This is a genomic window from Halorhabdus sp. BNX81 (genome assembly GCF_029229925.1).
GTDB lineage: Archaea > Halobacteriota > Halobacteria > Halobacteriales > Haloarculaceae > Halorhabdus.
On the sequence record NZ_CP107254.1, the window covers coordinates 1,737,660 to 1,793,520 of the forward strand.

Annotated in this window: 55 protein-coding genes and 3 tRNA genes (1 of these 58 running past the window's edge); 28 read left to right on the plus strand and 30 right to left on the minus strand. The window is 63.0% G+C overall.

Annotated features, from left to right (window positions below):
- Window positions 1-1,467 carry the 3' portion of an FAD-binding protein gene (locus tag HBNXHr_RS08665; RefSeq protein ID WP_275881835.1) on the plus strand. It extends 363 nt beyond the left edge of the window, so only the last 1,467 of its 1,830 coding nucleotides appear in the window; its start codon lies beyond the left edge, outside the window; it ends in the stop codon at window positions 1,465-1,467.
- 592 nt (window positions 1,468-2,059) lie between these two features.
- On the opposite strand, the gene HBNXHr_RS08670 is transcribed toward HBNXHr_RS08665, so the two are convergent.
- A tRNA-Leu gene (locus HBNXHr_RS08670) sits at window positions 2,060-2,144 on the minus strand.
- Window positions 2,145-2,574: 430 nt separating this feature from the next.
- On the opposite strand from HBNXHr_RS08670, the gene HBNXHr_RS08675 reads away from it, so the two are divergent.
- Window positions 2,575-2,826, plus strand: coding sequence for a hypothetical protein (locus HBNXHr_RS08675; RefSeq protein WP_275736837.1), 252 nt, complete (start codon window positions 2,575-2,577; stop codon window positions 2,824-2,826).
- A 117-nt stretch (window positions 2,827-2,943) separates the two neighbouring features.
- Window positions 2,944-4,083, plus strand: coding sequence for an aldo/keto reductase (locus tag HBNXHr_RS08680; protein ID WP_275881836.1), 1,140 nt, complete (start codon window positions 2,944-2,946; stop codon window positions 4,081-4,083).
- 36 nt (window positions 4,084-4,119) lie between these two features.
- Here HBNXHr_RS08680 and uppS read toward each other — a convergent pair whose 3' ends face one another.
- Window positions 4,120-5,049, minus strand: a complete 930-nt coding sequence (gene uppS, locus HBNXHr_RS08685; RefSeq protein ID WP_275736839.1) for a polyprenyl diphosphate synthase — start codon at window positions 5,047-5,049, stop codon at window positions 4,120-4,122.
- 101 nt (window positions 5,050-5,150) lie between these two features.
- Between uppS and HBNXHr_RS08690 the strand changes: the two genes are divergently transcribed.
- From HBNXHr_RS08690 to HBNXHr_RS08735, 10 genes are all read left to right on the plus strand, one after another.
- Entirely contained in the window at window positions 5,151-5,345 is a 195-nt protein-coding gene (locus HBNXHr_RS08690) for a cold-shock protein (RefSeq protein ID WP_275736840.1), read from the plus strand.
- Between the two features lie 2 nt (window positions 5,346-5,347).
- Window positions 5,348-5,542 (plus strand): cold-shock protein, encoded by a 195-nt coding sequence (locus tag HBNXHr_RS08695; protein ID WP_275736841.1) that lies wholly within the window; start codon window positions 5,348-5,350, stop codon window positions 5,540-5,542.
- Window positions 5,543-5,687: 145 nt separating this feature from the next.
- Entirely contained in the window at window positions 5,688-6,086 is a 399-nt protein-coding gene (locus HBNXHr_RS08700; RefSeq protein ID WP_275881837.1) for a DUF5778 family protein, read from the plus strand.
- Between the two features lie 124 nt (window positions 6,087-6,210).
- Window positions 6,211-7,530, plus strand: coding sequence for a glutamyl-tRNA reductase (hemA, locus tag HBNXHr_RS08705; RefSeq protein WP_275883706.1), 1,320 nt, complete (start codon window positions 6,211-6,213; stop codon window positions 7,528-7,530).
- A gap of 84 nt (window positions 7,531-7,614) precedes the next feature.
- Window positions 7,615-7,893, plus strand: coding sequence for a 4a-hydroxytetrahydrobiopterin dehydratase (locus tag HBNXHr_RS08710; RefSeq protein ID WP_275881838.1), 279 nt, complete (start codon window positions 7,615-7,617; stop codon window positions 7,891-7,893).
- 68 nt (window positions 7,894-7,961) lie between these two features.
- Window positions 7,962-9,296, plus strand: coding sequence for an FG-GAP repeat protein (locus HBNXHr_RS08715; protein WP_275881839.1), 1,335 nt, complete (start codon window positions 7,962-7,964; stop codon window positions 9,294-9,296).
- A gap of 67 nt (window positions 9,297-9,363) precedes the next feature.
- A complete protein-coding gene (locus HBNXHr_RS08720; protein WP_275881840.1) occupies window positions 9,364-9,981 on the plus strand; it encodes a hypothetical protein in 618 nt (205 codons plus the stop codon).
- Entirely contained in the window at window positions 9,978-10,652 is a 675-nt protein-coding gene (locus HBNXHr_RS08725; RefSeq protein WP_275881841.1) for a hypothetical protein, read from the plus strand. Before HBNXHr_RS08720 ends, HBNXHr_RS08725 begins: the two co-directional genes overlap by 4 nt.
- 31 nt (window positions 10,653-10,683) lie before the next feature.
- Window positions 10,684-11,619, plus strand: a complete 936-nt coding sequence (locus tag HBNXHr_RS08730; RefSeq protein WP_275881842.1) for a metal-dependent hydrolase — start codon at window positions 10,684-10,686, stop codon at window positions 11,617-11,619.
- A gap of 54 nt (window positions 11,620-11,673) precedes the next feature.
- Window positions 11,674-14,430: an ATP-dependent helicase gene (locus HBNXHr_RS08735; protein WP_275881843.1), complete on the plus strand. Its 2,757-nt coding sequence runs from the start codon at window positions 11,674-11,676 to the stop codon at window positions 14,428-14,430.
- Window positions 14,431-14,462: 32 nt separating this feature from the next.
- Here the strand turns inward: HBNXHr_RS08735 and HBNXHr_RS08740 are convergent, their stop codons facing one another.
- Entirely contained in the window at window positions 14,463-14,816 is a 354-nt protein-coding gene (locus HBNXHr_RS08740) for a helix-turn-helix domain-containing protein (RefSeq protein WP_275736847.1), read from the minus strand.
- A 139-nt stretch (window positions 14,817-14,955) separates the two neighbouring features.
- On the opposite strand from HBNXHr_RS08740, the gene HBNXHr_RS08745 reads away from it, so the two are divergent.
- Complete coding sequence (locus tag HBNXHr_RS08745) at window positions 14,956-15,372, plus strand: DoxX family protein (protein WP_275881844.1); 417 nt, start codon at window positions 14,956-14,958, stop codon at window positions 15,370-15,372.
- Window positions 15,373-15,394: 22 nt separating this feature from the next.
- Here the strand turns inward: HBNXHr_RS08745 and HBNXHr_RS08750 are convergent, their stop codons facing one another.
- From HBNXHr_RS08750 to HBNXHr_RS08760, 3 genes are all read right to left on the minus strand, one after another.
- Window positions 15,395-16,330 carry a ring-cleaving dioxygenase gene (locus HBNXHr_RS08750; RefSeq protein WP_275881845.1) on the minus strand — a complete coding sequence of 312 codons (936 nt, stop codon included), beginning with the start codon at window positions 16,328-16,330 and terminating at the stop codon, window positions 15,395-15,397.
- Between the two features lie 90 nt (window positions 16,331-16,420).
- Window positions 16,421-18,919 carry a type II secretion system F family protein gene (locus tag HBNXHr_RS08755; RefSeq protein WP_275881846.1) on the minus strand — a complete coding sequence of 833 codons (2,499 nt, stop codon included), beginning with the start codon at window positions 18,917-18,919 and terminating at the stop codon, window positions 16,421-16,423.
- Window positions 18,916-20,589 (minus strand): type II/IV secretion system ATPase subunit, encoded by a 1,674-nt coding sequence (locus HBNXHr_RS08760; protein WP_275736851.1) that lies wholly within the window; start codon window positions 20,587-20,589, stop codon window positions 18,916-18,918. The genes HBNXHr_RS08755 and HBNXHr_RS08760 overlap by 4 nt, the downstream gene beginning before the upstream one ends.
- A gap of 211 nt (window positions 20,590-20,800) precedes the next feature.
- On the opposite strand from HBNXHr_RS08760, the gene HBNXHr_RS08765 reads away from it, so the two are divergent.
- Window positions 20,801-21,229, plus strand: coding sequence for a DUF5793 family protein (locus HBNXHr_RS08765; RefSeq protein ID WP_275736852.1), 429 nt, complete (start codon window positions 20,801-20,803; stop codon window positions 21,227-21,229).
- A 54-nt stretch (window positions 21,230-21,283) separates the two neighbouring features.
- Window positions 21,284-21,457 (plus strand): HEWD family protein, encoded by a 174-nt coding sequence (locus HBNXHr_RS08770; RefSeq protein ID WP_275881847.1) that lies wholly within the window; start codon window positions 21,284-21,286, stop codon window positions 21,455-21,457.
- A gap of 57 nt (window positions 21,458-21,514) precedes the next feature.
- Here the strand turns inward: HBNXHr_RS08770 and HBNXHr_RS08775 are convergent, their stop codons facing one another.
- From HBNXHr_RS08775 to HBNXHr_RS08810, 8 genes are all read right to left on the minus strand, one after another.
- Window positions 21,515-22,531 carry a hypothetical protein gene (locus HBNXHr_RS08775; RefSeq protein ID WP_275881848.1) on the minus strand — a complete coding sequence of 339 codons (1,017 nt, stop codon included), beginning with the start codon at window positions 22,529-22,531 and terminating at the stop codon, window positions 21,515-21,517.
- 116 nt (window positions 22,532-22,647) lie between these two features.
- Window positions 22,648-23,724 (minus strand): glycosyltransferase family 4 protein, encoded by a 1,077-nt coding sequence (locus HBNXHr_RS08780; protein ID WP_275736855.1) that lies wholly within the window; start codon window positions 23,722-23,724, stop codon window positions 22,648-22,650.
- Window positions 23,725-23,781: 57 nt separating this feature from the next.
- The gene (locus HBNXHr_RS08785; protein ID WP_275883707.1) at window positions 23,782-24,675 is read right to left on the minus strand and encodes a DUF368 domain-containing protein; all 894 of its coding nucleotides are present in this window, start codon (window positions 24,673-24,675) and stop codon (window positions 23,782-23,784) included.
- 84 nt (window positions 24,676-24,759) lie between these two features.
- Window positions 24,760-27,894 (minus strand): oligosaccharyl transferase, archaeosortase A system-associated, encoded by a 3,135-nt coding sequence (locus tag HBNXHr_RS08790; RefSeq protein ID WP_275881849.1) that lies wholly within the window; start codon window positions 27,892-27,894, stop codon window positions 24,760-24,762.
- 149 nt (window positions 27,895-28,043) lie between these two features.
- Window positions 28,044-28,865 (minus strand): hypothetical protein, encoded by an 822-nt coding sequence (locus HBNXHr_RS08795; RefSeq protein WP_275881850.1) that lies wholly within the window; start codon window positions 28,863-28,865, stop codon window positions 28,044-28,046.
- Between the two features lie 73 nt (window positions 28,866-28,938).
- Window positions 28,939-29,664, minus strand: coding sequence for a ribosome assembly factor SBDS (locus tag HBNXHr_RS08800; protein WP_275881851.1), 726 nt, complete (start codon window positions 29,662-29,664; stop codon window positions 28,939-28,941).
- A gap of 72 nt (window positions 29,665-29,736) precedes the next feature.
- On the minus strand, window positions 29,737-30,021 hold the full coding sequence (locus HBNXHr_RS08805; protein WP_275881852.1) for a hypothetical protein: 285 nt from the start codon (window positions 30,019-30,021) through the stop codon (window positions 29,737-29,739).
- Window positions 30,022-30,073: 52 nt separating this feature from the next.
- A complete protein-coding gene (locus HBNXHr_RS08810; RefSeq protein ID WP_275736860.1) occupies window positions 30,074-30,352 on the minus strand; it encodes a winged helix-turn-helix domain-containing protein in 279 nt (92 codons plus the stop codon).
- Window positions 30,353-30,669: 317 nt separating this feature from the next.
- Here HBNXHr_RS08810 and HBNXHr_RS08815 point away from each other — a divergent pair, with 317 nt between their 5' ends.
- The gene (locus HBNXHr_RS08815) at window positions 30,670-32,766 is read left to right on the plus strand and encodes a DUF4397 domain-containing protein (RefSeq protein ID WP_275881853.1); all 2,097 of its coding nucleotides are present in this window, start codon (window positions 30,670-30,672) and stop codon (window positions 32,764-32,766) included.
- Window positions 32,767-32,846: 80 nt separating this feature from the next.
- Here HBNXHr_RS08815 and psmA read toward each other — a convergent pair whose 3' ends face one another.
- The 6 genes from psmA to HBNXHr_RS08845 form a co-directional block, all read right to left on the minus strand.
- Window positions 32,847-33,662, minus strand: coding sequence for an archaeal proteasome endopeptidase complex subunit alpha (gene psmA, locus HBNXHr_RS08820; protein ID WP_275881854.1), 816 nt, complete (start codon window positions 33,660-33,662; stop codon window positions 32,847-32,849).
- A 2-nt stretch (window positions 33,663-33,664) separates the two neighbouring features.
- On the minus strand, window positions 33,665-34,144 hold the full coding sequence (locus HBNXHr_RS08825; protein ID WP_275881855.1) for an Rpp14/Pop5 family protein: 480 nt from the start codon (window positions 34,142-34,144) through the stop codon (window positions 33,665-33,667).
- Window positions 34,141-34,776: a class I SAM-dependent methyltransferase gene (locus tag HBNXHr_RS08830; protein ID WP_275881856.1), complete on the minus strand. Its 636-nt coding sequence runs from the start codon at window positions 34,774-34,776 to the stop codon at window positions 34,141-34,143. Before HBNXHr_RS08830 ends, HBNXHr_RS08825 begins: the two co-directional genes overlap by 4 nt.
- An 87-nt stretch (window positions 34,777-34,863) precedes the next feature.
- Window positions 34,864-35,913 carry a diphthamide biosynthesis enzyme Dph2 gene (dph2, locus tag HBNXHr_RS08835; protein WP_275881857.1) on the minus strand — a complete coding sequence of 350 codons (1,050 nt, stop codon included), beginning with the start codon at window positions 35,911-35,913 and terminating at the stop codon, window positions 34,864-34,866.
- A gap of 145 nt (window positions 35,914-36,058) precedes the next feature.
- Entirely contained in the window at window positions 36,059-36,205 is a 147-nt protein-coding gene (locus HBNXHr_RS08840; RefSeq protein ID WP_275881858.1) for a hypothetical protein, read from the minus strand.
- A 43-nt stretch (window positions 36,206-36,248) separates the two neighbouring features.
- The gene (locus HBNXHr_RS08845) at window positions 36,249-37,013 is read right to left on the minus strand and encodes a MarR family transcriptional regulator (RefSeq protein ID WP_275881859.1); all 765 of its coding nucleotides are present in this window, start codon (window positions 37,011-37,013) and stop codon (window positions 36,249-36,251) included.
- Between the two features lie 120 nt (window positions 37,014-37,133).
- Here HBNXHr_RS08845 and HBNXHr_RS08850 point away from each other — a divergent pair, with 120 nt between their 5' ends.
- Both HBNXHr_RS08850 and HBNXHr_RS08855 read left to right on the plus strand, forming a co-directional pair.
- Entirely contained in the window at window positions 37,134-37,820 is a 687-nt protein-coding gene (locus tag HBNXHr_RS08850; RefSeq protein ID WP_275881860.1) for a metallophosphoesterase, read from the plus strand.
- A gap of 73 nt (window positions 37,821-37,893) precedes the next feature.
- Window positions 37,894-38,019: a hypothetical protein gene (locus HBNXHr_RS08855; protein ID WP_275736869.1), complete on the plus strand. Its 126-nt coding sequence runs from the start codon at window positions 37,894-37,896 to the stop codon at window positions 38,017-38,019.
- 13 nt (window positions 38,020-38,032) lie between these two features.
- Here HBNXHr_RS08855 and HBNXHr_RS08860 read toward each other — a convergent pair whose 3' ends face one another.
- Window positions 38,033-39,328, minus strand: a complete 1,296-nt coding sequence (locus HBNXHr_RS08860) for an NAD(P)/FAD-dependent oxidoreductase (protein WP_275881861.1) — start codon at window positions 39,326-39,328, stop codon at window positions 38,033-38,035.
- A 119-nt stretch (window positions 39,329-39,447) separates the two neighbouring features.
- Between HBNXHr_RS08860 and HBNXHr_RS08865 the strand changes: the two genes are divergently transcribed.
- A complete protein-coding gene (locus tag HBNXHr_RS08865; protein ID WP_275881862.1) occupies window positions 39,448-40,623 on the plus strand; it encodes a pyridoxal-phosphate dependent enzyme in 1,176 nt (391 codons plus the stop codon).
- A 20-nt stretch (window positions 40,624-40,643) separates the two neighbouring features.
- Here HBNXHr_RS08865 and HBNXHr_RS08870 read toward each other — a convergent pair whose 3' ends face one another.
- The 5 genes from HBNXHr_RS08870 to HBNXHr_RS08890 are packed head-to-tail and all read right to left on the minus strand — an operon-like array spanning window position 40,644 to window position 42,835.
- On the minus strand, window positions 40,644-41,396 hold the full coding sequence (locus HBNXHr_RS08870) for a proteasome assembly chaperone family protein (protein WP_275881863.1): 753 nt from the start codon (window positions 41,394-41,396) through the stop codon (window positions 40,644-40,646).
- A gap of 5 nt (window positions 41,397-41,401) precedes the next feature.
- Entirely contained in the window at window positions 41,402-41,584 is a 183-nt protein-coding gene (locus HBNXHr_RS08875; protein WP_275881864.1) for an RNA-protein complex protein Nop10, read from the minus strand.
- A complete protein-coding gene (locus HBNXHr_RS08880) occupies window positions 41,581-42,381 on the minus strand; it encodes a translation initiation factor IF-2 subunit alpha (protein ID WP_275881865.1) in 801 nt (266 codons plus the stop codon). The genes HBNXHr_RS08875 and HBNXHr_RS08880 overlap by 4 nt, the downstream gene beginning before the upstream one ends.
- Window positions 42,378-42,551, minus strand: coding sequence for a 30S ribosomal protein S27e (locus HBNXHr_RS08885; protein ID WP_275736875.1), 174 nt, complete (start codon window positions 42,549-42,551; stop codon window positions 42,378-42,380). The genes HBNXHr_RS08880 and HBNXHr_RS08885 overlap by 4 nt, the downstream gene beginning before the upstream one ends.
- Before the next feature lie 2 nt (window positions 42,552-42,553).
- Window positions 42,554-42,835 carry a 50S ribosomal protein L44e gene (locus tag HBNXHr_RS08890; protein ID WP_015790511.1) on the minus strand — a complete coding sequence of 94 codons (282 nt, stop codon included), beginning with the start codon at window positions 42,833-42,835 and terminating at the stop codon, window positions 42,554-42,556.
- Between the two features lie 171 nt (window positions 42,836-43,006).
- Here HBNXHr_RS08890 and HBNXHr_RS08895 point away from each other — a divergent pair, with 171 nt between their 5' ends.
- Window positions 43,007-43,258: an HAH_0734 family protein gene (locus HBNXHr_RS08895; protein WP_015790510.1), complete on the plus strand. Its 252-nt coding sequence runs from the start codon at window positions 43,007-43,009 to the stop codon at window positions 43,256-43,258.
- Here the strand turns inward: HBNXHr_RS08895 and HBNXHr_RS08900 are convergent.
- Window positions 43,236-45,584, minus strand: a complete 2,349-nt coding sequence (locus tag HBNXHr_RS08900) for a DUF2298 domain-containing protein (RefSeq protein ID WP_275881866.1) — start codon at window positions 45,582-45,584, stop codon at window positions 43,236-43,238. The two genes, HBNXHr_RS08895 and HBNXHr_RS08900, sit on opposite strands and share 23 nt — an antisense overlap.
- A gap of 239 nt (window positions 45,585-45,823) precedes the next feature.
- Here HBNXHr_RS08900 and HBNXHr_RS08905 point away from each other — a divergent pair.
- Both HBNXHr_RS08905 and HBNXHr_RS08910 read left to right on the plus strand, forming a co-directional pair.
- Window positions 45,824-45,898 (plus strand) — tRNA-Met (locus HBNXHr_RS08905).
- Window positions 45,899-46,280: 382 nt separating this feature from the next.
- Window positions 46,281-47,288, plus strand: coding sequence for an FAD-dependent oxidoreductase (locus tag HBNXHr_RS08910; protein ID WP_275881867.1), 1,008 nt, complete (start codon window positions 46,281-46,283; stop codon window positions 47,286-47,288).
- Between the two features lie 27 nt (window positions 47,289-47,315).
- Here the strand turns inward: HBNXHr_RS08910 and guaB are convergent, their stop codons facing one another.
- Entirely contained in the window at window positions 47,316-48,803 is a 1,488-nt protein-coding gene (guaB, locus tag HBNXHr_RS08915) for an IMP dehydrogenase (RefSeq protein WP_275736879.1), read from the minus strand.
- A gap of 498 nt (window positions 48,804-49,301) precedes the next feature.
- On the opposite strand from guaB, the gene HBNXHr_RS08920 reads away from it, so the two are divergent.
- From HBNXHr_RS08920 to HBNXHr_RS08930, 3 genes are all read left to right on the plus strand, one after another.
- Window positions 49,302-50,171 (plus strand): DUF5794 domain-containing protein, encoded by an 870-nt coding sequence (locus HBNXHr_RS08920; protein ID WP_275881868.1) that lies wholly within the window; start codon window positions 49,302-49,304, stop codon window positions 50,169-50,171.
- 109 nt (window positions 50,172-50,280) lie between these two features.
- Window positions 50,281-50,508: a DUF5795 family protein gene (locus HBNXHr_RS08925; RefSeq protein WP_275736881.1), complete on the plus strand. Its 228-nt coding sequence runs from the start codon at window positions 50,281-50,283 to the stop codon at window positions 50,506-50,508.
- 41 nt (window positions 50,509-50,549) lie between these two features.
- Window positions 50,550-50,725, plus strand: a tRNA-Trp gene (locus HBNXHr_RS08930).
- A gap of 168 nt (window positions 50,726-50,893) precedes the next feature.
- Here HBNXHr_RS08930 and HBNXHr_RS08935 read toward each other — a convergent pair.
- Complete coding sequence (locus tag HBNXHr_RS08935) at window positions 50,894-51,910, minus strand: SGNH/GDSL hydrolase family protein (protein WP_275881869.1); 1,017 nt, start codon at window positions 51,908-51,910, stop codon at window positions 50,894-50,896.
- Between the two features lie 552 nt (window positions 51,911-52,462).
- On the opposite strand from HBNXHr_RS08935, the gene HBNXHr_RS08940 reads away from it, so the two are divergent.
- Both HBNXHr_RS08940 and HBNXHr_RS08945 read left to right on the plus strand, forming a co-directional pair.
- Window positions 52,463-53,305 carry a rhodanese-like domain-containing protein gene (locus tag HBNXHr_RS08940; RefSeq protein ID WP_275881870.1) on the plus strand — a complete coding sequence of 281 codons (843 nt, stop codon included), beginning with the start codon at window positions 52,463-52,465 and terminating at the stop codon, window positions 53,303-53,305.
- Window positions 53,306-53,572: 267 nt separating this feature from the next.
- Complete coding sequence (locus HBNXHr_RS08945; RefSeq protein ID WP_275736884.1) at window positions 53,573-54,049, plus strand: type IV pilin N-terminal domain-containing protein; 477 nt, start codon at window positions 53,573-53,575, stop codon at window positions 54,047-54,049.
- Window positions 54,050-54,077: 28 nt separating this feature from the next.
- On the opposite strand, the gene HBNXHr_RS08950 is transcribed toward HBNXHr_RS08945, so the two are convergent.
- Complete coding sequence (locus HBNXHr_RS08950; protein ID WP_275881871.1) at window positions 54,078-55,820, minus strand: DUF87 domain-containing protein; 1,743 nt, start codon at window positions 55,818-55,820, stop codon at window positions 54,078-54,080.
- Window positions 55,821-55,861 lie beyond the last annotated feature (41 nt).

A 55,861-nucleotide genomic window follows, 5' to 3' on the forward strand; every position in this document is an offset into this window, starting at 1 on the left:
ACCTACGCCGGCGCGGAGACCGGCCATCATCTGCTGCATACGATGTACGAGCAGGTGGTCAAGCGGGGCATCGAAGTCTACGAGGAGTGGTACGTGACGGATCTCGCCGTGACTGACGACGATGATCCGGAAGACCGGACCTGCCATGGCGTCGCCGCCTACGACATCAAGACCGGCGAAGTCGAAGGGTTCCAGGCCCGAGACGCCGTTATCCTTGCGACCGGCGGACTCGGCCAGGTGTTCGATCACACCACCAACGCCGTCGCCAACACGGGCGACGGGCAGGCAATGGCCTACCGCGCGGGCGTGCCGCTCGAAGACATGGAGTTCGTCCAGTTCCACCCCACGTCGCTGCCCTCGACTGGCGTCCTCATCTCGGAGGCCGTCCGGGGCGAAGGTGGGATCCTCTACAACGAAGATGGCGAACGGTTCATGTTCGAGAACGGGTATGCGAACAACGAAGGGGAACTCGCCTCCCGGGACGTCGTCTCGCGCGCGGAGCTTACCGAGGTCAACGAAGGACGGGGAATCGACGACGAGTACATCCACCTCGACATGCGCCACCTCGGCGAGGAGCGCATCATGGATCGCTTGGAGAACATGGTTCACCTGGCCGCAGACTTCGAGGGTGTCGACGCGCTCGAAGAGCCGATTCCGGTCAAGCCCGGCCAGCACTACCAGATGGGCGGCATCGAGACCAACGAGAACGGCGAGACGTGCATCGAGGGGCTGTACGCCGCCGGCGAGTGTGCCTGTGTCTCGGTACACGGCGCGAATCGACTGGGTGGCAACGCCCTGCCCGAACTGTTCGTCTTCGGGAAACGCGCCGGATATCACGCCGCAGGCCGGGACATGAAGGCCGCGGAGATTCCTGTCGGCCCCTCCGCCCGCACCGAAACCAGCGACGTGTCACCCGCCGTCGATCCCGGGACAGTCGAAGGCGCGAGCGACGACGTGGCCGCCGATGGGGGCGTCACCGCCGACCCGACGGGTGTCGTCGAGCGAGAGGTCGAAGCTGAACGCGAACGGATCGAAAATCTCCTCGAACGTGACGGCACCAACCACGCCGACGTCCGGGCCGACGTCCAGGAAACGATGACCGAGCACGTCAACGTCTTTCGGACCGAAGACGGGTTGGAGACAGCTCTCGAAGAACTCCAGAAAGCCCGCCGAGCATACCAGGATGTCGCCGTCGAGGACCCGTCACGGACGTTCAACACGGATCTCATCCACACGCTAGAGACGCGAAACATCATCGACCTCGCGGAGACGATCGCGCTCGGTGCGCTTGCCCGGACGGAGTTTCGCGGCGCACACTGGCGAGCCGAACACCAGACCCGCAAGGACGATGAGTGGCTCAAACACACCATGATCGCGTGGGACGACGGCGACCTCGATCTCTACTTCGTCCCGGTCATCCTCGACGGCGAGAACAAGACCTACGAACCCGTCGATCGTAGTTACTGAGGGCTCGTTTTTCGATTGTGACAACAAGACTGTCCCGCAGCTAGGGGTAGTGTCGATTGAATCGAGGAAACAGTTGCTATCGGGCAATGGGTGTACTGAACGAATAGGGGTGGGGGTGGGGGGGTGGGAAAGTCGGGCACCTTGCGGTGCCACATCCGAGATATGGCGATGGTGAAATATAAACGTTGTCCCAAAATTATCAGATATGATTTCGAGGTGAGACCAATCCGGTGTGCTGTTCGTCGGGACACGCACAGCCATCACGGAGAGGAGCCGTCTCTGACGGCATCTTGTGGTCCTGCCCGTCATCGATTTCAGCGGGTTGGGAGACAATGACCGCTCGGGTGTTCCTCTCACATGTTGATATGCGACCGTCACACGTCGGTGACGGGTCGCGATTCGTGAGTCCGGACACGGAGCCTCCGGCCGTTGTCTCTCGCCGATCTGCTCGCGATAGAAGTTTGTGGGGCCGGATTTGAACTGGATGAAGACATTCCAGGGTGCGGCGCAATGCGCCGTCCCGGGCTCTGACTTCCAGGATTCAAATCCTCAGCAGCACAGCAATCGCTCGCGGTTTTGCTCGCGATAGAAGTGCGTGGGACCGGATTTGAACCGGCGGACCCCTACGGGACAGCGCCCTCAACGCTGCGCCGTTGGCCTGGCTTGGCTACCCACGCGCTCTTGCGATTAACTCCATCACATAGTTCCGGAGGGGGATTAAAATGACTGTCGATTCGTCACGTGAACCAGTCCCACTACTGAGCGACTGATGTGTCACTCACTGAAGCGTTCTGTCGCTGGTGGGATTTTTTGTCCCGCACTTGTGCCAATCGAGCCTGTCTGGTCACTACCCTGCGCCATCCTATTTAAACCCAATCAACATCTATAATGGTTTGATATCTGTCTGTAACGGTCTTCTATATCTGATAGATTTCTTATGTATGTCGTATCTATTAATATGACATTTTAGACAAAATGCGGCAAGATTGTGTTTGAGTCCGTTTTCAAACCGTGTAGTGTATAACACGGTTATTGGTAACACGTCCAATATTGCTATCCGAAACTAGGTACTTATACGGCTGGAGGAGTTTAGAATACCATAGACATATGAGTTGTAAATCACAACCCTCCCAGCCATCTGAAGCGTCGTTTACGACAACCCAGCTGTCGACTGATGAGACCGCCGAGGACGCGGTGTTGACCCGGACCAAGCGCTATACGTTTTACTGGCAGCTCGGCCCAAATGGGCCGGAGCTCCTCCGGGTCTCTGACTTCGACGGGACGAACGTGACCGCGAGTGTCGACCCGCCGGATGACATGTACGAACGTCTCCGGCAGAACAGCCAGCGGAGTGCCTGATCACCGCGATTCCAGAGGGGTTCCGACGTTCAGCTTTTGTCAGTCGGTTCGTTGAACAGAGTCACCGACAGGCACCCAAACACTCAAGAGGCAATACTTGCATGGACTTTTAACGCCATGCAATACCGTGACTTCGGTCAATCAATAGACTGGGACCCCTCGGCACTCGGGTTCGGGGCAATGCGACTCCCCACTGACGAGGATGGCGCTGTCGACGATGACCGCGCGATCGAAATGATCCGAACAGCGATCGAGGAGGGTGTCAACTACGTCGACACCGCCTGGCCCTATCACGATGGCGAAAGCGAGCGTCTCGTCGGGCGTGCGCTCGAAGACGGCTATCGCGAGGACGTCCACCTCGCGACGAAGATGCCGTCCTGGGAGATCGAATCACAGGACGATCTTGACGAGTACCTTGACGCCCAGCTCGAACGATTGGGCGTCGACTCCATCGACTGCTATCTGCTGCACGCGCTGGGCCAGGACTTCTGGGACACCTACCAGTCCGTCGATGTCTTCGAGTGGCTCGAGGAGGTTCGCGACGCGGGAAAGATCGAGCAGATCGGCTTTTCGTTCCACGACGACCTCGATCTGTTTCGGGAGATCGTCGACGCCTACGACTGGGATTTCTGCCAGATCCAGTACAACTATCTCGACGAAGCGTTCCAGGCTGGCCGTGAAGGTCTGAAGTACGCGGCCGACCAGGGGCTGGGCGTCATCGTCATGGAACCGCTTCGGGGCGGCCGCCTCGCAACGGACCTTCCCGATCCGGTGGCCGAAGCGTTCGACACGGCCGACACCGATCGCTCACCCGTCGAGTGGGCACTACAGTGGCTCTGGGATCAGCCGGAGGTTTCGCTGGTGTTGAGCGGCATGTCGACGATAGACCAGGTCCGTGAAAACGTCGAGCTCGCGTCCCGATCCGGTGTGGGTCAGTTTTCGGCGGACGATCGGACGGCCGTCAAGGCCGCTCGCGATCGCTTTCAGAAACTCATGGCGGTGGACTGTACCGGCTGTGACTACTGTATGCCGTGCCCGACTGGCGTCCAGATCCCGCGGAACTTTGATCTCTACAACCGCCTGGAGATCGGTGACGATCCGGAAACGGTCGTTTCAGCATACGACGACATGGATGCGGAGGGCCGCGCAGACGCCTGTGTCGCCTGTGGCGACTGCCTGGAAGCCTGCCCGCAGCAGTTAGAAATCATCTCATTGCTCGAAGACGCACACGCGAGTTTCGAGGCTGCCAGGGCGTGATTCTGCCGGCGAATACAGCGTCGATACTGCCCAGTCTCAGTCGCTGCCGGGTTCGCGTTCGGTGTCGACGGAAACGTCGATGTCTTCGAGTTCACGTGAGGGCAGCGAGTCACGGAACCGCCGGAGGATGCGCTTGGCGTTGTGTAGTTCCGGATCGCTGACCGCCCGCACCAGCGCCAGGGCTCGCTTGGCTCTGGTCCGTCGCCAGGAGTCCGCACGATGTTCGTACGTCCGGATCGCCCGAAGGAAGTCGATTTTTCGAAATTCGGGCCAGTATGGCGCACAGAAGTACGCCGCCGCCTCGTTGCCGTTGGCGTGCCACGGCAGGAAATTCGACGTTCGCTCGTCGCCCCCGGTGCGAACGATGAGATCGACGTCCCTGCTCGGCCCCTCGTAGAGTCGGCTCTCGACCGTCTCGACGTCGATCTCTGCCGGATCCAGGTCACCGCTTTCGACAGCGCTTGCGATATCTTTGACCGCACCGAGCAACTCGGCGCGACCCCCATAGGCGAGGGCAATATTCAACCGAAACTGCTCGTACCCGCTGGTTCGATCCTCGGCATAGTCGATCGCCTCGCGGACGCGTTTCGGTAGCCGATGGGTTTCGCCGATCGCCCGGATTCGAATGTTCGCCTCGTGTACCCGATCGGCGTCTGCGAAGTCATAGAGTTTCTCCTCGATGAGGTCAAAGAGGACTGCACGCTGGTCGGCCGGCCGGTCGAAGTTCTCGGTCGAAAAGGTATACAGCGTCAGTTCCTCGATACCGAGTTCGTCACACCATTCGAGTAACGCCTCCGTCGTTTCCGCCCCCGCTCGGTGACCATCCGTGGTTTCGGCCCCTTCCTTGCGGGCATACCGGCGGTTGCCGTCCTGAATGACAGCGACGTGAGTCGGCGCGCCGTCGATCTCCCCCTTTAACAGCCGCTCGTAGACGCTGGTCGCGCGGTTGCGGATCCACGAGCGCATATGTCAACAGATCACCGTCGTCTCGCATGAGTCTTCCGTTCCGTGGTATCGAGGGGGTTCCCGGAGGATTTTAATACGTCGACCACATTTGAACGGTTGCAATGGCGAACGGTACGGTTGATTTCTTCAACGACACTGGCGGTTACGGTTTCATCGACACCGAGGACTCCGAGGAGGACGTGTTCTTCCACATGGAGGATATCGGGGGCCCTGACTTGGAGGAGGGCCAGGAAGTCGAGTTCGAAATAGAGCAGGCCGAGAAGGGCCCGCGTGCGAAGGATCTCACGAGGCTATAACCATGGCGACAGGCATCGTGGATTTCTTCAACGATACGGGTGGCTACGGATTCATCGAGACTGACGACGCCGACGACGACGTGTTCTTCCACATGGAAGATGTCGGCGGCCCTGACTTGGAGGAGGGCCAGGAAGTCGAGTTCGATATCGAGGAAGCCGAGAAAGGCCCGCGTGCGACGAACCTGAAACGACTGTAAGCCAGTTTGTGGACGGTACGGACGCGAACAAACACGGTCGAAACGGGGGTTCCCCGTTTTCTTCCGCTCTCGGATCGATAGCGACTGGTTTCTCGGCCGATCGAAGACCGTGAGTCGTATTACTACCGGGCCTGGACAGTCGTGTATGGACGCGACTGGAGGAGACCTCTACAAGCAGACGAAAGCGTTACTCGAGCCCGGCGAGATCGAACTGCGAGGGCTGATCGTCCGGACGGATGTCGCCAACAACGAGGAGTCGGAACTCAACCGGCTCACACTCGAAGTTGGCGACGTGATCGCCGAACACGCCGAAACCGACGCCGACACGTATGTTTACTCCGGGACTGACGACCCCGAGTTCGGCCTCAATCAACACCAGGGCCGGACGATCGAGGGCGAGGAGTTCGTCTGGGAGTGTCAGCAACTGTTGCGCGACGGGACGTTCGATGTGGTGTTTTATTACGAGGATTCCGCCGATACGGAAGCGATCCTGGCGGATCTCCGCGCGAACGAGTACGACGTCGAAGATGTCGAGTCCCCCTGAGCACACCCGTGGGAATGGTTCTCGCAGTGTCGCAAAGGGGGCCGGGTTAGGAAGGCTTTAGATACCAGCGGTCCCAATACCCACGAGATAGCGGAAGTGTGATTTCGGACGTGATTGGTGATACATCGTGAAGGAGCCTGGCTACATATCGGGCGTGAGCGTCGCCCATCAGAACTGCAGCGTCGAAGCGATCGACGCGGCGGCGGCCGACAGCCAGCGCGCTGGCGTCGACAGTCTCCTCGAAGCCCCAGGAGTAACAGAAGCAGTTGTCCTTCAGACGTGCAACCGCTCCGAACAGTACGTCGTCACGGAGGACCCGGCGGCGGGTCGGGCCGCATTGAAACCGGCGATCGCCGACGTGCCGGACTCGGCAGTCGTCGAGATGGGCCACGAAGAGAGCCTCCGGCACCTGCTTCGGGTCGCGGCCGGTTTGGAGTCGCTGGTCCCGGGCGAGGATCAGATCCTGGGGCAGGTCAGAGACGCCTACGAGGACGCGCGCCACGCCGACGGACTCGGTCCGGTCCTCGACGAGGCCGTAACGAAGGCGATCCACGTCGGCGAGCGCGCCCGCACGGAGACGGCGATCAACGAGGGCGTCGTCTCGCTTGGAAGTGCTGCGGTCGAACTCGCCGAACGGGAGTGCGACCTCGACGCGGCGACGGCGCTGGTCATCGGTGCCGGCGAGATCGCGACGCTTGCAGCCAAGGCGTTGGATGCACGGAGTGACGTCGCCCACCTCTCCGTCGCCAACCGGACAGTCCCCCATGCGGAACACGTGGCGTCGATGGTCGACGTCTCGGCGAGTGCAATGGGTCTGGAGGAGTTGCCGTCAGCGCTTGATCGGGCCGATCTGGTCGTCTCGGCGACGGGAAGCCCCGAACCGATCGTCGAGCCGACTACCTTCGAAGCGACCGGCGAGACGGTCGTCGTCGACATCGGCCAGCCGCGGGATGTGCCGCCGGCGGTCGATGCGGTGTCCGACGTTGCCGTGTTCGATCTCGACGACCTCGAAGCAGTGACCGCACAGACGCGGGCGAACCGTGAGGCGGCCGCCGCCGCGGTCGAAGACATCGTCGAGGACGAACTCGTTCATTTACTCACCAGATACAAACGCTCCCGGGCTGACGACGTAATCTCGACCATGTACGAGAGTGCCGAACGCGTCAAGGCTCGCGAACTCGAGCAAGCGCTCGCGTCGATGGATCTCGACGATGACGAACGCGAGGTCGTCGAGGCGATGGCCGACTCGCTGGTCAACCAACTGCTCGCCGCGCCGACGAAATCGCTCAGAGACGCCGCCGAAGCCGACGACTGGGACACGATCGACACGGCACTCCAACTGTTCGATCCCGATTTCGGCGACGAGGAATTCCCGCCGAGTGTCGCGAGCGCCGATGGGGACGTGCCCGAACGCTTCTCGGGTCTCGTCGACGCCGACGACTGAGTGAGGAGACGCCAGTCCGTCCTCGATCCGGGGGCTTTCGCCCCCGCCAGAACGTTCTTGAAAGCGAGTGACGTGTGTCCATGCATGACAGACGTCCTCGACGACGCGGAGATCGACGAGCGGCTCCCGGCTGGTTGGGAGCGCGACGGAGACGAAATCGTCCGGACCTTCGAATTCGACGCCTATCTCGACGGCGTCGGCTTCGCGGCGGCCGCGGGCGGCCTCGCCCAGGAAGCCTTCCACCATCCGGAGTTGACCATCGGCTGGCGCGAGGTCGAGATTCGGCTGACGACCCACGACGCCGGCGGGATCACTGACGCCGATCTCGACCTGGCTGCACGATTCAACGACCTTCGGGAGTGAGTGGCCGGCTGTGCCACTGTCCGCCAGAACACCCTAGTTTTTTTCCTATTCGTTGTTAATTCGGGACTATGGATCTACACCGCCGGGACGCCCTCAGACTCGTCGGCGCGGCGGGTGTAACGGGCCTTGCCGGATGTGGAAGCATCGCCGCCCCGGGCGGGGGGAAATCATGGTCACAGCGGGCGACACTGACCGCGGAGGACGGCACCAGCGGGGACCAGTTCGGCGACTCGATCGCTGTGTCGAACGATGGATCGACGATCATCGTCGGCGCACCGGCCGCCACTGTCGCCGGGGTCGAGTCCGGTGTCGTGTCCGTCTTCGAGCGGGCGGGCGACTCGTGGTCCCGGACAGCAACGCTCTCCCCGACGAACACAGCCGAGTTTAGCGGGTTTGGGGCCAGCGTGGCGCTCTCCGGCGACGGGGAGACGGCCGTTGTCGGATGTACGGGCGACGAGCGCACGAACGGACGGGTGTCCGGGGCGACGTACGTGTTCGAGCGGGCTGAGGACGGGTGGACCCAGGATGCGCGACTCAGCGTCGACACGGCGTTCACGCCCACGGAAGGACAGTATTTCGACGCCTTCGGCGCGGCCGTGGCTGTCGCCGACGACGGGAAGACGGCACTGGTCGGCGCGCCACAGTACGTCGATGGGTCCGACGACACTGCCGGGACAGCGTCGCTCTCCGGTGGGGCAATCACGGCGGATGTCGTCGCCGCTCCCCGATCGACGCCCGCGCGCGTCCCGGGCGCGGCGTTCGCGTTCGAGCGATCCGACGGCGAGTGGTCCCGGGAAGCGACGTTCCGGCCCGACGACCCCGATGGACGGGTCCGTCTGGGATCGAGCGTCGCGCTGGCGGATCGCGGGTCGACGGCCGTCATCTGTGCGAACGGGCGAAATACCGTTTCGGTGTTCACCCGGGCCGGCGGGTCCTGGACCGAGACGACGACGCTCCCGCTTGCAGACGGCGTAGCGGTTCCACTGGATGAGGCAATCGGCGTTTCGAACGACGGGTCGACGGTGATCGTCGGGGACAGTCCAGGCGACGATACTGGCGGATCGGCAACCGTCTTCGATCGGGCAGACGGATCGTGGTCCCAGTCGGTGCTATCCCTCGCTCACACCCAGAAATTCGGACCGTCGGTTGCGATGGGCGGCGACGGGGAAACGGCGCTCGTCCCTGGACTGACGGACTCGAACTCGAATGCGGTCGGCGTCCACGTCTTCACCCACGCTGTGGGGTCCTGGACACCAAAAACGGCACTCACGGCAGAGAGCAGTCAGCGAGACAGTCGGTACGGCGATGCCCTGGCGCTGTCCGGCGACGGGACTACGGCAGTCGTCGGTGCGCCGGGCGGGGACACGACGGCCGGTTCCGGTACAGTATACGTCTTCGATTGAGTCCGCAACAGGTCGCCAATCAGATCCGAGGGAGGAGCTTTTCCCTCGGGGGGTCGAGAGAAATACTATGGAACCAACCCCGTCGAATCTGGCGTCGTTGTTGCGTCAGTCGCGGATCAACGCGGCACTGGGCTGGGGGCTGGTCGGCATCATCGCGCTGACGGCCCTCGGGAACCTCGTTCTGGGGAACTTCTTGTGGGCTGGCTTCGCCGCGGTCGTGGGCGGGCTGGCGGTGCTCCCGCCAGTTGCCAGCCGCGATCCGCTGGTGATGATCCCCTGGGAGGTGTTCGTCCTCGCCGCGTTGCCGTTGCTCGGGTACACCTTCGGCGTGAACGTCGCCTTCCGGGAGGTCGCGACGTATCTCTCGGTGGCTGCGCTGGCCCTGATCGTCGCCGTCGAGTTGCAACTCTTTACGAACGTCGAGATGAACTACCAGTTCGCGCTGCTGTTCGTCGTCGTGTCGACGCTGGCTTTTGCGGGGCTGTGGGCCGTCTCCCGGTGGCTCTCTGATCTGCATCTCGGAACCACGCTGTTGCTCGATCCGAAGCTCAGTGACGACGCCATCGAGGAGCAACTCATGTGGGAGTTCGTCGCCTCGGCGGTCGCCGGCCTGCTCGCCGGCATCTTCTTCGAACTATACGTCCGCCGATACGCCGATGTCCGCCGTGGGGGTGAGAGGGCGTGAGTCTCGGCTCGCGCTTTCGGCTCAGCACGTATCGCCAACAACAACTCACGAAGCTGATGGAGTTCGTCCTGACCGGGTTGCTGTTCATCGGCCTCGAACGCCGCTCGGTCGGCATCTCGATCAACGCCGCGATAGGGCTCATCGTTCTGCAGATCCCGCCGCTACTCGAACGAGACTACAGCGTCTCGATGGACCCGCGACTGACGCTATGGATCACGACGGCCGTCTTTTTACACTCCCTGGGGACCGTCGGCGTGCCCGGCGGGTCGGGGTTCTATCAGTCGATCCCCGGGTACGATCACCTGACCCATGCCCTCTCGGCGTCGGTCGTCGCCGGGGCCGGCTACGCGACGATCCGCGCGCTGGACGAACACTGGAACGACGTGCATCTCCCGGATCGGTTCGTCTTCGTGTTCATCCTGCTGTTCGTGCTTGCCTTCGGTGTCTTCTGGGAGGTCATCGAGTTCACGACGAGCGCCGCCGCGACCGCCATCGGCGGGTCGCCGGTGTTGACCCAGTACGGGATCGAGGACACGATGAAGGATCTGATCTTCAATACCATCGGAGCCGTTATCGTGGCGACCTGGGGGACCGTCTACCTCAACGACTTCATCACGCAGCTCCTGACAGTGTTGGGCGGCGAGACAGAGTCCGAGCCGCCGGGAGAGTGACGTTCATATACGCCCGTCGCCAAAGATCATCGTGTTCGTCGGTCACGCCTTCCTCGCCTTTGGGATCGTCGCCGTACTCGCTCGGCGTTTCGGTCCCGCTGAACGTCTGTCACTCCGTGGCGTGACCGTTCAGTACGCCGTCATCGCCGGGCTGGCGGCCGCACTGTTCGCCTCACTCCCGGACGTCGATGTCGCCCACGCGGCATTCCAGGTCGTCACGCTCCCGGAGGGGGCAACGGCGTTCGATCACTTCTGGACGGCGACGGGCGAGCGCCACCGGACGACGACCCACTCGCTGGTCGTCGCCGTTCTCGCGAGTGCGGGCTTTGCCGTCTCTGTTCCCAACCGATGGGGTGGCGCGGCCGTCCTTTTCGGTGTCGTCGCCCTCGCAGCGTTCACCGGCGGCGTGGTCGGTGCCGGGGTCATGACGCTGTTCGTCGTCGGTGGCGTTGCCCTCACGGCCCTCGCGGCGCGGATCGGATTGTCCGCACGCTCGATCTTCGGCGCATCGGCGCTTGGACTGGCCATCCACCCCTTCACTGATCTGCTGACGGGCGTCCCACCGTCGTTTTTCGCGCCGTGGGACGTCACGGTCATCGGCGGGCGGGTCGAGCCGTTCACGGACGCGACGTATAACCTCCTGGTGGCGTTCGGGACGGAGATCGCCGTCATCTGGTTCGGGCTACTGGTCGGACTGACGCTGCTCGGGATCGAACTACGACGGCACGTCCACCCTGCCGGGGTGCTCGGTGTCGCGTATGCGCCGATGGCGCTCGTCCTGAACGCTCCAAGCGTCGATAACGCCGCGCTGTTCGTCGGGACGATTCTCCCCGTCGGGGCAATCGGTCTCGTCGGCGCTAAACGACAGCTGACGGGCGCGCGCGTCGTGACGATCACACTTACAGCGCTCGCGGCGATTACGGCCGCCTGGTTCGGGTTCGGTGTCGCATACGCGTTCATCAGCTGATCGCCGCCGACCCGAGTACACAAGACACTCCGGATCAATAGGTAAACCCACTCCATGGGAGGACGGGACCTGCTCGAACACGTGGACGTGGACCTCGGCTTCGATCCCGAGTCCGTCTCGATCGACGACGGGGGCGTCCTCGAACTGTTCGAGCCAGCCGTTCGGGAGTGGTGGATCGAGACGTTCGGAACGTACGTTCCCGACAACGGCGGCTTCTTCACGCCGCCACAGAAAGAGGCGATCCCGCACATCCACGACGGCGAGAACGCGCTCATCGCCGCCCCGACCGGTTCGGGCAAGACCCAGGCCAGCTTCGCGGCCATCGTCAACGAACTGTTCCGCCGGGACCGCGAGGACGGGCTGGACAATTCCGTCTACTGTCTGTATCTCTCGCCGCTGAAGAGCCTCGCCAACGACATCCACCGGAACCTCGAAGTACCACTCTCGGAGATCACCGCAAAGCTCGAAGACCGTGGCGAAGACGTCGAGATCCGCCACGCGATCCGCCACGGCGACACCTCCGACAGCGACCGCCAGGCGATGCTCGAAGAGACGCCCCACATCCTCAACACGACGCCCGAAACCCTGGCAATCCTGTTGAACTCCCCGAAATTCAAAAAGAAGCTGGAGACGGTCGAGTACGTCATCGTCGACGAGATCCACAGCCTCGCGGCGAACAAGCGGGGAACCCACCTCTCGGTGTCGCTGGAACGACTCGAAGCGATGGCCCAAACCTCGCCGACGCGGATCGGCTGCTCGGCGACGGTCGAACCGCTGGACACGATGGCGGAATTTCTGGTCGGCCGGGAAGCGCCGGGTGGCGATCCCCGCGACTACGAGATCGTCGACGCTCGCTTCGCCCGCGAGTTCGACATGGAGCTCACGTCGCCGACCGACGACCTGATCCACACGTCCCAATCGACGATCAACGACCGGTTTTACGATCAGCTACACGACCTGATCGGCGATCACACCAACACGCTCGTGTTCACAAACACGCGCTCGGGGGCCGAACGCGTCCTGCATAACCTCCGGGAACGCTTTGACGCCTACGACGAGGACAACTCCGGGTGTCACCACGGCAGCCTCTCGAAGGACAAGCGCGAGGCTATCGAGTCCGATCTGAAATCCGGCGACGTAGACGTGGTGACGACCTCGACGAGCCTCGAACTCGGGATCGACATGCCCCACATCGACCTGGTGGTCCAGGTGGGGTCGCCCAAATCCGTCGCCGCGTTGCTCCAGCGGGTGGGGCGTGCCGGCCACCAACTCGGCGAAACCGTCACCGGCCGCGTCGTCGCCCTCGACCGCGACGAACTACTCGAGTGTGCGGTCATGCTCAAGAAAGCCGAGGAAGGTTTCGTCGACCGGGTCTTCGTCCCCGAGAGCGCCCACGACGTCGCCGCACAGCACGTCTACGGGATGGCGATCAACGACGTGCGCCCCGAATCCGAGGTCACTGGTATCCTCCGACGGGCGTACCCCTACCGGACGTATACCGACGAGGACTGGGAGCGACTGGTCCGGTATCTCACCGCCGACTATCCCGGCATGGAGGGCGAGAACGTCTACGCGAAGATCTGGCGGGACGAAAACGACCCACCGGACGGGGAGTACCACTACGACGAGTTCCCGGTCGGCGAGACATTGATCGGCAAGCGCGGCCGGCTGGCGCGGGTCATCTACATGACCAACATCGGGACGATTCCCGATTCGTTCACCTGTGACGTACTGACCCGGGGTGACAGCGAGTGGGTCGGGCAACTCGACGAATCCTATCTCGACACACTGGAGTCCGGCGACGTGTTCGTGCTGGGCGGTGATCGCTACGAGTATCGCTACCGCCGGGGATCGAAGGTCTACGTCGATCCGACGGGCGCTCGTCCGACCGTCCCCTCGTGGTACTCGGAGCGGTTGCCCCTCAGCTATGATCTCGGGCAGGAGATCCTGACCTTCCAGCGCGAGTTACTCGCCAAACTACAGCGGGGCGGTCAGTCGGCAGCTCGACTCTGGCTCCGGGAGTTCCCCCTCGACGAGCACAGCGTTCGCGCCATCGTCGAGATGTTCGACCAGCAGGTGCGTTACGCCGGTCCGGAGAGCGTCAGCACGGATAAACGCCTGGTCATCGAGGAGGAGCGCGATCGCGAGTCGTACGAACGCCGGTACTACGTCCACTCGAACTACGGTCGCCGGTTCAACGACGGCCTTTCGCGACTGCTGGCCTATCACGTCGCCCAGCAGGCCACGGCGAACGTCCAGGTGGCCGTCGCAGATCACGGCTTTACATTGTCGATGCCGCTCAACCGGAAAGTCGACGTGGCGGGCGTCCTCGAATCGATCGAGCCGACTGGCGTGCGGGCGGACCTGCGTGCCAGCCTCAACGGAACGGACCTGCTCGAACGGTATTTCCGAATCAACGCGACGCGGTCGCTGATGATCCTCAAACGCTACAAAGGCTATGAGAAATCGGCCAGCGAACAGCAGGTCAACAGCGAGATGTTACTCGGCTTCGCCCAGGAACTCGACGGGTTCGCCGTGATCGAAGAAACCTACCGGGAGATCCTCGAGGACAAACTGAACGTGGCGGCGATCGAGAACGTGCTCGACGCGATCGACGCCGGAAAAATCGGGGTCGTCCACCACCGCGTCGACTCGCCGACCCCGCGGGCGTTCGGACTCGCGACGCTGATGGCCAGCGACGTCGTCCTGGCGGAAGACGAGTCGGCCGTCTTACAGGAGTTTCACGAGCGCGTCAAGGCGGCGATCGGCGAAGAATCAGCCGACACGGTGTCCGTGACCGACCGACCCTGAGGACGGTTCCGGGGACGCTCTCCGCGAAACGGCTACGCCTCGACGCCCTCGATCCACTCGTCGGCCCACTGTTCGAGTTCCTCGAAGACCGGACACAGTGCCTGTCCTCGCTCTGTCAACGAGTAGTAGGTCGCGATCGGCTTCTCCTCGACGCGACGGTCGACGAGTCCGGTCTCCGCCAGATCGTCGAGGACGCGCGAGAGCGTCCGGGAACTCGCACCCGTCGATCGCTTGAGTTCGTTGAACCGCTGCTCGCTCTCGACCAGTTCGTGGAGGACGACGAGTCGCCATTCCGATCCGATCGTTTCGACGGCCTCGACGACCGGACAGGCCCCCTCGTTCTGTTCCTCGACCGTCTGCTCCTCGGCAACTGTCGTCGGTGACATCGATGTTACTTGATCACCTTCTTGTCGCCGAATACATAAGTAGGTTCGGATTCGAACTACGTAACGTAATGATACCAGATTGTGGATCGGAACTCGATCGGCTACAGACCGAAATCGACTCACTGGAGGTGTACTCCTGATGGCGTTCACCGGAAGCGAGGGACTCGTCCTCCTGGCAGGACGGATCCTCTTCGGCGTCGTCCTGGCGTTCATGGGCCTCAACCACTTCATGCAGCGCGAGCAGATGACGGGCTACGCCGAATATAAAGGATTGCCCGCACCGGGTTTCTCCGTGATCGCCTCGGGCGTCGTATTGATCGCCGGGGGACTCGCGGTGGTCGCCGGCGTCTATCCGGTCGTCGGCGCGGTCGCACTCGCAGGGTTCCTCCTGATCTCGGCTGTCACGATGCACGACTTCTGGGCCGTCCCCGAGGACGACCAGCAGGACGAGATGACGGCGTTTCTGAAAAACCTGGTAATGGCCGGCGGTGCACTCGTCGTCGCGGCCGTTGGCACCCAGTCGTGGGCCTACAGCATCGGTATCGGGCTGTTCTAGACGGCAGTGTTTCCGCGGAGAATCAGGGAGTGTCGACCGACAGCGGCGGCAACCCGGCCTCGATTTCCTCGCGGCGATCCTCGAACCAGTCGGGGAGAACCAACCGTTCGCCCAGTTCGTCGAGATCCTCGTCGACGGTGTAGCCCGGTTCCGCCGTCGCATACTCGAAGAGGACGCCGCCGGGCGTCCGGGTGTACACCGACTCGAACCACTTTCGATCGACGATTTCGGTCGGGCGCAACCCGAGATTCTGGAGTTGCTCGCGCCATTCGGCCTGGTCGTCGCGCGTGACCCGGAAGGCAACGTGATGAACGGTCCCCGCTCCTGGCTGCCCCCGCCCCCGGTCCGGTTCGGCGACCAGATCGACGACGGCCCCAAGCTCACCAGTTGCTTCGTAGCGTGTTCGATCCCCCTCGCTGCCCGCTTGTCCGTAGCCCATCTTTTCGAGTAGCCTGACCGTACTGTCGGTGTCTTCGAGCGAGAGGGTCACGCCATAGAACCCACGGATCGCCCGCTCGGGCGGGACCGGGCCGGCGGGCGGATCGCCGGCGGGGGCGTCTTCGACGCCGACGAGTTCCAGCGGGAGGCCGTCCGGATCACGGAACGGGATCACGGTCTCGCCGAAGCGCTCCCGTGGTTCGTCGGCGTCGACGCCCGCCTCCGCAAGGCGGTCGACCCAGTACTCGACGGCGTCGGCCGGGATCATAAACGCCGTTGTACCCACCTGCCCGGTCCCGACCTGCCCGGGTCGGGCTCCCGGGTAGGGGAAAAACGTCATGCTCGTGCCCGGCGAGCCCGCGTGGTCGCCGTAGAAGAGGTGATAGACCGAGGTATCGTCCTGGTTGACACTGCGCTTGACCAGCCGGAGGCCGAGCGTCTCGGTGTAAAACTCGTAGTTCGCCTCGGGATCGCTCGCGATGGCCGTCACGTGGTGGATTCCGGGAATGTCTTCGGGCATACTCGGAAAGAGGGGCTCCTGGCAGATAGCCGTTCGGTCACCGGCGAAGCCGACCCTGAGCGTCAATCAGAACGGCGCGCTGGGCTCGATTCACATCGGCGACGCTCTCCACGACGCCAGCGCCAACCCATTCGTCGATTGAGCCGAAAGCGCGGACTCGCGGCCAAGCGACTGGCTCGTCTCGCGTTCCACCGGTGTGATTTGGGCGTCGACGGCCACCGGATCACCGCCCGTCGCATACGGTTGGTCGATGCCGATAGTAAAGCGGTTGTCGCCGCTCGTATCAATATGCGGCACGGCCACGAGTGTCGTCTGGCGCTGGATAGACTCGTCGAGTTGGACGCGAACGTTCGTGTGCTCACCCGGCGGCAGGTAGCCGGTATGACCCACGATCGCCCCGTCGGCTGTGCGTTCATGGATCACCACGAACCCACCTTCAGAGGTGGAGACCGAGTCGATCGTGACCCCATCGCCGAGCGTCTCCTGATCCTGGATGGTCAGCGATGCCACGGGCGAGGTCACGAGCAGGATTGCGACGTAGGCGATCGAAAGCAAGATCGCCGCGTGTTTCGCGCCGTCCTTGAGCGTCCCCTCACCGAGGAGGCCGGCGACGAAGCCCGAGAGCACTGCCTGGATCAACGCGGCGTGAAGGAAGATCAGCGTGTAGGCCGGCTTGTTGACCTGCCCGAGCCGGGCGAAGGCAGTCACGTCGACGCCCAGGCGATTGGACTCGGGGACGGGAACGTTGTCGGGTAAGCTCGGGACGAGCACCTCCTCGACGGCGAAAATGATGACCAGAAAGACCAGAAACGAGACGTAGATCACGACCAGATAGGTGAACATCTGCTGGCGGCGTTCCCGGCGGAGTTTGAGATCCGCACGCGCCTGCGAGGACGCGATCCGCAAGACTGGGCCGAGCCGTCCGCTCGCCCGCATTGCATGGGTGAGCAGCGTGACGACCCGGGCGATCGAGGCCGTTCGGACCCGCAGCCCGAACCGACGAAGCGCATCGGTCGCGTTGGCACCCATCGAAATGTCAGTCCAAATGCGGTCGACTTCGTCAGTCAGGACGCCAAGATCCGAGTCCCGAACCCGATCGAGACTTTCGACGAAGGACATCCCCGCCTCGTTGAGACTCGCCAGCCGTTCGAGCAACTCGGGTGTTGCGGCCTCGATCCGGTCGATTCGCCGGGAGTAGATCTCCCGGACGGTGGCGAACGAGCCGATCAAAAAGATCGTGATCTGGACGATCACATCGTCGGCGTACCGGAGGTTGAACCCGTAGTCGGTCATGGCGGCCGGCCCGCGAATCACCAGCCATATCAGCGCGATCGGCACAGTGAGATAGAAGATCCGGGTCGGATTCCAGATGATCGTCTGGATCGGACGGCGCAGAACACGCTTGAATCGACTGATCCGGTCGTACAACGCGAGTTGGGACCGGCCAGCCGACAGCCGGGCGAGATGCCCGCCGTCCGCGGTCGCCGTCGTCGTCTCGGGTGCAGTTGTGTCCGGAGCGGCGCTCTTGAGGGTTCCCACGCCGCTCTCACGGGCGACGCCGAGTTCCTCGAGTTTCTGCACCAGGAAGACGACAAACAGGGCATTCGACAGCGGGACGATGAGATACGCGAGCAGTTGCAAGAACGGAAGGGTATCTGTCACCGTCAGCCCGAACACCAACAGGATCGTGAGCAAAAACAGGATGCCGGCGACGAGCGTCGTGACGTACGCTTCGGCGATGGTTGCAAGCAGTTCCAGCACTTCCTCCTGGCGCTGTTCGGTCTCCGCCTGAAGGCGGTCGTACTGGTCTTCGAGAAACTGCGGGATCTGCTGGCCACTGGCGAGGACGCTCGCGAGGTTCTCGGCGAATGTCCGGAAGGTGTCGCTCGGACTCCGGTGGGCTGTCCGTCTGATCGCCGAGATCATGTCCGTCCCGAAGATATCCATCTCCCGGACAGCGACGCTCATCTCGTCGGCCGCGTCGCCGTAGATTTCCCGGTTCCGGCCGAGCGTTCGCATCACGTCCGGGAACGCGAGTCCCCCACGAGACAGGGCGTAGGTGAACGCGACTGTTCGGGGGAGGGCCGCGTTGATGCCGCGTCGCCTGACCTCGGCGTCGCCGGCGGGGAGTTGCCAGCGTGCCACATAGGTCACGACCGCGGAGAGCCCACCGATGACGACCCCGCCGATCGTGAGGACGAGAAACACCTGGTCGGGCGGGAGGACGATTTCGAGGTTTCGGTTGCCCAGCGCGTCACCCATGACCGAGGGGAGATCCGCAAGCACGGCGGCGATTGTCGGGATCACCACCAGCGCCCCGCCGATGAAATATACCCCGACGGTCCCCCCGATGAGCGCTGCCAGTGCCGTATAGAGGTACGTCTTGGCTGCGTACACCCGGTAGGTCGTCTCGAGGTACGCAGAGGCCAGCATGCGCTTTCGCGCGGGTGACTCGCCGATGTGCTGGCTGAAATACTGTCGGGCGATCCGCGTAAATACGCGGTCGACACGGGGGCTAACGCGGGTCAGCGCGAGCACTCCGGCGAGTGCGAGTGCGGCGACCAGCGGCAGGTATCCCGTGAGGCTCATGGCTCCGTGGTGGCTGTTCCCTCGATCCGAGAGAGCACGGCGTCTTTGTCGGCGTAGTACCGGTTGACGAACGACGTGAACCGGCGGTAATCCGAAACGCCCTCGGCCTGGAGATGCGCCAGGAACCGCTCTCTGTCTTCGAGTTCCCGGAGGAGTTCCGCCTGACTCCAGCCGCGCTCCTCGCGGATCTCTTCGAGCAACGAGGAGTCCCGTTGGGCGTAGCCGTCCTGGTTTGGCTGCCACTCGTAGGCGTTGGCGTAGTCGAGTTCACCCGTCCGCTGGTCGATACCTTCGATCTCCGCCAGCGTCTTTGCCCGGCGGACGCGCTCGTCACCCTGGCGGGTCAACACCTGGACAGCCAGGATGTCCAGGCTCTGGACCATCGGCCGCGGAACGTTGATCGGCTCGTTCTCTAAGCGATTGATGACCGTCTGGACGGAGTCGGCGTGCATCGTCGAGAACGTCGTGTGACCCGTGTTCATCGCCTGGAATAGCGTGATCGCCTCCTCACCACGCACCTCACCGACGACGATGTACTCCGGACGATGGCGCAGCGCGGATCGCAGGAGGTCATACATCGAGATGTCGTCCTCGTCGAAGCGCTCGCGGGTAACCGAGGAGAGCCAGTTGTCGTGATATAGCGAGAGTTCACGGGTGTCCTCGATAGTGAGGACCTTCGCCCGCGGCGGAATGAACATCGAGACGGCGTTCATCGAGGTCGTCTTCCCGGCCGCGGTCCCGCCGGCGAACAGCAACGACTTGTTGTGCTCGATCGCGAGCCAAAGATACGCGAGCATCTCCCGGTTGAACGTGCCATACTCCAGAAGGTCGATCGGCGTGAACGGATCCTCGGCGTATTTCCGGATCGTGAACGCCGACCCTCGCGGCGTCACTTCCGTTCCCAGCGCGAGTTCGATCCGCGAGCCATCCGGCAGCGTCGTCGAGACGACCGGGTCGGCAATGCTGATGTGCCGGCCCGAGCGCTGGGCGAGTTGGACGACGACGTTTTCGAGTGCCTCGGCGTCGTAGGTGATATTCGTCTCGATGTCGGTGTAGCTATCGTGATAGATGAAGATCGGTAGCCCCGCCCCATCACAGGAGATGTCCTCGATCCCGGGGTCGTACATCAGCGGGTCGATCTTCCCATAGCCCTGGAACTCCCTGAACAGATAATAAAAGAGCCGGTGGACGGTCTCGATTCGGACGTCAACACCGTACTCCTCGAGTCGCTCCCGTAGTTCCGCGAGCAACGCCCCTTCCGGATCCTCATCGACGTCGGCGCGATACAACAGCGGATCACGGACGTCCTCGAACAATCGCTCCAGGAGTTCCCGCTCAAAGTCGTCGAGTCCCGGCTCGACTACGTGATAGCGGTGTTCGTCCCGCTCCGGGTCGTAATTGATCGAGGCGAACGCATAGGGGGCGTTCAGCCAGTACCGCTCGATCTCGTCCATCCCCGGAAGGCCGGTAAAATCCGTGAGACGTTCGTGTCGATGAGGATCGTAATTCTCGACGGCCACCTGTGAACCTGAGAGCACACGCGCGACCCGGACGAGCCAGTTTTTCGCTGATCCCAATGGACCGAGCTCTCCGGCTTCCTCAGCCGTTCGCGCGGCTCTGTCAGTGGACGTAGCAGCATCGTGATCCCCAGGGTGCTCCGGTTCTGACATCGTTCGGTCACGTTCGACGCGCCCGACGCCGATCCTTATTGCGGATAACGAGTCCAGGTACTTAAATTCGGACGCCGTTTGGTTGTCGGGTCGAGAGTCACCTGTCCGAAAGCCTCCCGGGAGCGGCCACGCCCCTGTGTTCCAGCCAACCGGCCGAACCTGACGTCGCCGTCACCTTCATGCTATTCGAACACATACCACTACCTACCGGATGAAGCGCGAACACTTCAGTCTGACTGCCATCCCGGCCGGGGGGAGCCCCGACGCGCCCGATGTCCCGACGTTGCGAATTGAGTACAGTGGCGTCGCCGGCCTCCTCCGTGAGAAATTGACCGACGACGGAGGATCGACACTCGAGGATGAGGACGTCGATGTCGCGTTTCGCAAGCGTGAGGGACAGCGAGGTGTACTAAGCATCGCGGAACGCCTCACCGGCGCGTTCATCTGTGAACTCGATACCGAGGTGGCAAACGTAACGGACATCGTCGATGCCGCCGAGACCAACGACGGCCGCTACCGGATCGAAATTGTCATCGACGACGATAGCGTTCGCTTCGAGAAGGAGACCCTGCTGGTCTATGACGTCACTGGGGAGTTGCTCCGGTCCTGTAGCCTCAATCCGGGCAGCGTTGAACTGTAGGCATCGATTCGCTGACCCGAGACATTCTTGTCGATCCGTCCCGTCGACCTATCCATGATTCGAATCGCTCCCCCGAACGAGCGTAAGTGTGAACGATGTGGGCGCAAGGAAGTCTGGGACGACGACCGTGGCGTCTGGGCCGCCCGCGACGACGACCGGACCGGCAGCCCTCACTGTCTCCACGAGTGGGACATCAACGGGAGTTACAACCCGATTGAAGAACTGTAACCGTAAACATCCCGCGGGCGCCTCCGGGAGCGAGTTTCGGTATCTCTCTTTTGCGTGCTAGAATGCCGGGATGAGCCCTTGCTCGAAGATTCCGGCAGCCGTCAGCAACCCGATCACGAGCGTCGTCACTACGATGGCGAACGCGGGCGGGTCGACGTGCGTATCGGCGTGCGCATAGAGGATACGGCCACTGAATTCGGCGATCACTGCGCTGACGAGGCCGAACCCGGCACCGAGTGCAAGCGCCACTTCGATCCCCATGGCTGGCATCGAGAGTGCGGCGATGCCGGCGGGGAATGCGATGTGGTGGACGATCGGGAACCGATCGACGCCGGCGACGGTGATCGTCAGTGTGGCCATCGCGAGACCGAACACGAGATAATACCGCTGGGTCACGTACGTCACGTAGGCCCCAAACACCCCGACGACGATGCCGAGGAGTGCCTGCTGGAGCCACCGTTGTTGGTGTGGAACCCACGGCTCGACGGCCAGTCGCGTCGGGTCAGCCTCGTCGTGCCCTTCGAGTGCCGTCCTGATCTCGCCGCGCTCGTAGGGCGACATGTCCAGCAGGCCCTCGCTGATCGATCCCACGAGCGGATAGCCAAAGGCGATCCGGGCCAACAATCCCGAGACCAGGACGCTTGCCATGACCGGATCGACTGGGAGCGCGAAAGTCCGGACGAGTGCGGCCAGCCAGTAGCCGATCACGCCGAACGCCCCGCCAGCGAGCAACGCATCGACCCGCGCGCCGTTCGGCGTGAAGATGTCCTTGGCCCGGTGATAGGGGAACGAATCGGGCTCCTCGTGGCGGCCGAGATACGCGGCAGCCGCGACGCCACCGGCGAAGGCGACGTGCGGGCCGAGCGCGGGGCCGTACCCGATCTGGGACGTGAGTCCGATCGCCCCAGCGCTTCCCGTCGCGGCACCGGTAGCCGCATTGGCGACCTCGCCGACGACGATCACCAATCCCGAGAGGCCCAGCGCTGCCATCCCGCCCATGGCGGCCCCGATCGCACCGCCGGCAAACGCGACGACGAGTATCTCGATCGCGAAATATCCCGCCTCAGCGACCATGGTCCCACGCTCCTGTCCAGCGAATTTCCAACCGACACCTGCCCGAATATCGATCCATGCGTACACCTGTCTCCGTGGGTGTAGTTAGTAGTTGGCGTCTCGATCGTCCTTCAACGCTACGAGTAGCCCTCGGTCGGATCCCGTCCCGCAAGCAGCGCCTCGTAGACCGAGACGAGTTCCTCGCCGACGCGATCGAGGCTGTGTTCCTCAGCCGTCGCACGGGCGTTCGAACCCAACCGCTCCCGGAGGTCGGGATCCTCCGCAAGCCGTTCGACCGCCTCGCGGAACTCCGCGTCAGTCTCGGCTTTCAGGCAGTCCTCGCCGTCGGTGAAGAACTCCTCGAAGACCGGGATGTCCCGGATGACGACGGCCTTCTCGGCGGCCATCGCTTCGAGGACGGCGATCCCCTGGTTCTCGGTCTTCGTGGGGAACAGATAGATATCGCCCGCACCGAACGCATCGCGAATGTCGTCGATCCAGCCGGTGAACGTGACGTTCTCCGGCGGCTCTTCTGTCCAGCGTTGCACCGTCTTCGATGCCAGCGGGCTCGTGCTGTAGGGGCCAAACCACGCGAAATCGTACGGCGTCTCCTGGGCGACCCGACAGAACGTGCTCAGCCCCTTGCGCTCGAAGACCTGCCCAACGGCGAAGACGACGACGCCATCGAGGTCGTACTTCTCTCTGGCGGACGCCCGGAACTTCTCGTAGCCCTCCAGGTTCTCCAAGTCGACGCCGTTGGTCATCGGCTTGATTGGGGCCGTGACGGGATACGATTCGAGCACGCGGCGCGTGTACTCACTGGGACAGAGGACGAGGTCGGCCTGGGAGTAAAACCACCGAAGATACCAGCCGAGGGGTTTCGAAACCAGGTTCGATCCCCGAAAGCTCTCCTGGAAGTCCTCGCGGGTGACGTGTGAGTGTAAAATCAGCGGGATGTCGTGGCGCTGTGCGTGCTTGGCGACGGCGATCGATCCCGGACCGATGAGGTTGGCGTGGGCAACATCGAAGTCAGCCCACAGCGATCCGTCACCGAGATTACTCACGGCTGCAGTCGCCGGGTTCCGGCCGTCCCACGGCGACGTCACGACGTCGACGTCCGTGGTCGCCAGAGCCGCGCGCTGCTGGGAGGCAGCAGTTCGGATCCCGCTGGGGCCAAGATAGGGTTCGAGTTCGAGATAGTTGAGGACGCGCATACGCTCTGTCTGGCCCAGCGTGGGGAAAACGCTACCGACTCCCGGCGAGCGATCGCGTCAATACGACAGCGACCCAGTGTATTGGTCGAGAACGAGCACCGCCCCGGCCCCGACACCCGCCGCAAGCAGCGTCAGAAATGTCGTCGTCGGGCTCCAGGTGGCAGTGTTGTCGAGGACTTCTTCGACTGGCAGCCGTAGCGCCCCGACCATGAGGCTAACGAGGAACGTCAACGTGGCTACCCGGTAGGTGGATAGCGCCCACCGGATCACCCGGGCGAACGAGAGCAAGCCGACGAGCGCGCCGATCCCGACGACGGCTACCGTCGTTGCCAGATCCAGAACGCCACCGAGAGACGCATTCCCAGTTACCAACCCGAGAAGACTGTCGACGAACTGTTTGAGGACACCCGTCAGATAATCGTACTGCCCCAGCAACAACAGCATGAAGGCACCCGACACACCCGGCAGGATCATCGCGGTGATCATGATTGCCCCCGTGACGAAGAGGACCGGCAACGCGTGTGAGTACGTCGCGCCGGCAGTCACGCCCGAGACGACGAACGCCAGCCCAAAGCCGACCACGGAAGCCCCGACTCGGCCGGGCGTCCCGACGGAGACGTTCTCGTAGAGGACGACCGCCGAGGCGGCGATCAACCCGAAGAAGAAGGCAAAGGTGAGTGCCCGGGCCCCGTTCAACGCGGCGTGCATCACACGCGAGACGATCACCAGCGCCGTCAAGACGCCTGACCCGAGAACGACCAGGAATGGCACGTCCATGGCAAGCAGCCGACGAATCAGCGCCTGGCGGCCATTCGTGTGATGGATCCGAAGCAGGTGTCTGGCTGCGCGGGGATCGAGTCCGGCGATCGCACTGATGAGCCGCTCGTAGATCCCGGTGATAAACGCGATCGTCCCCCCCGAGACGCCCGGTACCGAGTCGGCCGCACCCATCGCGACGCCCTTGAGGTAGATCACGAGCCAGGCCCGGACATCTGTCGTCGACGTGGTCCGTGATTGCTCTCGGGAAGACACGATTTAGTATCCAGTGGGAACCGCTCGGGCAATGGCCGCATCACCGGCGACAACGGGTGCGACCGCTTCGGTCGTGTTAGTGCCAGTTTCGTTCGTCGAACCGTCGGCCGGATCACTCGTCTCGGAGCCGTCTGTCGCGTTCCCGTCCGTCTCGTTTGTCGAATCGCCCTCCGACGTGTTGAGATCCTGTTCGAACAGGACTGACTCGGTCAGGTCGACCTCGACGGCCGACTCGTCGGTACCGACGACCTGCTCTTCGGAGACGTCCGCCGTGTCGGTGTAGGCGGTATACCGTATACTCTCGTTCGTCGACTCCTGTGTCGGCGGGGTCTGGAACTCGTAGGAGCTATTCGCACGGACGCTGACGTTCGTATAGCCGTCCTCGGTGCTCACCGCGTCGTAGTCCGTCGTCGAGTACGGCAGCGTCATGGTGAACTCGCCATCCCCGCCGGTCTCAGCGTGCTGGCGGTAGGTGAACGTCTGGTTCGCGTTGGGCATCTCCATCTCGACCGAGGCCGTGACGTTCGTGTTTGCTGGCCCAGTCCCCTCGACGGTCGCACCCGGGACACGCTCGAAGGTCTTTGTCCAGGCGCTATAGGATTCCGAGAGCGCCCCACTCAACAGGGTTCGAGTGCCGACACCTGTCTGGTACTGTACCTGCTGACTCTGGGCGTTCCGTTGGGCGAGCAAGAGTAACCCTGGCTGGCTCGCCATGATCGGGTTCTGACTCGAATCGCTCACCTGCACCAGCCGGTAGTGCTCCAGGGCGGAGACTGGCTCACTCGGGATCTTCCCGAGGCCGCCGATCTGGGCCGTCCCGTCCTCAGCGACGTAGGCTTCGGCTGCGCTTCGGTTGTTGAACCATCGCAGTGCCTGAGCGGTTCCGTTCTGGTCTGTCGCGGGAACATTCCAGGTTCCCGCCGTGCCGTCCTGGAACTCGACCTGCGTTTGTTCCCAGTCGACGACCGGAATCCGGCCTTGTGTGTTGGCGCCTGGGACATCGGTGGTCGAGGCGGCGCTACCGTGATACCGGTAGAGTCTGACGACCATGGACTCGTAGTAGGCCTGTTTCTGGACCGTATAGTACTGTCGCACATATGAAGACCGGTCACCGGCCTGTATCCCCGCATGCACCGGTCGGAAGTAATCCGACGTCGAGACGTTGTCTAGGAAGGCCGACGGCGCGAAGAACTTCCCCCAGGCATAGTTTGCCCAGGGGGCCCCGTTGGCCGTGACCATCTTCCAGTCGACCATCGCGTATTGGGGCGCTGCATCCGACTCGTTTTCACTCACGACATCGAGTGCGTCGCCAGCCTGGGATTCGTTCCCTGCAAGGAGGAACGCTGCGGCCTCCTTAGCGTTGCCCTGGAACGGGTTGGCGACCGGGATGCGTTCGCCTTCCTGAGTGATCCAGTGGCCGTAGTCCCACCATGACATCACGCCGTAAGCTCCGTCCGGATACTCGAAGTCGTCAGTTCGCTCGTAGGTACCGTAGAAGTCGAGCTCCTCTGCATTGCCGGCCCCACCGTAGTTGCCCTGGGCGGGCGTGTTCTCGCTCATCCAGTCAAGGCTACTTTGCCAGTTGGCAACGGCACCGGGACCGTTTTGGTCTGAGGTATCCAGCACGGTCGGAGAGGCCACGACCATCGGCAAGACAACGGCGATTACCACGCTCAGTATCGTCAGGACCTGGTACGTTTCGAGATCGCTACTCTCAGCGGCCGAATGAAGTGTCCGGAACAGCCACGAGACCACCAGCGCGGTCAGCGTCGCGGCCGGGACCGTGAGGTAGACGCCAAAGCGTGACTGAGTGAACGCCGCAGCGAGCATGAACAGGAACCAGACCGCGACGAACAGCAACTCCGGCTTGAGTTCGTCGCTGAGATACTGATGGACGAGGGCAATCCCGACGCCGACACCGGCGATGATCGGGGCTGCTCCGTACCATCTCCAAAGTGTATCGAGACCCCCACTTATCGGCGCGACCTCAGCGACAGTACCGGCCGATTCCGTGTGTGGGTTGAAGGCGAACCCGACGAACCGGAGCAGCTGATCGAAGAAGTACCAGAACAGATCCGGCAAAACGAGTGCGAACAGTAGAACACTCACACCAAGCCCACCGAAAATCGTCGTCGGGTACAGCCAGGCGTTGAGATCACGACGATCCCACTCCCGCGCTAGCCAGGTCAATCCGATCGACCACGCGACACCCGCAAAGGCGAGCCCTGGCTGGGCGAGAGAGAGTTGAACCATATTGAGATCGAACGAATGAATCGAGAGCAGCGAGAGTACACCAGCTACCAAAAAGATGGTCGCAGTGGATATCCCGACGTGTTCGGGACTTTCGCCCCGGAGATAGACGATCGGGAGCTGAATCGTAACGTAGACGCCCAGGATTCCGAGAAGAAGGATCGCCGGCGGCCAGGTCCAGAGATATAACGCCAGCCCGACGCCACCCACCGCGGCCCAGCCCAGTGGCCGGCGAAGCGTTTCCCAGTCCCGCTCGACGAACAGTTCGTACACCGGCTTTTCTTCCTGTGCAACACGAACGGCAATCACAATGCCGAGCACGGCAATCGCCTGGAAAAAGGCTTCAGCGACCTGGTGGTCAGCAGCCCCCACGAGGCTCCGCTGAAGGAGGACGCCCGATGACAGCGCAAGCACGATTGCGGCGATGATACCGGCCATCCGGCCGCCCATCCGCTTGCCAAGATAGTACGTCGGCACGATAATCGCCGTGCCGAAGACGACCGGTGAGAACAGCGTGACGAGCCGAACCAGCTCGTCGCTTGGATTCCCGAGGCCGATGACGAGTGCTGCCGTTGCAATCAGTTGATCGAAGATCGTCCCGTACTGGCCGACAAAGGTCCCGGAAGGGAACTCCGTCCAGGGATCGAACGGCATCGTCGAGGGCCAATTCGAGACGGTATAGGAGATCTGGCGCAGATGATACCAGGGGTCGTTTCCGCTAAAGAGAATCTTGCCGTCGGAGACGAATCGACCCCACGTTCTGCCCCGCACCCAGAACATGAAGCCGAACAGGCCGGCGATGACCAGCCAATGACCCCACCGAAAGAGCCATTCGACGGCACGACCGGCTGGCGAATCCTCCGTGACATAGTCGTCTAATCCACTCATGGGACGGGAACCCTCCGAGCGCTCATTAGGCAAGGAAACTGCCAACGCGCGCATAAGCCTTATGAAGTTACTAACGGACTACCGTAGGAAGCCAACCAAGCGATAGCGGGCAATCCAGGCCGTGGATCGCTCAAGTTCGGCGTTTTGAGTTACGGGGCGGCGTCGACGGGCGATTCGGAAAGTCGGACACCACAGGCGTCACACGAGACTGTCTCGACCTCGTACTCCCGACAACAGGAGGTGGCTGTCTGCGTATCGAGCGATGTCTCGCCGCCACACGCGGGACAGATATCGAGATGCCGTCGCAGCTCGGAGACGACCTGACCACGTTCAGCCGTCGAGAGCGCCGTCCAGCCGCCATACTGGTTTGCGAGCACCTGGCCGGCCCCGAGATCCGCGAGGAGTGCGGCCCGTGACACCCATCGACCGAAGGGACGACCATCCAGGGTAAGCGTCACGGACCGGTCAGTCTCCGCTATTCGGATCTCGCCGTCGAGATCGAAAACCGTCCCCGCAGTCGTCTCGCTGTCCGAAAGCTCGTCGATCGCACTTCGCCAGGCCGTTGTGAAACCGTCCGTGAGATAGCGGTCCTCGTTGTCTGCTGATGCAACCGCGTCGGCCTCGCGAAGATGCGAGTCGACGTCGAGCGTGCTGAGTGTGCCCACGCCATCGATAACGAACGGTTCCTTCCCGAAGGCCCGGAGCAACCGCGGTGGGAAATACCGTTTCGTGAGCGTTGGTGTTCCTGGGATCAAGTAGCCACGGAGCCAGATCTGGACGGCCGACCCCGCGATCACGGCGATGAAAGCACCGACGGCGACGGTCGGCGGGTATTCCAGTCCCATCAGAAGGACGAACGCCGCATTGCCGATCAGGAGGCCGAAAACGCCATTGGTTATCGTACACGGAAGACAGCGGTTCCTGCCGGTGTACTCGGGCCGTCGGAAGCGATCGATGACTGACCAGTTCATCGCGTTGTTGACTCCCTGAAACGCCACGTGAACCGCATCGTTGCCTGGTTGGGACCGCCGCACTGTCCTGAATTCAGCGGGTTTTGATGTCGTCTTCGTCTTTGATGATCCGCGTCTCGGCCTCGCCGCTGGAAACCTCGTTGGCGAGTCCATAGAAGTCATTCTGGAGGCCAGCGGGGAAGGTGAGCACGCCGACCCACGACCCGTCGCTTTGCCACTCTTCGCTCTCTAAGTCACCGAACTCCCTGATTTGTGCCTGGCCGCTGCCGGCGTGTTCGGGTGGCAACTGCACGGCGACGGTTACCTCGTCGAATCGGATCGGGATCACCGGCCTGAGCGCGTCGAGCGCGTCGTCGACCTGATTTTCGACTGGTTCCATCGGATCGACCTGGAAGCCCGCCTCCTCAAGGGCCGACTCGATCCGGTCGGGCGGGTGGGGGGCGTCGTCCATCTGGGGATTGACGGCGTTGCGGGTGATCCGCTGGACGAGTTCACGGTGCTTGCGCTCTTGCATCTCGCGGCGCTGGTCGGCCGTGATCTGGATCTCCCCCTGCTCGATGACCTCGGGAATGATCTCCAGGGGCTCGGTCGTCCCGAAGACCTCTTCGAGGGCGTTCTCCGGCGGTCGATCACCCCGGGAGGCGTTCTCGAAGACGTCCTCGGCGGCGATGACGTCCTCGAGGTCACCCTCGAAGTCGTCGCGCTTGATGGATAAGGCCGCGTCGGGATCGACCAGTACCTCGAAGCGCTCGCCGTGGGTTTCCAGACGGGCTGTGACAGCCTCGTCAAGGGATATCATATCTTACTCCTATTCGGGCCGAGTAAAAGGTGTTTCCGAACTCGCTGCCGAGGAGACACCGGCCACGCCGACTCACTGCCAGGTGATATACAACAGCGTCGCGATGGCGAACGCTTCCAGCACCTGGAGGACCATCATGATCTCGACGGCGAACGGCGGTAACCCGGGCGTCGGATTGAAGTAATACCACAGCGCCAGAAGGTTTTCGGCGAGCAGGAACCCGGCGAAGACGATCGACCCGAGGGTGAACGTGGATCTGATCTCGCGGTACAGCTGGCCCCACACGGCGATCAACGCGCTCAACAGGATGATGTTTGTCACCGCTGCCAGCCGTGCGATGTCGAGTACGAGCGTCATCTGTCACCCTCGGCCGGTCGCCATGCCATGCTTCCGTGTCTCTGTCGTTGACTCATTGTTCCACCTGGGAAATAATATCCTCGATCGTCCCCCAGTGTTGTCGCGCCCGCTCGCTGGGCAGATAGACCGTCCCGTAGCTCTCGTCGGCGCTCGTGACGATGTCGTTGTCCTCCAAGACGTCGAGGTGATGGCGAATCGTGTTGTACGCCAGATCGAGATCCTCGGCGAGGCGGTTGGCGTTTCGCGGCCGGTCGTCCAGCGCACTGAGGATACGGACCCTGTTGGGACCGCCGCGCGTCCCCGCGAGCGTCTGCCAGAGGACCGCCTCCATACGCTCGTTCGTTTGATGCCACGATAGAATAATCCACCGGTCGCAAACCCACAGATCGCCCGACATTGCGGCAACCATTGCGGTAACTCCGAACGGCTCCGCCCGATGGGTCGGTGGTTGCCAGACGCCGCGCTAGCCTCATTACTCGACGTACCCGAACCAGCGAAATAGGGATTTTGGTAACTTAGACTCAAATCTCTCGAAAGTAATTCGGAAGCGAGACCACTCCTCGAACGGAATTTCGGGAGATTCTCGACGAAATTGAGTCTAAATCACGAAAATTGTTAATATACTGTCAGTCGGAGCGGTTCACGCACATGACAGATGAAACGCCGACACGGCGACGGCTGCTGTTGAGTATGGGTGCGGCGACGACTATCGGCCTCGCAGGCTGTAGCGACGGGAACGAGGAGACGACGACGGATGACGAGACGACGATGGACGACCCCGAACCGACCGAGACGGATTCGGAGATGACCGAATCCGATCCGGGGGAGGGACGACTCCGTGTCGCCCACATGTCGCCGAACGCACCGAACGTCGACGTCTATCTCAACGACGAAGCGGTCCTCGAAGACGTCCCGTTCGGCGCGGTCAGCCAGTACCTGTCGGTTCCGGCTCAGGAACATTCAGTCACGATTACGCCGGCCGGTTCGCCGGACACGGAAGTGTTCAGCGGTGCGGTGACCGTCGCGGCAGACACCGCCTACACCGTCGCCGCCACGGGTGAAATCGGCGACGACGCCGACGAACCGTTCGCGCCCCTCGTGCTGGAAGACGATACGTCCGATGTCGGCGATGACGAAGCACGCCTCAGAGTCGTGCACACGTCCCCGGACGCCCCAGCAGTCGACGTGACGGCAGCGGACGGCGACGTGGTACTCTTCGACGGCGTGCCCTTCGGTGGGTCCGGGTACACGACCGTCGGCGCGGGCGAGTACACCGTCGAGATCCGTGGCGATACGGACGGAAACGACGGCGACGTCGCAGCGGAATTTGATGTCACGCTCGAAGGCGGCGAAACGTACACCGCGTTCGCAGCGGGCTATCTCACTCCGGACGACGAGCCCGCAATGACGCCCTTTGACCTCCTCGTGACCACACCCAGTGGCCGCGGTGCCGCCCCGGAACCCGAGCCGGGCGACGGGCAACTTCGCGTCGCACATATGTCGCCGAACGCGCCCAACGTCGACGTCTACCTCAACGACGAAGTCGCACTCGAGGACGTTCCCTTTGGGGCGGTCAGCCAGTATCTCTCTGTGCCTGCTACAGAGCATACGGTGACGATCACGCCCACCGGCTCGCCGGACACCGAAGTCTTCAACGGGTCCGTAACCGTCGCGGCCGACACCGCCTACACCGTCGCCGCGACCGGAGAAATCGGCGACGACGCCGACGAGCCGTTCGCACCCCTCGTGCTGGAAGACGATACGTCCGACGTTGCCGACGATCAGGCTCGTCTCACGGTCGTTCACGCGTCCCCGGACGCACCCGCCGTCGACGTGACTGCTGGCGGCGGTGACGTCGTGCTGTTCGACGGTGTCCCGTTCGGCGCAGCCGGAACCACGACCGTGGATGCCGGCGACTACACCGTCGAGATCCGCGGCGATACGGACGGAAACGACGGCGACATCGCTGCTGAATTCGACGTCACGCTCGAAGGCGGACAGAGCTACACGGCCTTCGCGGGGGGCTATCTCACCCCCGACGACGAGCCAGCCGCGACGCCTTTCAACCTTCTCGTCACCACGCCCAGTGGCCGCGGTGCTGCCCCGGAACCCGAGCCAGCCGAGGGTCGGCTTCGCGTCGCACACATGTCCCCGAACGCGCCGAACGTCGACGTCTACCTCAACGGCGACGTCGCACTTGGGGACGTGCCCTTCGGGGCAGTCAGCACGTACCTGTCGGTCCCCGCCCAGGAACACGACGTGACGATCACGCCCGCTGGCTCCCCCGATACTGAAGTCTTCTCGGGGGCGGTCACCGTTGCCGAGGACACTGACTACACCGTCGCTGCGACAGGGGAGATCGGCGAGGATGCGGACGAACCGTTCGCCCCGCTCGTGCTGGAGGACGACAACTCCGACGTTGCTGACGACGAGGCGCGCCTCAGGGTCGTTCATGCTTCCCCGGATGCGCCCACTGTCAACGTGACAGCCGCTGGCGGCGATGTCGTACTCTTCGACGGCGTTCCGTTCGGGGGTTCTGGCTACACGACTGTCGGAGCCGGTGACTACACGGTCGAGATCCGTGGCGATACCGATACGAACGACGGCGACGTCGCCGCCGACTTCGACGTCAGTCTCGACGGTGGAACGGTGTATACGGCCTTCGCGGCTGGCTACCTCACGCCGGATGACGAGCCAGCCGACACGCCGTTCGACCTGCTCGTCGCCCAAGACAACAGCATGTAAGTCCCGCGGGAACCGTCGCTTCGGCCCACCGCTTCGTGAGTCCGTCGTGATCGCGTGAATTCAACACTTCCCTCGGTCGATTACTCGTCGACTGAATCGTCGTCAGTGTCTCGCTCGTCTGCCGTCGTGTCCGGATCGTCGTCCGCAGTTGCGTCATCCTCGTCTGTAGCGAGCAAGCCCAGATCGGTGAGGTACGCCTCCGTCTCGGCGTCGGTGAGTTCGTGGAACTGTGCGTCCTCGACGGGGATCGTCGCGATGCCGACACCCTCCGGGGTCAGGCCGCCGTCGGCGACCGACGCAAGCGCTTCGAGTGCCAGCCCGACGCCGGCCTCCAGGGTCATGTCCTCGTCGTAGCTGGCTTCGAGGTGCTCCCGGATCGCCCCACGGTCGGCACCGATCGCGAGTGCCTTCCACTCGTAAGGCGTGCCCGATGGGTCGGTCTCGTATAGATACGGCTCGCCGTTGCTGACGCCGGCGATCATCAGCGCGACGCCGAACGGGCGCGCACCGCCGATCTGTGTGTACTGCTGGACGTGATCGGTAACCTGCTTCGTGAGCGTCTCGACGCCGATCGCCTCGCCGTATCGGAGCCGGTTGAGCTGTGCCTGTCGGCGGGCGAAGTCGATGAGCTGGCGTGCGTCGGCGACGTGGCCCGCGCTGGCGATGCCGATGTGGTCGTCGGCCTTGTGTATCTTCTCGACGGAATCGCGCTCCATCAGCGGCGAGCGGATGCGCTTGTCCACCACGAGGACGACGCCGTCGGCGGTCCGAACGCCGATGCTCGCCGTTCCGCGCTTGACGGCTTCCCGGGCGTACTCGACCTGGTAGAGTCTGCCGTCGGGTGAGAAGATGGTGATACCGCGGTCGTAGGCCTGCTGTTGATTTTGTCCCTGCATCGTTATGAGAGATCGCGTTGCGTCGCCCCGACGAACCCGTCGTCGACGTGTACATCCACCCGGCCAGCCCGGATCACTGCAGGTCGATCGGTTCCCGCAAAGGCGACGTCGTCGTGCTCGGTGGGTTCCGGTCGGCCTCCTAAATACTTTTCCTCACACGCACGCACGGTGCCGCTGACGCCCCGGACGCGGAGTCCCACTGGGTCGTCATCGACAGATTCGAGCGTGGCGAGTACCGCTCGGGCGTTCGTCTCCTCGTCACGACGCGTCCGGACGATCGCCGTCCCGGTCGGGCCGTCGTGTTCGAAGCGGACGACTGAGAGGTCGACAGCTGCCGATCCGACGTCCCCCAGCAGATTCTGAGCCCCAAACCAGAGGTGTCGCTGGAACGCGCCGCGATCGAAGTCGGCGTCCGACCAGGTTTCGAGTTCGACTGCGAGATATCGCCAGCGCTGCCTGAAGTGCTTCGGGAGGTGCTTCATTGGCCACCCTCGCCAGTTGTCCCCGTTGGTACTCGTTCGGCGACCAGCACGCCGACCTGGTCGTGGACGCGCTCGACAGCCGTGAGGGCGAACCCGACATCAGTGAACGCGTCGACCAGCGTCCCGACGGTCGCGGGATCGTCGACTTCCGGCGAGTAAAACGGCTCGTCGGGGTCCGGCGCCCCGAAGAACATCACGTCGCCAAGAACGAACCGCGCCGGGTCCAGACCGGCGATGGTCTCGATCGCCTCGCGTTTCTCGGCGTCGCTGAGGTGGTGCAGGGCGAAGTTCGAGACGACGACATCCACGTCGGCGTCGGGGAGGTTGGGCTCGCGAAAGCGACCCTCACCGAACTCGGTGTTTTCCAAACCGCGATCGGCGGCCTTCTGTCGGGCCCGCTCGCGCATTCCCTCGCTGATATCGCGGCCGATAACGCGGCCGGCCGCTGGAGCCAGTGCGAGGGCAATCGCGCCGGTGCCCGTCCCCAGGTCGAGCACGGTATCGCCATCGTCGGGATCGGCGTGTTCGATCACCAGATTAGCACACGCCCGGTACTCGGAGGAGTTGCCGTCGTCGTAGGAGTCGGCCTGCTCGTCGAACCGGGCGGCGTGTTCTTCGAGCGTTCGTTTCATGGGCCTCGTTCGGGCGGGCCCGTGAAGTACTCCACGACGTGTCTCCGGTCACGCAGAGAAGAGGACTGCAGCGTCTCGCCGACCGGCTCACCAGGTGCCGTGGAACGTGTCGAAGCTGAGCGAGTCCATCGGTTTCTCTCCCATCGCGATCTCGTACTCGCCGGGCGTGAGCATGGGCTGTTTGAACTGCGGGCCGTCGTCGGTCGTGATCCGCGGGCAAGCGGTGTTGACGTAGGCGTCAAGCCCGAAGTTGGTGAGCTTCTGGGGCGTGACGTTGTTCATCGTCAGGAGGTAGGCGTCGTCGTTATCCTCGACGATTTGGCGGGCGCGTTCGAGGCGACCCTGGCCGATCTTCGTCGAGTAGATGATGCCCCACGTCTCGGCGTCCATGGCGCGATGGATCGCGCCGTAACGCTGTTTGATCAGCGCGTCGGCGTCCGCGATGTCGACCACGTTGTTGACGGGGTCGGCGATGACGACGCGTTTCTCGGGATGGTCCATCGCGAGCCCCAGCGGGTGGAACTTCCCGCCGCCGACGTAGAGCATCTGGTCGGCCTCGACGTCCGCGGAGGCGTAGTTACACCCAAGCACCTGGCCCTCGTGGGTCAGTCGCTCGTCGCCACGCCGGGTGTGAACCGTATAGCCGCGCTCCTCGAGGAATTCGCGCATCTCCTCGAACTTGTTCATGTGCTGGGCGGTCGTGACGAGGCCAATGTCCTCGTCCGTCTCGGGATCGTCGAACTCCGACAGGGACTCCTCCATGATCGGGAGGACGTCGACGTTCGAGAACAGCGGGACGTAGATGATCTGCTCGGACTCGTTCATCGGGCTGTGGCCGAAGTGGACGAACACCTCGCTGTGACGCATCAGTTCAGTGTCCAGATCACAGGCCCCATAGCAGGGTTCGCCCGAGAGCATGACCGTCACGTCATCCGGGAGGGTGCGCCGGAGGTCGTCGGCGACGGCCGGTCCGCGACGTTTGAGTCCCTCCGGGAACTGCAGGCCGACGCTGTTGGCGTTTCGCTCCGCGACGGCCTCGCTGATCCGGTCGAGTTCGTAATCCCACTCGCGGTCGTGTCTGAGCGCCATCCCCGTCGCAGTCAGATCGCCCGGGGTACGCTCGCTCTCCTGACTCATTGGAGACGGATAGCGGATCAGTCCGTAAAACGACGGCGTTTCCGGCACTCACGCCGTTTCCCGTGGTATCACGCGGCACGAGCGACCGGGTTCGCACCGCGAGTATCTCGGGCGTCATTCGACAGTGTCGCGCGATGTCTGGGCGTCATTCGACAGTGTCGCGTAACTCCTCGACGTGCGATTCGATCAGCCGCAAGGTCGCGTCCGCATCGGCGTACCCGCGGTCGTAGTCCTCGCGGGCCGCGTCGTACTCGTCGAGGAATTCGTCGACAGCAGCTTCGATATCACTCATACCTGACCGTTCGGCTCGACGCCTCTCAAGGCTTTGGAACCAGCTATGTGACTGCGTAGGACACGTCGCTGTCACGGAGGGCATCGGTTACCCGCCCGACCGCGTCAGTCGTGGCGACGACGACGACGTCAAGGCCGCGACTCGCTGCGTCGGCGGCGACCTCCCCGGCCCCGAAGTTTGTCGCCGGTTCGTGGTCGATCCGACGGAGCGCGCCGACGGCCTCGACACCCGCCGCGGCGACGAGGTCAGCAGTCTCGACCGCGTCCGTGAGCCGATCGAGCGGCGGGTCCTCGTCCGAACGGATCGGCGGCACCTGAAGGATAGTGACCTCCCCCGGTTCGAGATCGATGACGCCCTCGAACCCAGTGACGCCCACGACCTCGCCCGCCTCGGCGTCCGTCGTTGCCACACCAGTCGCCTCGCCGTCGCCCGGCCGCGCCTGGAGGAGGCCATCGGCGATCGAGAGCGTAACGGTCTGGCCTTCGTTGACGGGCTTGAGGGCGATCGCGGCGTCCTCCTGAACGCTCCCGAGGACGTCTTCGGTTACATGATCCGCGAACCGTCGGACGTCCGTCGCCGCGCCGAACAGCCAGTCGACGCCCTCGTTGGTGACCCGATAGCGCGAGCGCCCCTCTTTCTCGACGAAGCCGTCCTCGACGAGTTCGCGAATGTACTCGCTGACCGCCTGACTCGTCACGCCGACGGCGTCGGCGATCTCGCCCTGGCTTACCGCCGGCTGGCGTTCGGCGATCTCGACGAGGATCCGAAAGCGGGTCGCCGTCCGCTTGTTGTCGAGGACGTCGATCATGTCCGAACCCTGGGAGCGCTGGGTAAAAAACCCCGGAGTTGCGTCCCCGAGCGATTCCCGTTTCGTCTCGGTCGAATCCCGACGACACCCTTACGCCCGTGGGTCGCCGATGGCGTAGTGATGGAACCGACGTTTCGGGACCGGGCCGTGATCGTCGGCGAGACGCTCGTCGTCGCGGATCTGCATTTCGGCCGGGAACGATCCTCGAACGTCGAGCTATCGCTCGGTTCGGACGCGTCCATGTGTGATCGAATCGGGACCCTGCTGGAGGCACACGATCCCGCGGAAGTCGTGATCGCCGGCGACGCGTTGCACTCCTTCGATTCGCTTCCGCCGGGCGTCGCGAATGCGTTTGCGGACCTCCGGGAGTCCGTCGCCGAACACGGCGCAGAGCTAATCATCACGCCCGGGAATCACGACGTGCTGCTCGATGCTGTCTGGGACGGGCCGACACCCGACAGCTACGCCCTCGCAGACGGGGAGACTGTTGTTCTCCACGGTGACGACCCGCCCGAACGATCGGCTGACCGGTACCTGATCGGCCACGATCACCCGGCCATCGAGATCGAGGGCCAAAGGCGGCCGTGTTACCTCCATGGCGTCAACGCCTACCGCGGGGGTGACGTCGTCGTGTTACCGTCGTTCAACGAACTCGTCGCCGGCGTCCGGATAAACCAGATGCGTGCCGCCGACTTTCACTCGCCGTTCATCCGGAACGCGGGCGCGTTCCGGCCGATCGTCCGTGACGAGAAAGCCGCCGAAACCCTGGAGTTCCCGCCGCTTGGCTCCCTCAGAGAGATGCTGTGAGGACCTCGCCACCCAGTACCGACTGCCCCCAGTACCCACCAGTGTTTTGTTCAGGGGCGTCGAACCCGTTACTATGGAAGCTGCCGTCATCCTACTGCTGGTGAGCCTGCTTGCCCTCGGTGTGTTGCTCGTGTTGACCCGGTGGCTCGTCCCGAAAGCACTCGCCGAAGAGCCGACTGATCACGCCGGCGGTCACTGAGTCGGCCGGGCAGTCAGGGGAGTCCCGGCCCGTCTAGGAGTGTCTCAGCGGCGATTCGACCGCTCTGGAGAGCGCTCTGTATCGAACTCCAGCGAGTGTAATCGCCGGCCAGGACAACGGGGCCGTCCGGGTCGTCCGGATCGGGCAGCCCCGACTGGAACCCTGGCGGCTGGTCGATCTGGGCGAAGGGGACCCGTTCCGTCCGGCGATGTTCGAGGGTGGCGAACGAGCGCTCGGGATACCACTCCGAGAGGGTATCTCTCGTCTCTTCGAACAGCGTCTCGTCGCCAGCATCCGGCACACCCAGGAACGTCGCGGCGAGCAACTGCCGGCCGTCCGGTGCGTACTCGGGAGCCACTGCCGACATGGGCGCAACCTGATTGGGCCGGTCGTCCGCGATGTTCAACAGGAGGCGTTTGCCCGTATCGAGTTGCGTTTCGGAGGGCAACGACGCGTAGACAGTGGCACACCCCCGATAGTCGGTCGGCGTCTCGACGCCCGTGAGCTCGCCGGCCGTCTTCGGGTCGGTCGCCACGACCGCGCCGGCCGCCGTGATGGTCTCGCCGTCGACGGTCACCCTCACGCTGTCTCCCGTTTCGCCGGTCTTACCAGCATCCGCGCCGATCGACTCGACCGTCACCCCCGTTTCGATCCGTGCGCCGGCGTCACGGGCACGACGGGCCAGTTGCTTCGGAATCGCCGCCATCCCGTCAGCCGGGACCGCCGCCGACCCCTCGATCAGTCTGGCAAACGTGTACTCGAAGATCCGGGCATCCGTCGACAGCGTGCGATCCAGCGTGATCCCGCCGTAGAACGGCGCGACGAACCGCTCGCCGAAAGCTTGGGAGAACCCACGGTCGGCCAGCGCCGCCTCGATAGTCCGATCCGGCCGCGTCGGGTCGAAGATATCGCCTTCATCACGCCCAGCGAGTTCCTGACGGAGTTTGAGGACGCGAAGCTTGTCGCCGAAGGGGATCTCGCGGTTGAACAGCGTTTGGGTCACGGTCCGTGGGTCCCGAAGCGGGTCAGCGATGACGCTCCGTTCGCCCGGCCGTGCGAGCGTCGCGCCCGGTGCGAATCGCCGTAAATCGAGTGCGTCCACGTCGAGTTCGCGCCGGACTGCCGGATAGCTGTCGAAGACGACCTGGAACCCCCGATCGTAGGTGAATCCGTCTTCCCGGTGAGTGTGGACGCGGCCGCCGACGGTCGACTCGCTCTCGAACACCGTCACGTCCAGTCCGTCCTCGGCGAGGTGGCGTGCGGCAACGAGGCCAGCGAGGCCGCCGCCAGCCACGATCACGTCAATCATGTCGTCGCCTACGGCGGGGATGGCCAAAACCTCCCGGTCGACCGTGGGCGATGGGACTGTCGAGAACAAACCCCTCCGTGACCGGACCACACTTTAGCGGGGCGGACTGACGGCGTGGTATGCACACCGACGGCGCACTCGCCGGTTTTGACTGCCCGACCTGCGAAACCACCCTCGCCCCGGAGGACGTCGAGACGACCTGCCCCGAGTGTGGCGACCCTGTCACACCGGTGTTCGACGCCGATGCACTCACAGACGTGGTTGCGGCTGAAACGGACAACGCAACCGGAATCGACCGTTTCGCCCCGGCGCTCGGATTCGACTCGGATGCGGGGCTCGTCTCGATCGGTGCGGGTGGAAAGACTGTCATCGACGCCCCCTCACTGGCTGCCGAACTCGGCGTCGACCGCGTCCGGATCGCCGACGAGGGACGCAATCCCACCGGCAGTGCCGTGGATCGAGAGTTGGCCGTGGCTGTCTCAGTCGCCGCCGAACGTGACGCCGAAGGCGTCGTCCTGCCATCGACGGGCAATGCGGCACGGTCGGCAGCCGCCTACGCCGGCCGGGCCGGCCTCGAATCGCTGTCCTACGTCCCCTCCCGGACACCCTTCGTCGAGAAAGCGATGACCAACGTCCACGGCGGCGAGCTCTCGGTCGTCGAGGGCCGATATGTCGACGCGGCAGCCGCCTACGACGATGCCGACACCGACGGTTTCCCGGTCGGGCCAGCCTCGCCGTTCCGGCAACTCGGTGCGGCGACGCTCGCGTGGGATCTCTTCGAACGGGAGGGTTCGTCGCCGGACGCCATCGTCCTGCCGGTCGGCCACGGGACTCGCCTCGCCGGGTTCTTCGCCGGGCTGCAAGCGCTCGAGGCGGCCGGCCACCTCGATTCGCTCCCGCGGCTGTACGCCGCACAGCCGGCGGAGTGTGCGCCGATTTTCACCGCTTACCAGAACGGCGTGGAGGTCGAGACCTGGGAGACACCGGACAGCGTGATCGGTCCCCTAGAAATCCCCGACCCGGCCGTCGGATCGCACGCCCTCGACGCACTCGCGGCCAGCGGCGGCGGTGCAGTGGCCGTGACGGACGACGATGCTCTCGCCGCCGCCGTCGACGCCAACGCGGCGACCGGCGTCGAGGTCAGTGCGACCGGCGGTGTCGCGCTGGCTGGCGCTCACGAACTTGCCGAGCGCGGAACGATCGAAACGGGTGCGTCCGTACTCGTCGTCGATCCGCTCGCCGTCGCTGCCGAGAGCGACATCCTCCGCAGTCAGTTGATGAGCCGCGGGATCTGAAGGGCGAAAAAGCCGTTCGTTCAGCCGATATATCGGAGATCCTCGTCGGGACTGCTGGGTGCACCTTGCTCCATCTCCTGGATCTTGCGGACGACTTCTTCCATCTCGTCGGCGCGCTCTTCCAGCGAGGCATAGTCGACTTCGAAGCCGAGGACGTCCTGCAAAATTTCGAGGACGGCCTGGGCGCTCTTGGGATCGACCAGATAGCCGGACGTTTCGCCCATCAGACACGCGGCCGGCCACTCGCGACGCTGGCCCATCCCGAGCAGCAGGCCCGAGACTCCGACGATGCCGCCGGCGGGTTCGTTCTCCCGGAAGTCGACCCCGGCATCCGCGAGTTCCGTCTCCAGTTCGTCGGTCGTGACCGCGCCGATGACGTCGTACTCCTCGATGAGTTCGCCCGTCGGAACGCCGCCGAGGGCGACGATCCGCTCGACGTCGAAGTCTTCGGCGATATCGAGGAACGTGTCGACCAGCCCGTAGTGACCGGCGTTGTCCTGTGCCTGGTGGTCGCCCGAGAGGACGAGCATGTCCTGGCCGTCCGCGGGCGTGACTGCGTGGAAGGTTGCACTGGCAAGTTCGATACCGTCCTCGACGCTCACCTGGGGCGGGAAGTGCGTCGAGTAAACCCGCCGGACGGGCGTGCTGTCGAGCTCTTCGAGTAAGTGTTCGGCGGCGAGCTTGCCGACGTGACCGACGCCGGGTAACCCTTCGACCAGAACCGGCTCGTCGAGGTCGACGTCAGCAAGAACTTCGATCTCGTATTCGTCCATACCGCCTATTGCCGGTGTCGTCGTTTAAGAGCGCGTCGATACTCGCCGTTCGGATCTTCGGGCGAAAATGGGGCCGGAACGGCGTTTTCGGCCGACGCGCCACAGTCAGGACAGGTGTCGCCGAGCGTATACACCGGGCGGTCATGACGGTCGCGCCACGCCGAACACACCCGGATGTCGGACTTCATTCCTCGTCGGTGGTGCGCTCACGGTGGTACTCGGCGGAGCCACCGCGTTCTTCGATGGCCGCCGTGGCGCGGTCGGCACTCGCTTCCAGCTGGGACTCGGCCGTCTTGTAATCCGGCGCCTGGACTTCGATCCGGTACTCGGGAGCCCCGACGTAGGTAACTTCGAGATCGATCTCTTCGGGCACGCTGCCGTTGCCCTCGGCGGCCTGCATCGCCTCCTTGATCGCATCGACCCCATCCTGGGACGGACACGTCAGGTCGACGTAGCCCGTGACGTTGACGTACGGGACTGAGACGTTCTCGCGTGCCGCCTCGACGATCGCGTCGATCTCGTCGTCATCCAGATCGGTCTCTTCGAGCGCTTCCGTGCCGTGGATGGCCGCCTGCTCGAACCCATCGTACATCGAGCCGAACGCGGCGATGAGTTCCTCGGCGATGGCAGCGTAGTGGTCGTCGTCGAGATCCTCGCCGAAGGCGATGGACATCCAGTTGTCGGCCTTCTGCTCGTTTTTCCACTCCTGGATGGTGTCCTTGCGCTGGTGATCGTTGACGTCCTTGATCGAGAGGTCGATCTGCTGGGCGTCCTCGTCGACGTCTAAGACCTTCGCGACGACAGTCTGGCCCTCGTTGACGTGGTCGCGGACGTTCTTGATCCACCCGGAGGCGACCTCGCTGATGTGGGCCAGCCCGCGCTTGTCCTCGTACTCTAAGAGGTCGACGAACACACCGAAGTCCTCGATCTCGTCGACGCGCCCGACGACCAGTTCGCCGGGTTCGGGCCAGCCGCTGAACTTCATCGTTGTTCGACCGTCTCGAGTACGTCGCCCTCGATGGTAGCCTTGCCACCGGTCGGGCGGACGAGCGTGTTCCCACAGACGGCACAGACGACTTCACTCGCCGCCTTGCCGAAGACGACCTGTTCGTTCTCACAGTCCGGACATCGGACGCTGTAGAAGTTTCCTGTCATCGTTATTCCTGGAACTCGATCCGGCCGGCGCGCCATCCCTCGCGGAGGTGGGCGTTGCCACACTCCGAACAGCGGTACGTGAGGTTGGTCTTCTTCGTCGGCTTGTCGCCACCGGGGACCTTCGAGAACTTGCCGTCGTTCCCGATCCCGGACTGGCGCTCGCGCTGGCGGCCGTTGACTTTCGTCATGCCGGTAGAGCGTCCCTGTCGGACGCGCTCGACTTCGTGTTCGTGGTGCTCGTTGCAGTTCGGACAGTAGGTGTTAAACCGGCGTGGCATCTGCATGGATATCTACCTTGCCGGAGGGTTAGACAGCCCGGCTTAAAACCCGTTTGGTTCCACGCGAGCGCCGTCTGTGGAACGTGAATCATCCGCACGCCATACGGCCATCAGTTCGTACATAGACTGCATGCTCCGAAGCGTTTAATGCCATCTCAGGCGAATCCCCGGTAGTTCATGAAGCGGCTCATCATCCACGGCGACCCCGGCATCCGCAAAGACGCCGTGATCGAGCACGACGGCGAAGAGTACGTCTGCTTCGGGATCAATAAACAGGGCGACTGGCATGGCCCGGCCGAACCCCAGCTGTGGTGTACGGTCGGCAGCGAGGACGAACGCGAGACCTTCGAGCTCCGGAACTACATCCCGATGCACATGGAGACACTCTCTGCGGACGCCGACGCGATTACTGTCGTCGAGTCGGCCTGAGATAGTTCGAGCCAAGCATCGACTGGTTGACGCGGTAGATTGTCACCGAGTCCCAGTGTTTTTCGATCGTCACGGCGTCGAGTTTCTGGACCGTGATCTCCGGGAAGGCCGCCCGTTCGAGCGGGCCGACGTAGACATATGCGATATCATACTGGGCGAGCAATCGACGCTGGTTTGTGGGGGCACCAGTGAACAGCTGGATGGTATCGTGGACGCGTTCACAGTACGTCGATGCCCCGCGATAGCCGATTTCGCGGTTCCATCCGGCGACCGTTGGGACGCCAGTCATGGTTGCAGGAGCATTGCCCCAGTTGTAGATGTCCCAGCGCCATGGCGTGACGCCCGTTGAGAGTTCGCTGTCAGCAGCACAGTATCGACTCAGCGAGCCCGAAGTCGGTCGGGACAACAGGTTCGGTTGCCCGGTGACGTTGTCATTGAGCCAGTGGATCGCCGGCGCTTCCTCCGGATGGTACCTGTCGACGAACGCGAGCGCATCGAGGGTCGGTTCCTCCGGTGGCGCTGTCACGGAAGACCCGGAGAAATGCTGTGAGAGGGCCAACACACCGTATATCGAGGTCGAAACAACCAGTACGGCAACGAGGACTCGGAAGCCACGTCGCCACCCGTCACTGGACAGGCCAAGCGAGGGCCGTCGGTCGGCAAGCAACCCCACGAGTACGACCCCCACCGCCGAGGCCCAGAGCGCCCACGTCTGCGCGTAGAACTTGAAGACGGTGTTCATGCGCCCCGGTCCAGCCTGCTCTTGGACGTAGACGAATTCGACGAGTACCACGAGCCCCGCTCCGGCCACGATCAGGATCGTCTCGTAGCCGGGTGTCGGCACATCCTTATAATCCCCAACACGGCGAAGGAACCAGCCGACGGCGATCAGCGGCCCGAACAGACCGAGCGCGGGCACGTCGAGCAAAACGGAGACGAGAACCAGGCCGAACGCACCACCCAGTAGTGTTCTCCTGACCACCCGGGTGGTGTGTGAATGCAAGTACCGAACATAGTAGCACGCGAATGCGATCAGGAACGCCCCGTGAACCAGCAATAGCGGACCGAACCCGCTGCGCTCCGGCAATAATGCGAGGTGTTGCTGGCCACTCACGGACTGTAACCAGAACGGCAACGACAGCGCACCCCCGATCACGAGCACCGCGACCCCCGCGACGCCGGCGAGAACGTGACGCCGAATCTCCTCCCAACGCCAATCACGTGCGTCCAGCCGGTTCCGGATCGACGGTGGCAGTAGCGTTACCGGACTCGCCGGTGCGAGTGAAACTGTCAGAACGGTGAGTCCGCCGATCGAGGGGAACGACCAGGTATTGCTGACGGCGAGTTGGGCCGCGAGCGGGCCGAGGGCGGCAAGTAACGCGATCCGTCGGGTTCGGTCACCCGCTGGCGTCCGGTAATAGCCATAGAGAAGCGTCGCCGCGAGCAGCAACAGGGGTGGGCTCATCATGTGTGGGTGGAGATCACCGTTGAGCCAGGCAAACAGCGGGAACTCGTTGATCGTCCCCGGGATGACCCGGCTGGCCGTCCAGTAACTGAAATTCGCGAACCCGGTCCCCAGCCCGTCGAGTTCGTGGCCGACAGCCACTGAGAATCGCGTTGCGATATCGGTCGGGAGCGTCAGAAGGACCAACTGGACCGCCGGAACGAGATTGCTCGCTAATCCGACGAAGAAGGCGGCGATGACACCCGCGGGGCGGGCCGGAAGATCACGACCGGCGGCGACGTCTTTCGCGAGCCCGTACGCGGCCGTGACGACCATCGCATAAAACCCCGCAACGGAGAGATTGTAGGCGAACCGGGCAGCAGTGTCCGTCATGCGGGCGAGCAGCGACGCGAGGAGATGACCGCTGTAGTAGTACTGGACGGGTTCGCCGGCGAACCACATGTCCTCGGGTGGCAGGGCCTCGGCGCGGAGGAGGGTCTGGAGCAGGCCGAAGTCGAGGAACTTCTCACCACCGCTGGCGTGGACGGCCGGATCGACCGCTCGGATCGCCACGACGAACAGGAACGCGATCGAAAACACCGTCGCCGTTTCCATATACACCGTTCTGTTCACGCTGTCGCTTCGATGCCGAGCGATCACAGCGACGAGACCGAGGACGAAGAGTCCGCCCCAGAGCCCGAGCGTGAGCGAGACGTGGCCGACGAAGAAGGTGACGAGCCAGATGATCGTCAATGTGAGCGGAATCGCAACCCCGGCACCACTATCGGCCAGGTCCGGCAGCACCGTGTGAGTGATCGGGAGACCGACGAATAACAACAGGAGATAGGTCCCTAGCCACAGCGCGAGGAGTCCAAACTCCATCACCCGGGCCAACGGACAACCGCACTAAATGGCTTGTGTAATTGAAAGGGACGGTCATGCAACGTCACCTTGGCAGGGAGAATACGTCTCGACGGCCCAACCAGGGAGCAGTCTACCAGAATATCCGGTGTAAGTATTTGCTGGAATTGTTCCGTCAAGTCACAGGGAATGCACGGTAAGAACTAACGGACGGCATCCGAATCACAACCCTTAATTGACGACCGAGGGTACAGTAGGGTAGCGGGATGGGATAGCTAGGAGATTCCGGCGGGCTCATAACCCGCAGATCGGTGGTTCAAATCCACCTCCCGCTACTTCTCAGCGAATTTACGGCGCAGAGGTGTATCTCTGCGCCATCCTCGCTGTGCTGTCGCCGTATTGGATTTGAAGCAGGAAGTGAAGCGAAAGCGGAACGACCGTGGTTCAAATCCACCTCCCGCTATTTTGCTGCGAACAAATCCGTGAGCAGCAAATCGTATAGAGTGGATTTGAAATAGAGAAAGGCGAGCGAAGCGAGCGTTTCGCGTGGTTCAAATCCACCTCCCGCTACATCTCGGCGAATTTACGGCCCAGAGGTTCGTCTCTGGGCCATCCTCGCTGTACTGTCGCTGTCGTGGCTTACCCCTGTTTTGAGCGGAATGAGACAGTACCTGCCTGCAAGCCCGACTTTTAGGTACCCGCCGGCGAAGGTCGACTATGACCGAAGAAATCGGAATCGTCGGTGGCGGGATCGCCGGGGCCGGTGCGGCCTACGCGTTGAGCGACGCCGACGTCACCGTCTACGAGATGGATACCGTCGGGGGGCGGATGGCGAGTCGGCAACGGAACGGATGTATCTTCGACTTCGGTGCGAACTACCTCGAAGTCGCCGATCCGGACCTGGAAGCGATCATCGAAGACGCCGCCGGGGACAGACTCGTCGAGATCGAACCACCGGTCTGGCGGTTCGACGCCGCCGGGGAGATCACGGCCGGAGATACGCCACAGAACACCCGCTGGACGGGCCGCGGTGGCCTCGACGAGATCGTCCGAGGCATGATCGATGCCAGCGGCGCGACGCTGGAGGATGGCGTCGGCGTGACACACCTCGAACGACTCGACGATGGGTGGCGCATTACGACCGAGACGGGCGAGCGGGAGTTCGATGCGATCGTGCTCGCGGTGCCAACCGCGTCGGCGTCGGTCCTGCTGGAAACCGCAGATTGGGATGCCTCGCTCCGGGAGGAACTGGCCATGGCCATCAATCAGATCCCCTACCGGACGATGGATACCGTTGCGCTCCACTTTGCCTTCGAACTGGAGACGCCGTACTTCGGGCTCGTCAGCGAGGAGAGTGTCTACGATGTGGCGTGGGTGTCAAACGAAGGTCACAAACCCGGCCACGTTCCGGACGGCGAGACGGTGATCGTCGTCCAGTTCGGCCCGAGCTGGGTCGTCACGCACCCACAGACGTCGCCGGCCGCTGCCGCCGAGGCGGCGACCCATCGAGCCCGGGAACTCATCGGCGACGACCGGTTCGTCGATCCAAACTGGTGGGAGTACCAGCGCTGGGGTGACGCGATCCCCACGCGAAGCCCGGATGAAGAACTGATCGAGCAGGCGCTCGACTCGGACCTGGCGATCGCTGGCGACTGGGTCAACGGTATCGGGCGGACACGATCGGCCCTCCGGAGTGGCCTGGACGCCGGTCGAAACCTGCAGTAAGTCGGTGCTATACTTTTCGTCCCGTCGTCACTCGCCGGGACTGTAGTTCGGAGCCTCGTCAGTGATGAGCACGTCGTGGGGATGGTTCTCCTGCTGGCCGGCACTGGAGACCCGGACGAACTCGGCGCGTTCCTTGAACTCGGGGATCGAACTCGCACCGACGTAGCCCATTCCGGACTGCATCCCGCCGACCATCTGGTGGAGTTCGTTCTCGACAGGTCCCTGATACGGCGTGGCTGCCTCGACGCCCTCCGGGACGTAGTCCTCTTCCTCCTGATCCTCGACGTCCTTGAGGTATCGCTCGCCGCCGCCGGACTTCATCGCGCCGACGCTACCCATCCCGCGGTACTGCTTGTACTTCTTGCCGTTGCGGGTGATGATGCGACCCGGCGCTTCGTCCGTACCCGCGAAGTACGAGCCGAGCATCACGGCGTCAGCACCGGCCCCGATGGCCTTGATCGCGTCGCCGGAGTACCGAATGCCACCGTCCGCGATGACGGGCACGTCGTGGTCCGCCGCAACGTCGGCGACCTCGGCGACGGCCGAAAGCTGGGGCATCCCCGACCCGGAGACGATCCGCGTCGTACAGATGCTGCCCGGGCCGATGCCGACCTTGAGTCCGTCGGCGAAGTCGACGAGATCCTCGGCAGCCTCACGGGTACCGATGTTACCGACGACGATGTCCGCGTCGATCTCCGCTTTGATATCTCTGGCCGTGTCGACCACGTCGAGGTTGTGGGCGTGTGCGCAGTCGACGAAAATGATGTCCGCACCGGCGTCATCGGCTTCGAGCGCCCGCTCCGTCTCGAAGGGACCGACGGCGACGCCACACCGGAGGCGCCCGTTCTCGTCTCGGGCGGCCTGGTCGTACTCGCGACGCTGGAGAATCCCCTGCATCGTCACCAGCCCGATGAGGCGGTCCCCGTCGTCAACGATCGGGACGCGCTCGATCTTGTGTTCGTACATGAGTTCGAGCGCCTCGCGCGGCGAGACGGACTCTTCGGCGGTGATAACCTCGTCAGTCATGGCCTCCCGAACGGCATCCGATTCGCCGACTTCGAGGTACGGGCGGATGTCCGTCGCCGAAATGATCCCCAGGACTTCGTCGTCCTCGCCCACGACGGGCGCGCCACTGACGCCCTTGTGCTCCATCATCTCGTCGACCTCACGGACGGTTTGGTCCGGGTCAGCCGTCACGACATCGCGAATGATAGGTTCGTCAGCGCGTTTGACGCGCTCGATCTCCGTGACCATCCGGTCGACATCCATGTTACGGTGAATGACGCCGAGTCCGCCGTGTCGAGCCATTGCGATCGCCATCTCGCCCTCGGTGACGGTGTCCATCGCTGCCGAAAGGACGGGGACGTTCAACGAGACGTTCTTCGAGACGCGGGTCTCCGTCGTCGCATCGTCAGGTTCGACGCGACTCTCCTTCGGACGCAACAGGACGTCGTCGAAGGTCAGCGCTTCCGGTACGTCGAGTTTCGCCGAAAACGGTCGATCGTGCTTCGCCATGTAATCGGTCGTACAGCCCAGCCCAAAAACGTTGCGAGTTGTCGCTCATCGCTTGCAGTTTCACCGGGTGGAACCACAGCGCCCCGCGATTGTGGAGGGCGTCCGATGACCGATCATTACGATATCCGGATCCCACAGGCAGTTATCCGAAAAGGGATTACGATCCAGTACAAATGAACGATATTATTCGAAATGACTGCTATTTTGTAGCCGGTCCATGCGCATACCGTCGCTTGCGGGCACTTCTCACACAACGTTTTTACTTCTATCCTTCGTGGTTTATCATATGGCTTCCGCCATCCCCATCAGCTCGCGGATCGCCAGTGAGCAGCGTGCAGTCACCGGTGTGACGAATACATGGAAGTCGATGGGGACACCGTTCAATTTTGGCGCTGACACAACCAGTCAGCCGGCGGAGCACGACCGTCACGGTATCGCCGAGCGATACCGAAGACGGTCCCAGTACCCATTGGCCACGGGAGACGGCCCGCGTCGCTGATGAGTAGCTCCCAACATCCGATCGCCCTCGCCATCGAGCAACGCGTCGGCGGTGACGGTCGCCTGCTCGCGACGGTGATGTGTCTCCCACTCGTCGACGGGGTGTTCCCGGCGCTGATCCTCGCCGGTGCGATGGGCAGTGTGTCCGGGGTTTTCGAGGTCGGACTCCTGGTCTTTGGGGGAAGTGCAACGGTCGCAGTCATCCTCGCAGATTTAGACGGGACGCCGCGCGAGCAGGTTCTGACTGTCCTCGGTGTCGGGGCGATCCTGTTGCCGATTGCAGCGGTTGAAGCGGCCCTCGCGCCGACGATCGCCAGCGTACTCGATCTGGCAATCTTCGAGCGGTTCGCGGGGCTCGTTATCCTGGCAATCGCCGCCCAGACCGCCAGTTCACGGATCGCCGACCTCATTCCACGGCCGGCGATCGTCGTCGGATTCGGCCTGATCGCCAGTCTTGACCTCGGCGGCGCGGAACTGACCGTCGCCACTGATCCCGAACTCGTCGTCAACGGGACAGCTACGGCCCTGGTCGGCGTCGGCTTTGCGGTACTTGTTGCGCTTGCTGGCCCGTGGCTTCGAGCCAACGTCGACATCGACCGCTTTCGCTTCGGCAGCGCTGTTGCCCTCGGCGTGCTGGCGCTATCGATCTACGGATTCGTCCCCAGCGACGCCCCGCTTTCGCTGGCTGTCCTTGCGATGGCCGGGCTATTGGCGTTCGATCCGGACCAGGGACTGATCTTCCCACCCCGCGAGTCCCCAGTGGACGCTGAGGCGGACGAGTCACTCCCGGACGGCGGCAGTCAGTCCGACGCCTCAAACCCTGTCTCGACAGAATCAGATGGCAGTGACGATCGCTCACCGTGGCTGTAGAGACAGGGCTCGATAGTGAACGGGGGCCGAACGAAGAGACGGTGTACGTTGACAGTAGGAATCCTGCCTGGACGGCAATATTTAGAAGTCTCGATAGCCTGGGTCCGTCATGGCCGAAAATAGGGTGGTCCAGGGACGGATGGTCACCGCCGTCACGCTGGCAGAACTCATCGAAGGCGAGGATGTCATGGACGCCGAATCGATCTCCGACGCCGAGCGCACGTGCCCCGAATGTGGCGGCGATGTCCTGGAAGTCGGATATATGCCCTCGATCACCGAGTTCGTGACCGGAAACAAGTGCCAGGACTGTGAGTGGGCAACAACCGACAGAGACTGAATCGAAATCCCTTTAGGGGAAATCGTCTAACGACGGGTTGCGGGGTCGTGGCCAAGTCCGGCATGGCGACTGACTCCAGAGGCACGCGCCCGGGACGACACTCCAGACTGATATACTGAGCGACCGGCTGATCACCGGCCGCCTTGATGACCCTCTGGAGTTCCGAGGCGCAACCGGAGATATCAGTCGATCGGGAGTTCAAATCTCTCCGACCCCATTCTTTCGCGCCCACCAACTCCGTGAGGCGCAAGTGTGTAATTCGGAGAGATGTGAATGTGGGAGCAGCTCACTACGACCGCGGTTCACAATCCTTCCGATCCCCTCTATTCATACAGCATATAGACCCATCTATGCCGAATCAAGTAGCTAAATCGAGTCCCAGAGCTCACTCAGCGATTGCTTCGAGACGGTCGGCCAGTCGGGTGCCGATCCGTTCCATTCCGGCATCACCCGGGTGGAGGAGATCGGCCGTTAACCCGGTGATATCGTTGAGGTCAGTCCCCGCGACGACGTGGAGGTTCTCGTGTGGCGACTCGGCGACGACAGCTCGCACTGCATCGCGGAACGCGCTGGCGTGTTCGGCGTCGCCGGATTCGGTCAGGTCGTCGAAGTAGGGGAACAACGTGAGACACACGATCGGTTTCTCGGGATGTGCATCCGCAATCGTGTTCACGAAGTACTCGACGCGGTCGTGGAACTCGGCCGGCGTGAAATCAGCGTTGGCCATGTTCACAGACAGTTCAAGCGTTGCGACGTCCCAGTCGTCGCGAGTGGCGAGGTAGTCCGCCATCGACGAGTCCGCGTAGGCGGACCCCGAGCAACCGAAGTTCAGCAGGTCGTATCCGAGGTCCCGGGCGACGTGGGTGACGTAATCCGTGTGAAGCGCCGAGGCGGCGGCACCTTCCGTGATCGAAGTCCCGTAAGCGAGATAGCGTTGCTCCGGGAGTTCGTCCTCGTTTGGCGGGCGGCAGTCACCGGAAATATCGTGGATCGCGATCGCTGTCCGACGTTCGAAGCGGATCCGGCAGACTTCCGGATCAAATCGACCCGCCTCATCGGTCGGCTCGATTTCGCGGAGACGCTCGGGCACGCTGAAGGTGTACGTCTCCGGCGTCGGGCCGACCTCGGTCGGCTGCCAGGGCTGGTGGACACCCCAGAATGTCCGAAATTCCGTCTCTTCGGCGGCCGAAAGCGTCACTTCGATCGCCGCGTCGTCCTCGGTTGGAACGAACCGGACTTCACTGGCCGTGGGGTGACGAACCCGGTCTGCCGCCATCTCGTTTAGCTCCTGGCCAAACGAAGATGGGATCCGACAGAGTCGATCCCCATCCGGGCCCCACTCGGCGGGTTCAGTTTCCGCGACGTTATGCAACGAAACCGACGGATACTGGTCGTGATCCATGTGCGTCGTGGCACCAGTCGAATCGCGATCACATGGGTTTGTTGGAAATCATTCGCGATCCTCCATCGATCCGTGGCGGCTCGTTTGCCTCGTCCGGTGGTGAAAACAAACGCCCAGATAGGACGTACCCCAGGCTCCTCAAGCAAGGGCCTGAAATCAAGGCGACCGAAGATGGTGGGGGAAGGGAATGGCAATCCGGTCGTCTTGATGTGCAGACGGTCCGCGTCGGGGGAAACGGGGACCGCTGTGTATCGCCTGGGTCGGCGGGGACCGACCCGTGAGTAACTGACGTATTTCATAAATGTATACCTTCCGTACGCTTTCAAAAATGATACTTTGGGAGAAAGTACCCAGAAAATAAGTTATCATATGGTAGTATGGATAAATTAATAAATGGCACATGTTTTACCGATGCTGTATGAGCCGTACAGTGCTCCTTCGCAGTGGGCGGCAAGAATTCGTAGCCGCTATTCTCCCACGGGAACGTCTGTGAAACCAGCCAGCCATTTTATAAGCGAGACACCGGTATGGGGCTGTAACGTGGTTGCTATGGTGGAGACAAGATCAATCAACCCGATCGTTTCGACGGAGTGGCTGGCTGATCGTCGTACCGACGAGGATCTCGTCGTCGTCGACGCCAGAGGGCCAACAGCCTACGAGGAAGGTCACATTCCCGGTGCAGTCAACGCCCCGAAATGGACGTGGATGGACGCCGAAGCCGACCTGCTCCTCACGCTGCCGAGCGCGGCGGACCTCTTCGAGACCCTGGGGTCGCTGGGGATCGACTCGGACTCCCGAGTCGTGGTCGTCGGCGGGACCGAGGACACGTTCGCGCTTGCCGACGCGGCCAACGCTGCGGATACGCTTGTTTACGCTGGTCTAGACGATGTCTCAATTCTCGACGGCGGCTATACGAAATGGGCCGACGAAGGACGACCGACTGAAGACGGGGCAGTCACACCGACACCTGCCGAGTACACGGGCACACTCGACGAACAGATGTTCGTGACGAAAGACGAAGTGACTTCCCGTCTCGGGGATGTTCCGCTGCTCGACACCCGGTCGCCGGAAGCCTATTTCGGGGCAATGCAGGAGGATTTCACGGACCGTCCGGGTCACATCCCGGGGGCGTCCTGTCTCCCGGCCGCCTGGATCTGGACGGACGAGGGGACGTTCAAAGCACCTGAGGAGCTGGAACCGCTCGTCGAAGCGCTCGTCGGCGACGACCGAACGAAAGAGGTGGTCCTCTACTGTGGTGCGTCCCCGTTCTCGAAATCCTGGCGATACGTCATCCAAGAGATGCTGGGCTATGAGAACGCCAGAGTCTACAACGGGGCCGCCCAGGAGTGGACCCAGGACCCGGACGCGCCGTTAAACCGGTACTGCTGGGAATAACGTGACGACCTATTCCGAGTTCAATCAGAGTGACAGGCAGACCGTCGTGGACACGTAGTGGTGCGACAAGGAGCGTCGTTGTAAAACGACATATAGCGGAGTATAAAACAACAAATATATAATTGTTATTCATATCACGCCGGTCTTTCGAGAAATAACCGTCCGAAAAACAGCAACCCGGTGATATACGCAAGACATTCTCCAGTGGTATCCCTAATGAATAAATATAAAAATATTTGTATTAGTGTGTTGAATTACTTGATTGCAATGTCCACGTATCGACTGCTGGATAGGGGGGTATCGCCAGTCATCGGGGTGATCCTGATGGTTGCGGTCACTGTGCTGCTCGCGGCTGTCGTCGGCACGTTCGTAATGAATATGGACATGCCGGAGAATCAGCCGCCCAGCACTAGCTGGGACATTTCCGAAGAGGGGGACGCGATCGTCATCGAACATGACGGTGGCGAGTCTGCGACTGCTGAAGAGCTCACCGCGGTGATATCGTATGAGGGAAGTCATCCTGCTGAACGCTACACGTTCGCGGACGCAAACGGATACAGTGACGGCGATACAGTCACTGCCACGGACTCGATGGAACTTGTCTACGGCGGCACCACGCCAGCAACTGACTATATCGATCTCACAGCTGGCAGCCTGAGTGTCTCTGATGTCGATGAAGTCCAACTCATCTGGGTCTCGTCTACCGGCTCTCAAAGCCAGCCGTTGACAACCTGGACGCGGTAATCGAGACGGGTTGCAACCCGGTTTCCGTTCAGAAGTCGTCGATAGTCGCTTCGATCACGTCGATATAGGCGTCGAGGTCTGTATCCTCGACGTCTTCGGGGGCGCGTTCGGCACGGTCCGCCAGCAGATCCGGTAACCGATAATCGTAGGCACCCTGACCGACGTGCTCGATCAGTTCGGCCGTCCGAAGCGTCCGATTGCGGGCGTAAGCATGCGTGCGATCGCCCGATCCGCCGGCGACAAAGTGGGCGTCGAGCGGCGACGCCGGCCCCTGTTCGCGGTAATACGAGAGCATCTTCTGGGTTTTGGGTTCGAGCGACCGGACTTCGGCACGGAGCCGGCCGACGAAATCGGGCACCTCGTCGATGGAGACTTCCCCGCTCGCCGCCGTGATTTCATCCTCGTCTTCGCCAGCTGACCCGGTGCCGTCAGCGGACTCGTCGGTCTCCGAGGCGGTGTCGGTTGCGTCAGCGATGGGGGTGGAGTCGACCGATGCTTCCGCCGGGACGAAATCGTCGATAGACTCGAACGCCTCGGCGACTGCCTCCCCCGTGCCGTTGCCGCCGGCAGCGTCCGGCGCGGCCGTCCCTGAACCGTCCGCCGTAGCGACGTCCGACCCGAACGTGGCCTGGTCGTCGGTGTCGTCCGTGGCCTGGCCCTGCGTGCGTGCATGGCTGTCCCGAAGCTTTGCCTGTTCGGTCCGGCCCGGGTTCGCCCCGTCGACGTGCTCGACCAGGGCGTCGACGAACTGATCGGCCATCCGGCTCATGTCCCGGGCGTCCTGGAGTTCGCGTTCGAGTTCGGCGATCCGGGAGTTCTTGCGGTCGAGTTCCTCCCGGAGTTCGGCGATCCGATCTTCGGTCTCCGCACGCTCGTCGGTGATCGACTTCAGTTCGGAGACGAGGTCGTCGCTGACGGACTTGAGATCCGGGCGCTCGAAGTCCTCCAGCCCCGGGGTGGCCCCGGCGTCGAAGGTCTGCTTGCGGTAGAACTGCACGCGCTCGACGGCCTCCGCCCAGTCGGTCATCAGGAACGCCTCGCCGTCGGCCAGGTCCTCGACGGCGTCGGCGTACTGGCCGTCGAGGATGCGGCTGACGACCTTGGTGTCGTTGTTCCAGGTGAGGCGATGCCAGACCAGCCAGTCACACTGGGTGATGAAGTCCTTTTTGACGTCGGCGGGTCGCTGGCTGATCCCGACGATGCCAAGGCCGTGTTTGCGCCCGCGCTTGCCGATCTTGATCAGCATCTTCCCGCACTCATCAACGCCGCCCTTCTCCGGGATGTACTCGTGGATCTCCTCGACCAGCAAGAGGAACGGCTGTTTGCACTTCTTGGCCTTCGCGAACAGCTGGCGGGCAACGGCCGTCAGTACCTCACGGGCCTTCTCCTCGTCGAGGTAACTCGAAACGTCGAGGATGATCGGGACGTTCTGTTCTAAGGCGAGCGAAGCGAGTTTCTCGGCGTGGTCGGTCGTGACCTGGATGTCACACTCGTCGTCGGCCCCGGCGTGAAGGATCTCGTACTCCTCCTTGAGCCCGTAGTACTCGCCGTCGATGTCGACGATGAGCAGGCCGAAGCCGTTGTCGAGCAACTTCTCGGCGACGACCGACGCGGAATTGCTCTTGCCGCTCCCTGATTTCCCGGTGATGAACCCGCGTCCGGTGAGCAATTCGACGACTGGCAGCGAAACCGGCCGGCCTACGTCACCAGTCCCGCCATGCCCGGGGCTGCGTTCCGCAACGGTGATCGTCCGCGTATCGCTGTCAGCCATACGTTTCTTACGTAGCCCAGAACCTCGACACCCATAATTCA

Bases quoted from the DNA above. Each gene is read 5' to 3' on its own strand.
- HBNXHr_RS08790 (WP_275881849.1), bottom strand. From the start codon at position 27,894: ATGAGTGGATTAGACGACTATGTCACGGAGGATTCGCCAGCCGGTCGT.
- HBNXHr_RS08860 (WP_275881861.1), bottom strand. From the start codon at position 39,328: ATGATTGACGTGATCGTGGCTGGCGGCGGCCTCGCTGGCCTCGTTGCC.
- HBNXHr_RS08785 (WP_275883707.1), bottom strand. From the start codon at position 24,675: ATGGGTGCGGCCGACTCGGTACCGGGCGTCTCGGGGGGGACGATCGCG.
- HBNXHr_RS08885 (WP_275736875.1), bottom strand. From the start codon at position 42,551: ATGACAGGAAACTTCTACAGCGTCCGATGTCCGGACTGTGAGAACGAA.
- HBNXHr_RS08760 (WP_275736851.1), bottom strand. From the start codon at position 20,589: ATGTCAGAACCGGAGCACCCTGGGGATCACGATGCTGCTACGTCCACT.
- HBNXHr_RS08745 (WP_275881844.1), top strand. From the start codon at position 14,956: ATGGCGTTCACCGGAAGCGAGGGACTCGTCCTCCTGGCAGGACGGATC.
- HBNXHr_RS08750 (WP_275881845.1), bottom strand. From the start codon at position 16,330: ATGCCCGAAGACATTCCCGGAATCCACCACGTGACGGCCATCGCGAGC.
- HBNXHr_RS08880 (WP_275881865.1), bottom strand. From the start codon at position 42,381: ATGAAGTTCAGCGGCTGGCCCGAACCCGGCGAACTGGTCGTCGGGCGC.
- HBNXHr_RS08735 (WP_275881843.1), top strand. From the start codon at position 11,674: ATGGGAGGACGGGACCTGCTCGAACACGTGGACGTGGACCTCGGCTTC.
- dph2 (WP_275881857.1), bottom strand. From the start codon at position 35,913: ATGAGTCAGGAGAGCGAGCGTACCCCGGGCGATCTGACTGCGACGGGG.
- HBNXHr_RS08830 (WP_275881856.1), bottom strand. From the start codon at position 34,776: ATGAAACGAACGCTCGAAGAACACGCCGCCCGGTTCGACGAGCAGGCC.
- HBNXHr_RS08715 (WP_275881839.1), top strand. From the start codon at position 7,962: ATGGATCTACACCGCCGGGACGCCCTCAGACTCGTCGGCGCGGCGGGT.
- HBNXHr_RS08680 (WP_275881836.1), top strand. From the start codon at position 2,944: ATGCAATACCGTGACTTCGGTCAATCAATAGACTGGGACCCCTCGGCA.
- HBNXHr_RS08845 (WP_275881859.1), bottom strand. From the start codon at position 37,013: ATGATCGACGTCCTCGACAACAAGCGGACGGCGACCCGCTTTCGGATC.
- HBNXHr_RS08925 (WP_275736881.1), top strand. From the start codon at position 50,281: ATGGCCGAAAATAGGGTGGTCCAGGGACGGATGGTCACCGCCGTCACG.
- HBNXHr_RS08890 (WP_015790511.1), bottom strand. From the start codon at position 42,835: ATGCAGATGCCACGCCGGTTTAACACCTACTGTCCGAACTGCAACGAG.
- HBNXHr_RS08875 (WP_275881864.1), bottom strand. From the start codon at position 41,584: ATGAAGTCCGACATCCGGGTGTGTTCGGCGTGGCGCGACCGTCATGAC.
- HBNXHr_RS08675 (WP_275736837.1), top strand. From the start codon at position 2,575: ATGAGTTGTAAATCACAACCCTCCCAGCCATCTGAAGCGTCGTTTACG.
- HBNXHr_RS08945 (WP_275736884.1), top strand. From the start codon at position 53,573: ATGTCCACGTATCGACTGCTGGATAGGGGGGTATCGCCAGTCATCGGG.
- HBNXHr_RS08700 (WP_275881837.1), top strand. From the start codon at position 5,688: ATGGACGCGACTGGAGGAGACCTCTACAAGCAGACGAAAGCGTTACTC.
- HBNXHr_RS08855 (WP_275736869.1), top strand. From the start codon at position 37,894: ATGGAAGCTGCCGTCATCCTACTGCTGGTGAGCCTGCTTGCCCTCGGT.
- HBNXHr_RS08815 (WP_275881853.1), top strand. From the start codon at position 30,670: ATGACAGATGAAACGCCGACACGGCGACGGCTGCTGTTGAGTATGGGT.
- HBNXHr_RS08780 (WP_275736855.1), bottom strand. From the start codon at position 23,724: ATGCGCGTCCTCAACTATCTCGAACTCGAACCCTATCTTGGCCCCAGC.
- HBNXHr_RS08795 (WP_275881850.1), bottom strand. From the start codon at position 28,865: ATGAACTGGTCAGTCATCGATCGCTTCCGACGGCCCGAGTACACCGGC.
- HBNXHr_RS08720 (WP_275881840.1), top strand. From the start codon at position 9,364: ATGGAACCAACCCCGTCGAATCTGGCGTCGTTGTTGCGTCAGTCGCGG.
- HBNXHr_RS08690 (WP_275736840.1), top strand. From the start codon at position 5,151: ATGGCGAACGGTACGGTTGATTTCTTCAACGACACTGGCGGTTACGGT.
- HBNXHr_RS08900 (WP_275881866.1), bottom strand. From the start codon at position 45,584: ATGGAGTTTGGACTCCTCGCGCTGTGGCTAGGGACCTATCTCCTGTTG.
- HBNXHr_RS08865 (WP_275881862.1), top strand. From the start codon at position 39,448: ATGCACACCGACGGCGCACTCGCCGGTTTTGACTGCCCGACCTGCGAA.
- HBNXHr_RS08950 (WP_275881871.1), bottom strand. From the start codon at position 55,820: ATGGCTGACAGCGATACGCGGACGATCACCGTTGCGGAACGCAGCCCC.
- HBNXHr_RS08935 (WP_275881869.1), bottom strand. From the start codon at position 51,910: ATGGATCACGACCAGTATCCGTCGGTTTCGTTGCATAACGTCGCGGAA.
- HBNXHr_RS08695 (WP_275736841.1), top strand. From the start codon at position 5,348: ATGGCGACAGGCATCGTGGATTTCTTCAACGATACGGGTGGCTACGGA.
- HBNXHr_RS08895 (WP_015790510.1), top strand. From the start codon at position 43,007: ATGAAGCGGCTCATCATCCACGGCGACCCCGGCATCCGCAAAGACGCC.
- HBNXHr_RS08850 (WP_275881860.1), top strand. From the start codon at position 37,134: ATGGAACCGACGTTTCGGGACCGGGCCGTGATCGTCGGCGAGACGCTC.
- HBNXHr_RS08825 (WP_275881855.1), bottom strand. From the start codon at position 34,144: ATGAAGCACCTCCCGAAGCACTTCAGGCAGCGCTGGCGATATCTCGCA.
- uppS (WP_275736839.1), bottom strand. From the start codon at position 5,049: ATGCGCTCGTGGATCCGCAACCGCGCGACCAGCGTCTACGAGCGGCTG.
- HBNXHr_RS08870 (WP_275881863.1), bottom strand. From the start codon at position 41,396: ATGGACGAATACGAGATCGAAGTTCTTGCTGACGTCGACCTCGACGAG.
- HBNXHr_RS08770 (WP_275881847.1), top strand. From the start codon at position 21,284: ATGATTCGAATCGCTCCCCCGAACGAGCGTAAGTGTGAACGATGTGGG.
- HBNXHr_RS08765 (WP_275736852.1), top strand. From the start codon at position 20,801: ATGAAGCGCGAACACTTCAGTCTGACTGCCATCCCGGCCGGGGGGAGC.
- HBNXHr_RS08755 (WP_275881846.1), bottom strand. From the start codon at position 18,919: ATGAGCCTCACGGGATACCTGCCGCTGGTCGCCGCACTCGCACTCGCC.
- HBNXHr_RS08920 (WP_275881868.1), top strand. From the start codon at position 49,302: ATGAGTAGCTCCCAACATCCGATCGCCCTCGCCATCGAGCAACGCGTC.
- HBNXHr_RS08775 (WP_275881848.1), bottom strand. From the start codon at position 22,531: ATGGTCGCTGAGGCGGGATATTTCGCGATCGAGATACTCGTCGTCGCG.
- guaB (WP_275736879.1), bottom strand. From the start codon at position 48,803: ATGGCGAAGCACGATCGACCGTTTTCGGCGAAACTCGACGTACCGGAA.
- psmA (WP_275881854.1), bottom strand. From the start codon at position 33,662: ATGCAGGGACAAAATCAACAGCAGGCCTACGACCGCGGTATCACCATC.
- HBNXHr_RS08805 (WP_275881852.1), bottom strand. From the start codon at position 30,021: ATGACGCTCGTACTCGACATCGCACGGCTGGCAGCGGTGACAAACATC.
- HBNXHr_RS08740 (WP_275736847.1), bottom strand. From the start codon at position 14,816: ATGTCACCGACGACAGTTGCCGAGGAGCAGACGGTCGAGGAACAGAAC.
- HBNXHr_RS08840 (WP_275881858.1), bottom strand. From the start codon at position 36,205: ATGAGTGATATCGAAGCTGCTGTCGACGAATTCCTCGACGAGTACGAC.
- HBNXHr_RS08810 (WP_275736860.1), bottom strand. From the start codon at position 30,352: ATGGAGGCGGTCCTCTGGCAGACGCTCGCGGGGACGCGCGGCGGTCCC.
- HBNXHr_RS08710 (WP_275881838.1), top strand. From the start codon at position 7,615: ATGACAGACGTCCTCGACGACGCGGAGATCGACGAGCGGCTCCCGGCT.
- HBNXHr_RS08910 (WP_275881867.1), top strand. From the start codon at position 46,281: ATGACCGAAGAAATCGGAATCGTCGGTGGCGGGATCGCCGGGGCCGGT.
- HBNXHr_RS08800 (WP_275881851.1), bottom strand. From the start codon at position 29,664: ATGATATCCCTTGACGAGGCTGTCACAGCCCGTCTGGAAACCCACGGC.